The organism is Kitasatospora sp. NPDC048540, from assembly GCF_040651175.1.
Lineage (GTDB): Bacteria > Actinomycetota > Actinomycetes > Streptomycetales > Streptomycetaceae > Kitasatospora.
This window is the reverse complement of record NZ_JBEZIR010000015.1, coordinates 57,028-99,641: the sequence shown is the minus strand read 5'-3', so window position 1 is coordinate 99,641 and position 42,614 is coordinate 57,028. Positions and strand designations below refer to the sequence as shown.

37 protein-coding genes and 2 tRNA genes (1 of these 39 running past the window's edge) are annotated in these 42,614 nt (G+C 73.4%); 11 read left to right on the top strand and 28 right to left on the bottom strand.

Annotated elements, in window-relative coordinates; translation table 11 throughout:
• Positions 1-2,353, top strand: a 2,353-nt coding sequence (locus AB0D08_RS09275; RefSeq protein WP_359887247.1) for a phosphoenolpyruvate carboxylase, incomplete at its 5' end; no start/stop codon positions are given.
• Between the two features lie 96 nt (positions 2,354-2,449).
• Here the strand turns inward: AB0D08_RS09275 and AB0D08_RS09270 are convergent.
• From AB0D08_RS09270 to AB0D08_RS09245, 6 genes are all read right to left on the bottom strand, one after another.
• Entirely contained in the window at positions 2,450-2,707 is a 258-nt protein-coding gene (locus AB0D08_RS09270) for a hypothetical protein (RefSeq protein WP_033822764.1), read from the bottom strand.
• Positions 2,708-2,890: 183 nt separating this feature from the next.
• Complete coding sequence (gene pth, locus AB0D08_RS09265; RefSeq protein WP_033822763.1) at positions 2,891-3,478, bottom strand: aminoacyl-tRNA hydrolase; 588 nt, start codon at positions 3,476-3,478, stop codon at positions 2,891-2,893.
• A gap of 157 nt (positions 3,479-3,635) precedes the next feature.
• Positions 3,636-4,241 carry a 50S ribosomal protein L25/general stress protein Ctc gene (locus AB0D08_RS09260; protein ID WP_033822762.1) on the bottom strand — a complete coding sequence of 202 codons (606 nt, stop codon included), beginning with the start codon at positions 4,239-4,241 and terminating at the stop codon, positions 3,636-3,638.
• A 278-nt stretch (positions 4,242-4,519) separates the two neighbouring features.
• Positions 4,520-5,497, bottom strand: coding sequence for a ribose-phosphate diphosphokinase (locus AB0D08_RS09255; protein ID WP_033822761.1), 978 nt, complete (start codon positions 5,495-5,497; stop codon positions 4,520-4,522).
• 203 nt (positions 5,498-5,700) lie between these two features.
• On the bottom strand, positions 5,701-7,167 hold the full coding sequence (glmU, locus tag AB0D08_RS09250) for a bifunctional UDP-N-acetylglucosamine diphosphorylase/glucosamine-1-phosphate N-acetyltransferase GlmU (RefSeq protein WP_359887242.1): 1,467 nt from the start codon (positions 7,165-7,167) through the stop codon (positions 5,701-5,703).
• A 144-nt stretch (positions 7,168-7,311) separates the two neighbouring features.
• A tRNA-Gln gene (locus AB0D08_RS09245) sits at positions 7,312-7,386 on the bottom strand.
• 166 nt (positions 7,387-7,552) lie between these two features.
• On the opposite strand from AB0D08_RS09245, the gene AB0D08_RS09240 reads away from it, so the two are divergent.
• From AB0D08_RS09240 to AB0D08_RS09230, 3 genes are read left to right on the top strand one after another with little or no spacing between them, the layout of a single operon-like run.
• Positions 7,553-8,515: a fatty acid desaturase gene (locus AB0D08_RS09240; protein WP_359887240.1), complete on the top strand. Its 963-nt coding sequence runs from the start codon at positions 7,553-7,555 to the stop codon at positions 8,513-8,515.
• 26 nt (positions 8,516-8,541) lie between these two features.
• On the top strand, positions 8,542-9,273 hold the full coding sequence (locus AB0D08_RS09235) for a TetR/AcrR family transcriptional regulator (protein ID WP_033822758.1): 732 nt from the start codon (positions 8,542-8,544) through the stop codon (positions 9,271-9,273).
• Between the two features lie 25 nt (positions 9,274-9,298).
• Positions 9,299-10,150 carry a DMT family transporter gene (locus AB0D08_RS09230; protein WP_033822757.1) on the top strand — a complete coding sequence of 284 codons (852 nt, stop codon included), beginning with the start codon at positions 9,299-9,301 and terminating at the stop codon, positions 10,148-10,150.
• Between the two features lie 25 nt (positions 10,151-10,175).
• Here the strand turns inward: AB0D08_RS09230 and AB0D08_RS09225 are convergent, their stop codons facing one another.
• A complete protein-coding gene (locus AB0D08_RS09225; RefSeq protein WP_359887238.1) occupies positions 10,176-10,955 on the bottom strand; it encodes a methyltransferase domain-containing protein in 780 nt (259 codons plus the stop codon).
• 111 nt (positions 10,956-11,066) lie between these two features.
• Here AB0D08_RS09225 and AB0D08_RS09220 point away from each other — a divergent pair, with 111 nt between their 5' ends.
• The gene (locus AB0D08_RS09220; RefSeq protein ID WP_033822755.1) at positions 11,067-11,561 is read left to right on the top strand and encodes a MarR family transcriptional regulator; all 495 of its coding nucleotides are present in this window, start codon (positions 11,067-11,069) and stop codon (positions 11,559-11,561) included.
• A gap of 48 nt (positions 11,562-11,609) precedes the next feature.
• Here AB0D08_RS09220 and AB0D08_RS09215 read toward each other — a convergent pair whose 3' ends face one another.
• From AB0D08_RS09215 to AB0D08_RS09180, 8 genes are all read right to left on the bottom strand, one after another.
• The gene (locus tag AB0D08_RS09215; protein ID WP_233289198.1) at positions 11,610-13,112 is read right to left on the bottom strand and encodes a nucleoside-diphosphate sugar epimerase/dehydratase; all 1,503 of its coding nucleotides are present in this window, start codon (positions 13,110-13,112) and stop codon (positions 11,610-11,612) included.
• A gap of 99 nt (positions 13,113-13,211) precedes the next feature.
• Complete coding sequence (locus AB0D08_RS09210) at positions 13,212-14,174, bottom strand: response regulator transcription factor (RefSeq protein ID WP_359887235.1); 963 nt, start codon at positions 14,172-14,174, stop codon at positions 13,212-13,214.
• Positions 14,175-14,573: 399 nt separating this feature from the next.
• Complete coding sequence (gene galK, locus AB0D08_RS09205) at positions 14,574-15,704, bottom strand: galactokinase (protein WP_359887234.1); 1,131 nt, start codon at positions 15,702-15,704, stop codon at positions 14,574-14,576.
• Positions 15,701-16,660, bottom strand: coding sequence for a UDP-glucose 4-epimerase GalE (galE, locus tag AB0D08_RS09200; RefSeq protein WP_033819916.1), 960 nt, complete (start codon positions 16,658-16,660; stop codon positions 15,701-15,703). The genes galK and galE overlap by 4 nt, the downstream gene beginning before the upstream one ends.
• Positions 16,657-17,772 (bottom strand): galactose-1-phosphate uridylyltransferase, encoded by a 1,116-nt coding sequence (gene galT, locus AB0D08_RS09195; protein WP_033819915.1) that lies wholly within the window; start codon positions 17,770-17,772, stop codon positions 16,657-16,659. The genes galE and galT overlap by 4 nt, the downstream gene beginning before the upstream one ends.
• 169 nt (positions 17,773-17,941) lie before the next feature.
• Positions 17,942-18,649, bottom strand: coding sequence for a LuxR C-terminal-related transcriptional regulator (locus AB0D08_RS09190; RefSeq protein ID WP_033819914.1), 708 nt, complete (start codon positions 18,647-18,649; stop codon positions 17,942-17,944).
• Positions 18,650-18,866: 217 nt separating this feature from the next.
• Positions 18,867-18,939, bottom strand: a tRNA-Thr gene (locus AB0D08_RS09185).
• 86 nt (positions 18,940-19,025) lie between these two features.
• Entirely contained in the window at positions 19,026-20,360 is a 1,335-nt protein-coding gene (locus AB0D08_RS09180; RefSeq protein WP_359887231.1) for an MFS transporter, read from the bottom strand.
• Positions 20,361-20,507: 147 nt separating this feature from the next.
• On the opposite strand from AB0D08_RS09180, the gene AB0D08_RS09175 reads away from it, so the two are divergent.
• Complete coding sequence (locus tag AB0D08_RS09175) at positions 20,508-20,705, top strand: hypothetical protein (protein ID WP_033819913.1); 198 nt, start codon at positions 20,508-20,510, stop codon at positions 20,703-20,705.
• Between the two features lie 51 nt (positions 20,706-20,756).
• On the opposite strand, the gene AB0D08_RS09170 is transcribed toward AB0D08_RS09175, so the two are convergent.
• Complete coding sequence (locus AB0D08_RS09170) at positions 20,757-22,550, bottom strand: ABC-F family ATP-binding cassette domain-containing protein (protein WP_033819912.1); 1,794 nt, start codon at positions 22,548-22,550, stop codon at positions 20,757-20,759.
• Between the two features lie 143 nt (positions 22,551-22,693).
• Between AB0D08_RS09170 and AB0D08_RS09165 the strand changes: the two genes are divergently transcribed.
• Positions 22,694-23,272: a Uma2 family endonuclease gene (locus AB0D08_RS09165; RefSeq protein WP_033819911.1), complete on the top strand. Its 579-nt coding sequence runs from the start codon at positions 22,694-22,696 to the stop codon at positions 23,270-23,272.
• Here AB0D08_RS09165 and AB0D08_RS09160 read toward each other — a convergent pair.
• The 6 genes from AB0D08_RS09160 to rsmI form a co-directional block, all read right to left on the bottom strand.
• The gene (locus tag AB0D08_RS09160) at positions 23,253-24,176 is read right to left on the bottom strand and encodes a 4-(cytidine 5'-diphospho)-2-C-methyl-D-erythritol kinase (RefSeq protein WP_359887227.1); all 924 of its coding nucleotides are present in this window, start codon (positions 24,174-24,176) and stop codon (positions 23,253-23,255) included. The genes AB0D08_RS09165 and AB0D08_RS09160 overlap by 20 nt on opposite strands.
• Positions 24,173-25,054: a 16S rRNA (adenine(1518)-N(6)/adenine(1519)-N(6))-dimethyltransferase RsmA gene (gene rsmA, locus AB0D08_RS09155; RefSeq protein WP_033819909.1), complete on the bottom strand. Its 882-nt coding sequence runs from the start codon at positions 25,052-25,054 to the stop codon at positions 24,173-24,175. The genes AB0D08_RS09160 and rsmA overlap by 4 nt, the downstream gene beginning before the upstream one ends.
• A 122-nt stretch (positions 25,055-25,176) precedes the next feature.
• Entirely contained in the window at positions 25,177-26,055 is an 879-nt protein-coding gene (locus AB0D08_RS09150; protein ID WP_033819908.1) for a TatD family hydrolase, read from the bottom strand.
• Between the two features lies 1 nt (position 26,056).
• Entirely contained in the window at positions 26,057-27,676 is a 1,620-nt protein-coding gene (gene metG / locus AB0D08_RS09145; protein ID WP_359887226.1) for a methionine--tRNA ligase, read from the bottom strand.
• A 79-nt stretch (positions 27,677-27,755) separates the two neighbouring features.
• Entirely contained in the window at positions 27,756-28,193 is a 438-nt protein-coding gene (locus AB0D08_RS09140; protein WP_051812166.1) for a hypothetical protein, read from the bottom strand.
• 269 nt (positions 28,194-28,462) lie between these two features.
• Entirely contained in the window at positions 28,463-29,308 is an 846-nt protein-coding gene (gene rsmI / locus AB0D08_RS09135) for a 16S rRNA (cytidine(1402)-2'-O)-methyltransferase (protein WP_359887224.1), read from the bottom strand.
• Between the two features lie 116 nt (positions 29,309-29,424).
• On the opposite strand from rsmI, the gene AB0D08_RS09130 reads away from it, so the two are divergent.
• Together AB0D08_RS09130 and AB0D08_RS09125 are read left to right on the top strand one after the other, a co-directional pair.
• Positions 29,425-31,227: a phospholipid carrier-dependent glycosyltransferase gene (locus tag AB0D08_RS09130; protein WP_359887222.1), complete on the top strand. Its 1,803-nt coding sequence runs from the start codon at positions 29,425-29,427 to the stop codon at positions 31,225-31,227.
• Between the two features lie 128 nt (positions 31,228-31,355).
• Positions 31,356-33,035 carry a penicillin-binding transpeptidase domain-containing protein gene (locus AB0D08_RS09125; protein ID WP_359887220.1) on the top strand — a complete coding sequence of 560 codons (1,680 nt, stop codon included), beginning with the start codon at positions 31,356-31,358 and terminating at the stop codon, positions 33,033-33,035.
• A 29-nt stretch (positions 33,036-33,064) separates the two neighbouring features.
• Here AB0D08_RS09125 and AB0D08_RS09120 read toward each other — a convergent pair whose 3' ends face one another.
• From AB0D08_RS09120 to AB0D08_RS09100, 5 genes are all read right to left on the bottom strand, one after another.
• Entirely contained in the window at positions 33,065-34,390 is a 1,326-nt protein-coding gene (locus AB0D08_RS09120) for a glycosyltransferase 87 family protein (RefSeq protein WP_051812164.1), read from the bottom strand.
• A 113-nt stretch (positions 34,391-34,503) separates the two neighbouring features.
• Positions 34,504-35,991 carry an amino acid permease gene (locus tag AB0D08_RS09115; protein ID WP_033819905.1) on the bottom strand — a complete coding sequence of 496 codons (1,488 nt, stop codon included), beginning with the start codon at positions 35,989-35,991 and terminating at the stop codon, positions 34,504-34,506.
• A gap of 202 nt (positions 35,992-36,193) precedes the next feature.
• Positions 36,194-37,726, bottom strand: coding sequence for a penicillin-binding transpeptidase domain-containing protein (locus tag AB0D08_RS09110; protein ID WP_359887218.1), 1,533 nt, complete (start codon positions 37,724-37,726; stop codon positions 36,194-36,196).
• Entirely contained in the window at positions 37,726-39,078 is a 1,353-nt protein-coding gene (locus AB0D08_RS09105) for an FtsW/RodA/SpoVE family cell cycle protein (protein WP_359887215.1), read from the bottom strand. Before AB0D08_RS09105 ends, AB0D08_RS09110 begins: the two co-directional genes overlap by 1 nt.
• Before the next feature lie 124 nt (positions 39,079-39,202).
• Positions 39,203-39,703 (bottom strand): DUF1269 domain-containing protein, encoded by a 501-nt coding sequence (locus tag AB0D08_RS09100; protein ID WP_033819903.1) that lies wholly within the window; start codon positions 39,701-39,703, stop codon positions 39,203-39,205.
• Between the two features lie 256 nt (positions 39,704-39,959).
• Here AB0D08_RS09100 and AB0D08_RS09095 point away from each other — a divergent pair, with 256 nt between their 5' ends.
• Together AB0D08_RS09095 and AB0D08_RS09090 are read left to right on the top strand one after the other, a co-directional pair.
• On the top strand, positions 39,960-41,315 hold the full coding sequence (locus AB0D08_RS09095) for a VWA domain-containing protein (protein WP_033819902.1): 1,356 nt from the start codon (positions 39,960-39,962) through the stop codon (positions 41,313-41,315).
• A gap of 2 nt (positions 41,316-41,317) precedes the next feature.
• Positions 41,318-42,247, top strand: coding sequence for a hypothetical protein (locus AB0D08_RS09090; RefSeq protein WP_063794337.1), 930 nt, complete (start codon positions 41,318-41,320; stop codon positions 42,245-42,247).
• A 97-nt stretch (positions 42,248-42,344) separates the two neighbouring features.
• Here the strand turns inward: AB0D08_RS09090 and AB0D08_RS09085 are convergent, their stop codons facing one another.
• Positions 42,345-42,614: the 3' portion of a MarR family transcriptional regulator gene (locus AB0D08_RS09085; protein WP_359887212.1), read on the bottom strand. The gene runs 183 nt beyond the window's last position; 270 of the gene's 453 nt are visible here — the last part of the coding sequence; its start codon lies beyond the right edge, outside the window; it ends in the stop codon at positions 42,345-42,347.

The window sequence follows — 42,614 nt, the reverse complement described above, 5'->3', positions numbered from 1 at the left end:
CCGCAGCGTGCTCAACAAGCTCCGCCGGGTCGGCGAGCTGCTGGAGCGGATCCACCGCGAGCACGTCGCCTCCGGCCTGTCCACCTCCGACCCGGTGCGGCACTCCTCCGCCAAGCGGCAGGCCGACCGCCGGCTCGCCGAGGTGATCGACCTGCTCTGGCAGACCGACGAGCTGCGGATCGCCCGCCCGGAGCCCACCGACGAGGCCCGCAACGCCGTCTACTACCTGGACGAGCTGTACCGCGAGGCCGTCCCCGAGGTGCTGGAGGAGCTGCACGAGGAGCTGGCCCGGGTCGGTCTGACGCTGCCCGAGGGCGTGCGCCCGCTGACCTTCGGCACCTGGATCGGCGGCGACCGGGACGGCAACCCGAACGTCACCCCGGCCGTCACCTGGGACGTGCTCAACCTCCAGCACGAGTACGGCATCAAGGACGCGCTGGCCGCCGTCGACGACCTGCGGGCCGCGCTGTCCACCTCGGTCCGCCTCGCCGGCGCCTCCGCCGAACTGCTGGAGTCGCTGGACGCCGACCTCGCGGTGCTGCCCGAGCTGAGCCCGCGCTACAAGCGGATGAACGCCGAGGAGCCGTACCGGCTGAAGGCCACCTGCGTGCGGCTCAAGCTGGAGAACACCCGCGAGCGCCTCGCCGCCGGCACCCCGCACGTCCCGGGCCGGGACTACGTCGGCACCCGCGAGCTGGTCACCGACCTCAAGCTGATCCAGGACTCGCTGCGCGGCCACCGCGGCCAGCTGATCGCGGACGGCCGGCTCGCCCGGGCGATCCGCACCATCGAGGCGTTCGGCCTCCAGCTGGCCACCATGGACGTGCGCGAGCACGCCGAGGCCCACCACCACGCGCTCGGCCAGCTCTTCGACCGGCTCGGCGAGGAGGCCTGGCGCTACACCGACATGCCGCGCGAGTACCGCCAGCGGCTGCTCTCCAAGGAGCTGCGCTCGCGCCGCCCGCTGGCGCCGACCCCGGCCCCGCTCGACGCGGCGGGCACCAAGACGCTCGGCGTCTTCAACACCATCCGCGAGGGCTTCGACCGCTTCGGCGACGAGATCGTCGAGAGCTACATCATCTCGATGTGCCAGGGCGCCGACGACGTCTTCGCCGCCGCCGTGCTGGCCCGCGAGGCCGGGCTGATCGACCTGCACGCGGGCATCGCCAAGATCGGCATCGTGCCGCTGCTGGAGACCACCGACGAGCTCCAGGAGGCCGACCGGATCCTGGACGAGATGCTCTCCGACCCGTCCTACCGCCTGCTGGTCTCGCTGCGCGGGGACATCCAGGAGGTCATGCTCGGCTACTCGGACTCCTCCAAGTTCGGCGGCATCACCACCTCCCAGTGGGAGATCCACCGGGCCCAGCGCCGGCTGCGCGACGTCGCCCACCGGTACGGCATCCGGCTGCGGCTGTTCCACGGCCGCGGCGGCACCGTCGGCCGCGGCGGCGGCCCCTCGCACGAGGCGATCCTGGCCCAGCCCTGGGGCACCCTGGAGGGCGAGATCAAGGTCACCGAGCAGGGCGAGGTGATCTCCGACAAGTACCTGCTGCCCTCGCTGGCCCGGGAGAACCTGGAACTCACCATCTCGGCCACGCTGGCCGCCTCCGCACTGCACACCGCACCGCGCCAGGCGCCCGAGGAGCTGGCCCGCTGGGACGCCGCGATGGACCAGGTCTCCGAGGCCGCGCACACCGCGTACCGGACCCTGGTCGAGCAGGAGGACCTGCCGAAGTACTTCTTCGCGGCCACCCCGGTCGACCAGCTGGCCTCGCTGCACCTGGGCTCGCGCCCGTCCCGCCGCCCCGACTCGGGCGCCGGCCTGGACGGTCTGCGGGCCATCCCGTGGGTGTTCGGCTGGACCCAGTCCCGGCAGATCGTGCCCGGCTGGTACGGCGTCGGCTCGGGTCTGGCCGCCGCCCGCGCGGCGGGCCTCGGCGACGTGCTGGACGAGATGCACGGCCAGTGGCACTTCTTCCAGAACTTCCTGTCCAACGTCGCCATGACGCTGGCCAAGACCGACCTGCGGATCGCCCGCCACTACGTCGAGCAGCTGGTCCCGGCCGAGCTGCACCACGTCTTCGACCAGATCGTGGCCGAGCACGAGCTGACCCTGCGCGAGGTGCTCCGGCTGACCGGCGAGAGCGAGCTGCTGGAGCACAACCCGGTGCTCAAGCAGACCTTCACCGTCCGGGACGCCTACCTCGACCCGATCTCCTACCTCCAGGTCGCGCTGCTGCGCCGGCAGCGCGAGATGGCCGAGCAGAACCGGGCGGACGACCCGCTGCGGGCCCGCGCCCTGCTGCTGACGGTCAACGGCATCGCGGCCGGCCTGCGCAACACCGGCTGACGCCGGACGGGCGGTGACGCAGGAAGGGACCGGCCCCGCGGGGCCGGTCCCTTCCGCATGCCGGGGCTTCGCGGTGCCGGGGCTTCGCGCGCCCGGTCAGAACGTCGTCGGCCGGCCGGCCCGGCGGCGGCGCAGCCAGGTCGCGGCCCCGCCGGCCGCCACCACCAGACCGCCGCCGACCGCGTACAGGCCGGCGGAGCCGCCGACCGAGCCGGTGGCGGGCGGGATCAGCTGGGCGGCCGCGGGTTCCGGGGCCGTCGAGGGGGCGTCGGTCGACTCGGCCGCGTGTGCGGACTGGCCGGCCAGTCCGCAGGCAGCCAGGCACAGTACCGCCCCGCCGGCAGCGCGCCCCACCCGGACACCCCGTGAGCGAACCACAGCCTTTACCCCCAGAATCGGCCTCTCAACCCCTTCGTACAGAGCTGACCGTATCGAAGGGCCGGGCGCCGCTGACCCGGTTTCAGCTTCCGTCCCCCAAAGCGTTGCACGACCGTTGTGTACCGTGCGTCGCTCGAGGCCAAGGAAACTGACTCGCCATCAGGAGTTGTACGTGCTCTGGGCGCGCTCCAGGCCCTCCGACAGCAGCGCCTCCACCGCGTCGGCCGCCCGGTCCACGAACCAGTCCAGGTCCTTGCGCTCGGTGGCGGAGAAGTCCTTGAGCACGAAGTCCGCGACCTCCATCCGGCCCGGCGGGCGGCCGATGCCGCAGCGCACCCGGTGGTAGTCGGGGCCGAGCGACTTGGTGAGCGACTTCAGCCCGTTGTGCCCGTTGTCGCCGCCGCCGGTCTTCAGCCGCAGGGCCGCGTAGTCCAGGTCCAGCTCGTCGTGGACGGCGACGATGCCGGCGGTGGGCACCTTGTAGAAGTCGCGCAGCGCGGTGGTCGGGCCGCCGGAGAGGTTCATGAAGGTCATCGGCTTGGCCAGGACGACCCGCTTCCCGGCCAGGCGGCCCTCGGCGACCTGGGCCCGGCTCTTGTGGGCCTTGAACCGGGCGCCGATCCGCTCGGCCAGCAGGTCGGCCACCATGAAGCCGATGTTGTGCCGGTTGCGGGCGTAGCCGTCGCCGGGGTTGCCCAGCCCGACCACCAGCCAGGGGCCCGTGTACTCGTCCGCCGCCGTGCTCATGCTGCCGCTCTCCGCTCGCTGTCGATCTGTTCGGCCCCCATTATCCGCGACCGCCGTGCGCCGGGGGCCCTCCCGCCCGGAGGCGGACACGCCGCTGCCCCGGCCGCCCCGCGAGGGGGCGGACCGGGGCAGCGGTCGGGTGCGTTCAGCGCGAGGCTCAGGCCTCGGTGCCGGCCTCGGCAGCCTCGGCCTCGGCGGCCTCGGCGTCGGCGTCGGCCTGCGAGGCCTGGGCGCCGATGACCTGCAGCACGACGGTGTCGGCCTCGACGGCCAGGGTGGCGCCCTTGGGGAGCTCGATGTCACCGGCGGTGATCGAGGCACCGGCCTCCAGGCCCTCGACCGAGACGGTCACGGACTCGGGCAGGTGGGTGGCCTCGGCCTCGATCGGCAGCGCGTTCAGCACGTGCTCGAGCAGGTTGCCGCCGGGGGCCAGCTCGCCCTCGGTCAGGACCGGGATCTCGACGGTGACCTTCTCGCCACGCTTGACCAGCAGCAGGTCGACGTGCTCGATGGTGCGCTTGATGGCCTCACGCTGGACGGCCTTCGGCAGCACGAACTCGTCCTTGCCCTCGATCGGCACGACCAGCAGCGCGTTGGGGGTCTTCAGCGCCATCATCAGGTCGTGGCTCGGCAGGTTCAGGTGGACCGGGGCGTGGCCGTGGCCGTAGACGACACCGGGGACGAAACCGGCACGACGGGCGCGACGGGCGGCACCCTTGCCGAACTCGGTGCGGGTCTCGGCGGCAAGGCGGATCTCGGACACGACTGCACTCCTCGTAAAAGCTGGCGACGGGTGCAGGCGACAACAGAAAACCGCCGGGCCACACCCTCAAGTACGTTCGGGGGGACGCTCGGCGGCGGATGACGGGAGGTCACGACCGGACTGCGGTCGGACCGGCGCGTCGATCACGGATGCGGCACCCGCACGGGCACACGGCATCCCTCGCCGAGCAGTCTCACGAGTCTAACCGCACTGCACGTCAACCATGAAATCGGCCCCCGGCGCGGGCTGCGCCGGGGGCCGGTCGACGGCACCGGAGGTCAGTGCACGCCCTCGAACAGGGAGGTGACCGAGCCGTCCTCGAAGACCTCGCGGATCGCCGCGGCGATCGACGGGGCGATGGAGAGGGTGGTGACCTTGTCCAGCTGGAGCTGGGCCGGGGTCGGCAGGGTGTTGGTGAAGACGAACTCGCTGACCCGCGAGTTCTTCAGGCGGTCCGCGGCCGGGCCGGAGAGCACGCCGTGGGTGGCGGCGACGATCACGTCGGCGGCGCCGTTCTCGAACAGCGCGTCGGCGGCGGCGCAGATGGTGCCGGCGGTGTCGATCATGTCGTCGACCAGGACGCAGACCCGGTCCTTGACGTCACCGACCACCTCGGCGGACAGGATGGTGTTGGCCTGGCTCATGTCGCGGCGCTTGTGGATGATCGCCAGCGGGGCGCCGAGCCGGTCCGACCACTGGTCGGCGACCTTCACCCGGCCGGCGTCCGGCGAGACGATGGTCAGCTTGGAGCGGTCGACCTTCTCGCCGAGGTAGTCGCAGAGCACCGGCAGCGCGAACAGGTGGTCCACCGGGCCGGAGAAGAAGCCCTGGATCTGCGCGGTGTGCAGGTCCACCGCCATGATCCGGTCGGCGCCGGCCTGGGCCAGCAGGTCGGCGATCAGCCGGGCCGAGATGGGCTCGCGGCCGAGGTGCTTCTTGTCCTGCCGGGCGTAGCCGTAGAACGGCAGGATCGCGGTGATGCTCCGGGCGGAGGCCCGCTTCAGAGCATCGATCATGATCAGCTGTTCCATGATCCACTGGTTGATGGGAGCCGTGTGGCTCTGCATCACAAAGCAGTCCGCGCCGCGCGCGGACTCCAGGAAGCGGACGTAGATCTCGCCGTTGGCGAAGTCCAGGGCCTTGGTCGGGACGAGTTCCGTCCCGAGTTCCGCTGCCACCTCCGCCGCCAGCTCAGGGTGGGCACGGCCGGAGAAGAGCTTGAGCTTCTTCTCACCCGACGTCGTGATCCCGCTCACTGCACCGTCTCCTCGCGTTGCTGCCGCACATGGACCCGCCCGGGCGCACCCGGGCAGGACCCGGGCGGGCAGGTGGGCGGGGGATTGGGAGTACGCCGAGGCGCGGACAGAAGCCCAGTGGCGCACGTATGTACTCCAGGTTACGCGCCCCGCCGGAAAGCGTCCGCCCCGGGACCACTCCGCAAGATCGGCACCCGCCCGGCCTAGGCCTGGCCCGCCTCACCCGTCCCGGGCGTCCCGGCGGCCTCGGCGGCCTGGGCGGAGGCCGTCCCGGGGCGCTTGCGGGCCACCCAGCCGGCGATGTTGCGCTGCTGCGCCCGGGCCACGCCGAGGGCGCCGGCCGGGACGTCGTTGGTCACCACGGAGCCGGCCGCGGTGTAAGCACCGTCACCCACCGTCACCGGGGCGATGAACATGTTGTCCGAGCCGGTGCGGCAGTGCGCCCCGATCACCGTGCGGTGCTTGTTCACCCCGTCGTAGTTGACCGTGACGGAGGCCGCGCCGATGTTGCTGCCCTCACCGATGGTGGCGTCGCCGATGTACGACAGGTGCGGCACCTTGGCGCCCTCACCGAGCTCGGAGTTCTTGATCTCGACGTAGGTGCCGGCCTTGGCCTTGCGGGCCAGCCTGCTGCCCGGGCGCAGGTACGCGTACGGGCCGACCGAGGCCAGCTCGCCGATCTCGGCGCCGACGGCCGTGGTGTTGCTCACGTGCGCCCCCGCGCCGACCAGGGTGTCGGTCAGCGTGGTGTTGGGGCCGACCTCGCAGCCCTCGCCGAGGTGGGTGGCGCCGTGCAGCTGGGTGCCGGGCAGCACCACGGCGTCCGGCTCGTAGCCGACCTGGACGTCGAACCAGGTGGAGGCGGGGTCGACCACGGTGACGCCGGCCCGCATCGCCCGCTCCAGCAGCCGGTCGTTCAGCATCCGGCGGGCCTCGGCCAGCTGGACCCGGTCGTTGATGCCGACGATGTCCCGGTAGTCGGCGGCGACCACGGCGCCGACCCGGTGGCCGGCGGTGCGCAGGATCGCCAGGGTGTCGGTGAGGTACTCCTCGCCCTGCACGTTGTCCGTGCCGAGCCGGCCGAGCGCCTCGGCGAGCAGCTTGGCGTCGAAGGCGAAGACGCCGGAGTTGATCTCGGCGATGGCGCGCTGCTCGTCGGTCGCGTCCTTGTGCTCGACGATCGCGGCCACCTGGCCGTCCGCCTCGCGCAGGATCCGGCCGTAGCCGGCGGCGTCCGGCACCACGGCGGTGAGCACGGTGACGCCGTTGCCCTGGGTGGTGTGCGCCTCGGCGAGGGCGGCCAGGGTGGCGCCGGTCAGCAGCGGGGCGTCGCCGGTGGTGACGATCACCGTGCCGTCCAGCTGCACGCCGTCGGCGGCCAGCGCCTCCAGCGCGGTGCGCACCGCGTGGCCGGTGCCGTTCTGCTCGGCCTGGACGGCGGTGCGCACGCCCGGGTACTCGTCCGCGAGGTGCTGCTGGACCAGCTCGCGCATGTGACCGACCACGACCACCAGCTGCCCGGGGGTCAGTTCCTGCGCGGCGCTGACCGCGTGCCCGACCAGGGTCCGGCCGCAGATCGGGTGCAGCACCTTGGGCAGTGCCTTGGACTTCATCCGAGTTCCGCCACCGGCGGCGAGCACGATCACGGCAGCGGTCTGGTTGGCACTCACGCTGGAGGCTCCTCGGTCGGTCACGGTGAGGGAGGGGAGGCAGCCGGACGTGGCCCGCACGGCCTCGTTCGGCAGCTCAGAGGATATCCGGGTGTCGGGGGACACCGGCCCGGGGTCGAAGCACCGCGGGGGAGGGCGAAGGGGCTCCCCGGGCAGGAATCGAACCTGCGAAGACCAGATTCAAAGTCTGGGCGCCCGTGCCAGCAGAGCAACCGGGGATGGCAAGCACACCCTACGGGTTTCACGCCCTCAGCTCCACCACTATGGCGGTTGTCCGCCACCCGTCCGGGGCGGCTGCGACACGTCTTCCCTTCGGCGGCGACAGAACCTACGATGCCGTAAGTTACGGCTACGTAGGTACCGGCTTCGCCCCCCAAGGACCGTCATGACCATTCAGGCCGACGAAGCGCGCCCGCAGGCTGCGGACCCCGCCGTCGTACCGCCGACCGCGACCATGAGCGGGGACCGGCAGGGCCTCGTCGAGCGCGTCACCATAGGGATCTTCATCGCCGTCCCGTTCCTCGCCGTGGTCGCCGCCGTGCCGGTCGCCTGGGGATGGGGGCTGGGCTGGCTGGATCTGACCATCGCCACGGCGATGTACTTCCTCACCTGCCACGGCATCACCATCGGCTACCACCGCTACTTCACCCACGGCTCGTTCAAGGCCAACCGGGCGCTGCGGATCGCCGTCGCCGTCGCGGGCAGCCTGGCCGTCGAGGGCCCGCTGGTGCGCTGGGTGGCGGACCACCGCAAGCACCACCGGTTCAGCGACAAGGAGGGCGACCCGCACTCGCCGTGGCGCTACGGCGAGAGCGTGCCCGCGCTGCTCAAGGGCCTGTGGTGGGCCCACATGGGATGGCTCTTCGACGAGGAGCAGACCCCGCAGCACAAGTACGCCCCCGACCTGGTCAACGACCCGGACATCCGGCGGATCTCGCGGCTGTTCTGGCTCTTCACGCTGGTCTCGATGCTGCTGCCGCCGCTGGTCGGCGGGCTGGCCACGATGAGCTGGCACGGCGCGCTGACCGCGTTCTTCTGGGGCACCCTGGTGCGGATCGCGGTGCTGCACCACGTCACCTGGTCGATCAACTCGATCTGCCACGCGATCGGCGCCCGCCCGTTCAAGTCCCGCGACCGGTCCGGCAACGTCTGGTGGCTGGCCGTGCTCTCCTGCGGCGAGTCCTGGCACAACCTGCACCACGCGGACCCGACCTCGGCCCGGCACGGCGTGCTGCGCGGGCAGATCGACTCCTCGGCCCGGCTGATCCGCTGGTTCGAGAAGGCGGGCTGGGCGAAGGACGTCCGCTGGCCCAGTACGGAGCGGATCGCCGCCCGCCGCACCGCATGAGGCGTGCGCTGAAGCATGATGTAGGGGTGAACGGGAGCAACGGAGACAGCGCGGCCGGCCATCGCACCTCGCGGACGCAGGACGGTGGCCCGGCACCCGCCCGCACCCGCTCCACCGCGCCGGCCCGCGGCGGCAAGAGCCGTGCACGGGTGCGGATGACCGGGAAGCAGCGGCGCGAGCAGCTGCTGGAGATCGGCCGCTCGGTCTTCGCCGAGCGGGGCTACGAGGGCACCTCGGTGGAGGAGATCGCCGAACGGGCCGGGGTGTCCAAGCCGGTGGTGTACGAGCACTTCGGCGGCAAGGAGGGGCTGTACGCGGTCGTGGTCGACCGTGAGATGCAGCTGCTGCTGGACATGGTCACCGGGGCGCTCACCGGCGGGCACTCGCGCGAACTGCTGGAGCAGGCCGCGTTCGCCCTGATGGACTACATCGACACCTCCACCGACGGTTTCAAGATCCTCGTCCGGGACTCCCCGGTGGCCCAGTCCACCGGCAGTTTCGCGTCGCTGATCAGCGACATCGCGGTCCAGGTGGAGGACATCCTGGGGCTGGAGTTCAAGTCCCGGGGCTTCGACCCCCGGCTCGCGCCGATGTACTCGCAGATGCTGGTCGGCATGGTGGCGCTCACCGGCCAGTGGTGGCTGGAGGTGCGCAAGCCGCAGAAGGCGGAGGTCGCCGCCCACCTGGTCAACCTCGCCTGGCACGGCCTGGAGGGCCTGGAGCGGCACCCCAAGCTGGTCGGCGACCGGAAGGGCTGAACGGCCCTGAGGAGATGGTGACCCTTTGCTGGTCTTCCTCCTGGCGATCGGCGCCGCCTGCTGCCTGGGGCTCGGATTCGTGCTCCAGCAGCACGCCGCCCAGCGCGCCCCGCGCGACGACCTGCTGCACTGGCGGCTGCTGCTCGACCTGGTGAAGATGCCGGACTGGCTGCTCGGGATCGCCTTCATGGTCGGCGGGCAGGTGCTCAGCGCCCTGGCGCTGGACCACGGCGAGGTCTCCCTGGTGGAGCCGCTGCTGGCGACCAGCCTGGTCTTCGCGATGCTGCTGGCCCGGGTGCTCACCGGCCAGTCGCTGGGCCGCTCCGGCTGGGGCGGCGTGGCGCTGATCGCCGCCGGGGTGACGACCTTCATCGCCGCGGGCCGCCCGCAGGGCGGTGAGCCGCCCGACAGCCAACTGCGCTACTGGCTGGTCTTCGGGATCGTCACGGGCCTGGCCCTGCTGCTGGTCGGGGTGGCCCGGCGGCTGCCGCTGCTGGAGGAGGCCACCCTGCTGGCACTGGCCGCCGGCCTGCTGTACGGGCTGCAGGACGCCCTCACCCGCTCGATCGCGCAGGACCTGGACACGGCCGGGGTGGGCGGGGTGCTGGTCACCTGGCAGCCGTACACGGTGCTGGCGATCGGGGTGTTCGGGCTGCTGCTGGTGCAGTCGGCCTTCGAGGCGGCGCCGCTGCGGATGTCGCTGCCCGCGCTGACCGCCGCGCAGCCGCTGACCGGGATCGCCTGCGCGGTGGGGTTCCTCGGCGACCAGGTCCGGGTCACCCCGGCGGCGCTGGCCGGGCAGGCGGCGGGTCTGGTGGCGATCGTGGTGGGCGTGGTGCTGCTCGGCCGGCACCCGGCGATGCCGGGCTCCTCCTGAGCGCGCCGCCGCCCGTACGGACGGCTCAGCGGCGCACGCCGACCGCGAAGATCCGGCGGAACGGGAAGACCGTGCCGCCCTCCCCCGCCGGGTAGGCCTCGCGCAGCAGCGCCGCGTACTCGGCCAGGAAGTCCGCCCGCTGCGCGGGGTCGGTGAGCAGGCCGAGGACCGGGCGCAGCGCGGTTCCCTTGGTCCACTCCAGCACCGGGTCCTGGCCCTGGAGCACGGTCAGGTAGGTGGTCTCCCAGACGTCGGCGGTGCAGCCGGCCGCGAGCAGCGCGCGCAGGTACGCGTCGGGCTCGGGGACACCGGCCCGGGTGCGGTCGGCGCCGAGAGCGGAGCGCCAGCGGGGGCTGCGGCGCAGTTCGGCGAGCAGGGTGTGGCTGGGGGCGTCGAAGTTGCCCGGTACCTGGAGGGCGATCACCCCGCCGGGCCGCAGCGCGCCGGCCCAGCGCGGCAGCAGGGCCAGGTGGTCGGGGATCCACTGCAGGGTGGCGTTGCTGGCGATCAGGTCGGGGGCGGCCGGCGAGGGGTCGTAGGCGGCCGCGTCGGCGAGCAGGTAGGCGGCGGTCGGCTCGCCCTCGGCGCGGGCGGCGGCGAGCATCTCGGCGGAGTTGTCGACGCCGGTGAGGTCGGCGTCGGGCCAGCGTTCGCGCAGCACGGCGGTGGAGTTGCCCGGGCCGCAGCCGATGTCCAGCACGGTGGGGGCGGCGGGGAGCACGGGCACCCGGCCGAGCAGCTCGTACAGCGGTCGGGTGCGCTGGTCGGCGTAGCGCAGGTACTGGTCCGGGTCCCAGGTGGTCATGGCGGCCTCGCAAAGTATCTCGACATCAAGATATCTACCCCAGGCTGCCTTTTGTTATCTCTTGATGTCAAGAGACTTCACATCGACACAACCACCGATACACTGATCGTCATGGAGGACGAGGTCGACCGGCTGGTCGCAGCATGGCGCCGAGAGCGCCCCGACCTCGACGTCGAACCGCTCGAGGTGCTCAGCCGTGTCAGCCGGCTCGCCCGCCACCTCGACCGGGCCCGGCGGATCGCGTTCGCCGAGCACGGCCTGGAGCCCTGGGAGTTCGACGTCCTGACGGCGCTGCGCCGGGCCGGCTCCCCGTACCAGCTCTCCCCCGGCCAGCTGCTCACCCAGACCCTGGTCACCTCCGGCACCATGACCAACCGGATCGACCGGCTGACCGGCAAGGGCCTGGTCAAGCGGCTGCCCGACCCGGACGACCGGCGCGGCGTGCTGGTCCGCCTCACCGACGACGGCCGCGACAAGGCCGACCAGGCGCTGGCCGGCCTGCTCGCCCACGAGCGCGAGATCCTCGCCCAGCTCAGCGCCGGGCGGCAGAGCGAGCTCGCCGACCTGCTCCGCCAGCTCACCGCCCCCTTCGACCAGGCCGGCTGAGACCCCCGGCCGGCCGGGAGCCCGCCGGACGCCCGGTCCGGGGCCCGGTCAGAAACCGTCCGGGTACGGCGCGCTCAACGCCGGCACCGGTGCGGCCTCCGGGGTCCGGTAGCCGGGCAGCAGCTCGGCCAGCAGGGCCCGGACCTGGAGGTCGGAGTTGTCGGCCGCCGCCTCGTACAGCCCGGTCAGGCCGCCGGCCAGGTCCTCCGGGACGGCGGAGTGCTCCGCCACCGTCGCGTAGATCCGGCTGTGCACGGTGGGCAGCCGCTCCTCGCGCTCGGAGAACAGCGCCTCGTTCAGCTTCTCCCCCGCCCGCAGACCGGTGTAGCGGATCTCCACCTCCTCCGCCTCCATCTGCACCTGGCGGGCGAAGTTGTGCACCAGGTCGACGATCCGCACCGGCTCGCCCATGTCGAGCACGAAGACCTCGCCGCCCTCGGCCATCCGGCCGGCCTCCAGGACCAGCCCGACCGCCTCCTCGATGGTCATGAAGAAGCGGGTGACGTCCGGGTGGGTGACGGTGACCGGCCCGCCGCTGCGGAACTGCTCGGCCAGCACGGACAGCAGCGACCCCCGCGAGCCGAGCACGTTGCCGAACCGGACGGCGGTGAAGACCCCGGTGCCCAGGTTGCGCGCGTCCCGGGCGTTGGCCTGCACGATCAGCTCGGCCAGCCGCTTGCTGGCACCCAGCACCGAGGTCGGGTCGGCGGCCTTGTCGGTGGAGATCAGCACGAACCGCTCCACCCCGGTGGCCAGCGCCGCCTCGACCAGGTTGTCGGTCCCGAGCACGTTGGACTTGACCGCCTCGGAGGGATGGCGCTCCAGCAGCGGCAGGTGCTTGTGGGCGGCCGCGTGGAACACCACCTCGGGCTTGAGGTCGCGGAAGATCTGCTGGATCCGCCGCCGGTCACGGATGTCCGCGATCACCAGCGACTCGTCGGTCAGCAGCGCCTCGCCCCAGATCTCCAGCTGCAGCCGGTGCAGGTTGGACTCGTCGTGGTCGAGCATGTACAGCGCGGCCGGCCCGAACGCGTTGACCTGCCGGCACAGTTCGCTGCCGATCGAGCCGCCGGCCCCGGTCACCAGGACCCGGCGGCCCTCGATCACCGCCCGGACGTCCGGCGAGACCACGTGCACCTCGGCCCGGCCGATCAGCTTGTTCACGTCCAGGCTGCGCAGGTCGGAGCCGACCACCTCGCGGCGCAGCGCGGCCAGGAACGACGGCAGGTAGCGGACCGCGACCCCGGCCGCCGCGGCGGCGGTGGCGAGCGCACGGACCATCCGGTGCGGCAGGCCCGGGATGGCGAGCACCACCACCTGCGCCCGGTGCTTCACCGCCAGCTCGGTCAGCTCGGCGAGGGTGCCGAGCACCGGCACCCCGTCGATCTCGGTGCCGGCCTTGGCCGGGTCGTCGTCCAGGACGCCGACCGGGGTCAGCCCGAACTCCGGGGTCCGGTCCAGGTCGCGGACCAGCGCGGAGCCGGCCGCACCGGCACCGATCACCAGGGTCCGCAGACCTGTCGAGCTGTCGACTTGCCGAGGAACACGCACGGTGAATGGATCCAGGCGTGCGGCATTGCTGTGCGGCGACATCTGTCCTCCGGTTTCCCTGACCTGACGGAGTCGGTATCTGGGCGTGGCGGGGGCTGGTCAGCCGGCGCCGGGGCCTGTGGTCGAGGCGACGGTGTGAGCGGGTGCGGACGGCAGCGGCGGCTCGGCCGGCGAGATCCCCGCCCGCCGGGCCACCGCGACGGCCGCGAGGGTGGAGTGCACCCCCAACTTGCCGAGCACGTTCTGCATATGGGTACGGACGGTGTGCGGGGAGAGGTACAGCCGCTCGGCGACCGCCTGCCGGCCGAGACCGGCCACCATGCAGCGCAGCACCTCCTCCTCCCGCGGGGTGAGCGCCGCGACCAGCCGCTCGCTCTCCGAGCGGTCGCGCCGGGCCGAGGTCAACTCCCGTACCACGCCGGTGAGCAGCGCGGGCGGCAGGTGCGTCTCGTCCCGCAGGACGCCGCGCACCACGGTCATCAGGGTGCCGAGCGAACTCTCCTTCGCCACCCAGCCGCTGGCGCCCGCGTGCAGCGCGCGGACGGCCCGGTGCGGGTCGTCCGCGGCGGCCAGCACCACGGCGCGCAGCTCCGGGTGGCTGCGGCAGACCCGCGCCACCAGGGAGATCCCGTCGCCGGCGCCCCGGGCCGGGGCGGCCGGGGTCGGCTCGCGGTGGAACTGCGGCACCGGGCGGACCGCGGCCGCCCCGGGACCTCCGGCGGCCTGCGCGGGGCCGCCCGCCGGGTGCGGGCGGGCGGTCGGCAGAAGGCTGGGACGCCGTGGCACCGGCACCGTGTAGGCGGGCCGGCGGAGCTCGGACGGCCCGTCCTCGGACGGGTTCTGACGCTGGGCAGGGGTGTGCGGGACGGGACCGAGATCGGCGTCGATCAGCACCACGTCGTACGCGCGGTGCTCGGTGACGGCTCGTTCGAGTGCCCGCTCGGCCGCCGCGGCGGTGCCGGCCGCGCCGACGTCCACGTCCGGCTCGCCCGCGAGCGCCGCGGCCAGCGCCTCGGCGAAGATCCGGTGGCTGTCCACCACCAGGACGCGAATACGCCCCATCGTCCTTCCCCCCTGCTCCGGCTCCGGCCCCCACCGGTACCGGGACTCAGCGTACGGGGGACGGGGACGGGCGGGTGGGGGTTTGGTGAAGTTTCGCCGTGCTCTGGGGATTTGGTCCGCGCAAGTGGCGGACGGGACTCCGCACCCGGGGCGGGTCGGGACAGGCCCGGCCGGGGCCGTTCGGACGCGAGCGGCGCGCCGCCGGATGACGGGGCGTTCGCCACCTCCCCGGCCACGCGATGCGGGAACGGTGTCCCTCGGATCCCTCCCGCACCCGGGCCGGGCCGGGAGGGTCGGGAAGGTCGGGAGGGTCGCGGTGCCGGGGAGCCGGGGTGAAGGCGTGCCGGGAGGCCGAAGCCCCCCGGGCGCTCCCGGGCGCTCCCGGGCCTGCCGGTGGGCTCAGGACAGGCGGCGGGCGCCGGCCGAGGGGACCGCCGGGAAGACCCGCGGCGTGGTGTGACCGGCCTCGGCGAAGGCGTCCAGCACGGCCGCGGCGACCTGCTCCAGCCGGGCCGCGGCGACCAGCGCCAGCACCGAGCCGCCGAAGCCGCCACCGGTCATCCGGGCGCCGAGCGCGCCCGCGGCGACGGCGGTGGCCACCGCCAGGTCGGTCTCGGGGCAGGAGACCCGGTAGTCGTCGCGCAGCGAGGCGTGCCCGGCGGTCAGGACCGGGCCGAGGCCGGCCAGGTCGCCCGCGTCCAGCAGGGCGACGGCCTGCTCGACCCGGGCGTTCTCGGTCACCACGTGCCTCACCAGCGGCCGCAGTTCGGCCGGCAGCTGGACCAGCGCGCCGTCCAGCGCGGCCGGCGGCAGGTCGCGCAGCGCGGGCAGGTCCAGCAGCGCGGCGGCCCGCTCGCAGCCGGCCCGCAGTCCGGCGTACGCGCCGTCGCCCAGGTCGTGCTTGACCCGGGTGTCGACCACCAGCAGCCGCAGCCCCGCCCCGGCCAGGTCGAGCGGCACCTGGCGCTGCGCGAGGTCCCGGGTGTCCAGGAACAGCGCGCCGCCCTCCGCGCAGCACATGGACGCCATCTGGTCCATCACCCCGCAGGGCACCCCGACGAAGTCGTTCTCCGCCCGCTGGGCGGTCAGCGCCAGCTCCGCCGGGGTCAGCCCGAGTCCGTACAGCTCGTTGCAGGCCGCGGCGAGCACGCACTCCAGCGCGGCCGAGGAGGACAGTCCGGCCCCGGTGGGGACGTCACTGTCGATGTGCACGTCCAGTCCGCCGACCGGGTGCCCGGCCTCCCGCAGCGCCCACACCACGCCCGCCGGGTAGCGGGCCCAGCCGGTGACGGCGGCCGGGTCCAGCTCGGCCGCCTTCAGCTCGGTGACCAGGCCGTCGCCCTGGGCGCTGTACAGCCGCAGCAGGCCGTCGTCGCGGCGCCGGACCGCGGCCACCGCGGAGTGCGGCAGGGCGACCGGCAGCACGAACCCGTCGTTGTAGTCGGTGTGCTCGCCGATCAGGTTGACCCGGCCCGGCGCCGCCCAGACCCCTTCCGGGGCGGCGCCGAAGACGGACTGGAAGTCGGTCATGCGCGGTTCTCCAGGGTGAAGTTCCAGGCGTCGCGGACGATGTCGTCCAGCTCCGGGCGGCGGGGGGTCCAGCCGAGCGCCTGGTGGGCGCGGGCGGCGGAGGCGACCAGCACGGCCGGGTCGCCGGGGCGGCGGCCGGCGACCTGGACCGGGATGTCCCGGCCGGTGACGCGCTTCACCGACTCGATCACCTCGCGGACCGAGAAGCCCGCGCCGTTGCCGAGGTTGCAGATCAGGTGCTCGCCGGCCTTGGCGGCGTCCAGCGCGAGCAGGTGCGCGTCGGCCAGGTCGGCGACGTGGATGTAGTCGCGGATGCAGGTGCCGTCGGGGGTCGGGTAGTCCTCGCCGTAGACCGCGATGTGCGGGCGCTGCCCGAGCGCGGCCTGGAAGACCAGCGGGATCAGGTGCGACTCCGGCTCGTGCCGCTCGCCGTACGCCCCGTACGCCCCGGCCACGTTGAAGTAGCGCAGCGACACGGCGGCCAGGCCGTGGGCGGCGCACTCGCTGGTGATCAGGTGGTCGACGGCCAGCTTGGTGGCGCCGTACGTGTTGGTCGGCGCGGTGCGGGCGGTCTCGGCGATCGGCACCGACTCCGGCTCGCCGTAGACGGCCGCGGTCGAGGAGAACACCAGCTTGCGCACGCCGGCCTTGCGCATCGCGGCCACCAGCTCCAGCGAGCCGGCCACGTTGTTGCGCCAGTACTTCTCCGGGTCCGCGACGGACTCGCCGACCTGCGAGGAGGCGGCGAAGTGCAGGACCGCGTCGAAGCTGTGGTCGAGCACGTCCGCCGCGTCCTGGATCCGGCCGCGGACGAACTCGGCGCCCTGCGGCACCCCGTCGAGGAAGCCGGTGGAGAGGTCGTCGAGCACCGTCACCTGGTGTCCGGCCTCCAGCAGGTGCGCGGCCACGACCCCGCCCACGTAACCGGCTCCACCCGTGACCAGGTACTTACTCATGATGCGACCTCCCGCAGGCGCTGCGCCGCCGCCTCGGGCGACACATCGTTGACGAACGCGTCCATGCCGGACTCGACGCCGGCGAGGAACTTGAGCTTGCCCACCGTACGCCGGATCGTGAACAGCTCCAGGTGCAGCGCGAGCTCCTCACCACGGAGTCCGGGCGCCTGGTGCCACGCCGCGATGTACGGCGTCGGTGCAGCGCGCCCATTCTCCCCTGCCGCCCGGGCGGGTTCGGTGAACAGCCGGTCGAACCTGCGCAGCAGTTCCAGGTACACGCCGGGGAACTCGGCCCGTTCGGCCTCGTCCAGCGCGGTCAGGTCGGGCACCCGGCGGTTCGGGTACAGGTGCACCTCGTACGGCCAGCGGGCGGCGAACGGGACGAACGCCGTCCAGTGCCGGCCTGCCAGGACCACCCGGACGGGGTCGGCGCGTTCGGCCGCGAGCAGGTCCTCGAAGAGGTTGCCGCCGGTGGCGGCGCGGTGCCGGGCGGCGGCGGCGATCATGCGCTCGGTCCGGGGGGTGGTGAACGGGAAGCCGTAGATCTGGCCGTGCGGGTGAGCCAGGGTCACCCCGATCTCGGCGCCGCGGTTCTCGAAGCAGTAGACCTGCCGGATGCCGGGGGTGCGGGACAGTTCGGCGGTCCGGTCGGTCCACACGTCCAGCACCAGGCGTGCCTTGGCGGGCGACAGGTCGGCGAACGAGGCGTCGTGGTCGGCGGTGAAGCAGACCACCTCGCAGCGGCCCTCGCCGGGGCCGCCGGCGAACAGCGGCCCGGCGCGCTCGGGCACGTGGGCCGCGCTGTCCGCGGCCAGTGCGGGGAAGCGGTTCTCGAAGACCACCACGTCGTAGTCGGAGCCGGGGATCTCACCGGGGCGGCCCGGCCGGGACGGGCACAGCGGGCACCGGTCGGCGGGCGGGTGGTAGGTGCGGGCCTGCCGGTGGGCGGCGACGGTGACCCAGTCGCCGGTGGCCGGGTCGCGCCGGATCTCGGACAGGCTGGCCGGGGCCTCGAGCGGACGCTGGTCCACGGCGCCGCGCAGGGCGTCCGGATCCTCGTCGTAGTAGATGAGTTCGCGGCCGTCCGCGAGTTTGGTCGTGGTCTTCTTCACGGCCTCCGCCTTCCAGGAAAGCTAGCCCGAACATTTTCAAACACAAACACTCACCAGTCAACAGTTTGTCTCATGGCGAGGCATGCCGGGCGAGACATGCCGAAGGGCGGGGGCGAGCCGGACCACCACGGCCGTCGCCACCGCCCTCACACGGTTCCCCCCGGTGCGGCTACCCGCCGCGCAGGCGCTCCAGCAGCCCCGACCGGGCCGCGACCGCGGCCGCCTCCAGCCGGGTCCGCGCACCCAGCTTCATCAGCACCCGCTGGACATGGGTGCGCGCCGTACTGGAGGCGATCCCCATCCCGGCCGCGATGGCGGCGGTGTCCTGCCCCTCCGCGATCCGCGCCAGCACCTGGGTCTCCCGCCGGGTCAGCTGGCGCAGCAGCCGCAGCGCCTCGTCGTCCGGCTCCGCGGCCGGCCACAGCAGCTGCTCGAACGCGCTCCGCAGCACCTCGACGGCGACCGCCGCCTCACCGGCCCGCACCCGGGCGATGGCCCGCTCCACGACCTCGATCCGCTCGTCCCCGCGGACGTAGCCGGCCGCACCGGCCGCGAACGCGGCCGCCACCCGCGCCGGTTCACCGACCGGGCCGAGCACCACCACGCAGATCTCCGGGCGCTCCCGCCGCAGCCGCCGCAGCGGCTCGAAGGCGTCCCGCCGCGGCCCGGGCACCGCGGCCCCGCCCGCCGGGCCCGCCGCGCTCCCCGCGGTCAGCCCCAGCAGGCACACCTCGGGGCGGCACCCGGCAACCAGCTCACCGACCGAGGACGCCGGGGCGCCGACCGCCAGCACCCGGTGGCCGCGCTGGTGCAGCGCCGTCGCCAACGCCTCGGCGAGCAGCCGGTGATCGTCCGCCACCACGAGCCGAACGCCCATGGGCGCCCTCCCAGTCCCCGTCCACCGGCGCGCGACCGGCCCACGTCTCCCGCACCCGTACCGCGGACCGCAGAGCAGGCCACCGTTGACGCACCATCACAGCGCATCCGGCGCCCGCACCGCTAGGCCGCGTCAGCGTCACGTACCGCGGGACCACCCGAACCGGGGAACGCCGAAGGCCCCCGCCTTGCGGCGAGGGCCTTCGTACTCCTTGCGGAGCCCCCATGCGGAATCGAACCGCAGACCTTCTCCTTACCATGGAGACGCTCTACCGACTGAGCTATAGGGGCCGGTGCAACGAGGAAGACATTACAGGGTCCGCGGCCCAAACGTGAAATCGGTTCCGCACCCGCCGCCCGCCGCCCGGCCGGCCCGCTCAGCCCCGCGCCGGCGGTGCCGCCACCGGGCTCCCGAGCAGCCGGTGCCCCCGGGTCTCCGGCAGTGCGAGCAGGCACAGCAGCGACACCGCACCGAGCCCGGCGAGGTACCGGCCGACCGGCTCCGCGCTGCCGTACACCGCGGTCAGCCTGGTCGCCACCAGCGGCGCCGTGGCGCCGCCGAGCACCCCGCCCAGGTTGTACGTCAGCCCGGCGCCGGTGTACCTGATCCGGGTCGGGAACAGCTCGGGCAGGTACGCCGCGAGCGGGCCCAGCAGTGCGCCGAGCACCGCCATCGACCCGACCAGCGCCAGCGTCACCGGCCCCGTCCGGCCGGTCTCCAGCAGCGGGAACAGCGCCGGCGACCAGAGCGAGCCGAGCACCGTCGCCACCACGAGCAGCCGCCGCCGGCCGTACCGGTCCCCGGCGCACGCCGTCCACCAGGCCGTGGCGGCCATCACCACCGCGCCCGCCATCAGCAGTGCCAGCACCAGGGTCCGGGCCAGCCCCAAGGCGCCGGTGGCGTACGCCAGCGCGTAGGTGGTGGTGAGGTAGAAGAGCCCGTAGCCGAGCATGATCGCCCCCGCCCCGAGCAGCACCACCCGGCCGTGCCCCCGCACCACCTCGGCCACCGGCACCCGCGAACGGCCGTGCTGCGCACGGAAGACCGGCGTCTCGCCGATCCGCAGCCGGACGAACAGCCCGACCAGCACCAGCAGCACCGAGGCCAGGAACGGCAGCCGCCAGCCCCACGCCAGGAACGCCGGCTCGGGCAGCCACCAGGCGAGCAGCAGGAACGCCCCGGTGGCCAGGAAGAAGCCGATGCACGGCCCGAGTTGCAGGAAGCCGCCGTACCGTCCCCGGCGGCCGGCCGGCGCGTACTCGGCCAGCAGCAGCGCCGCACCGCCCCACTCACCGCCCAGCCCGACGCCCTGGCACAGCCGCAGCACGGTGAGCAGCACCGGCGCCCAGATGCCCCAACTCCGGTACCCGGGCAGCAGACCGACCGCCGCCGTCGACAGGCCCATCAGCAGCAGCGAGGCCACCAGCGTGGCCTTGCGGCCCGCGCGGTCCCCGAAGTGGCCGAACAGCACCGCGCCGAGCGGGCGGGCCAGGAACGCGGCCGCGTACACCGAGAAGGCGGCCAGCAGCGCCCCGGTCGGCCCGAGTCCGGGGAAGAACACCCGGCCGAAGACCAGCGCGGCGGCGCTGCCGTAGATGAAGAAGTCGTAGAACTCGATCGCGGTGCCCGTCAGCGCGGCCGCGGCCACCCGGCGCAGCCCGCCGGACCCGGCCGCCGGGGCGGGCTCGGGCGCGGTGTCGATGGTCGTCATGACACCCACCCTGCTCGGCCGCTGACCTGCGCGGACAGCGGCCACCGGGGTGATTCGGGAGCGTACCTCCCGCCGCCCGCCGGGGGTGGTGCGCACCGCCCCGGACGGCGGTATGGTGTGCGCTCCCGGAGCAGAAGGGGAGCGGACATGGGCGAGCTGTTCGACGACAACGGCGTGGTCCACCGCCTGATCGCGGTCACCGGCCTCGGGGTGAGCCTGCTGCTGCTCGACCTCGGCCTGGCGCAGTACCGTCAGGGCGGCTCGATGGCCTGGGCGGTGATAGCCGGCGTCCTGGTCCTGGCCACCGGCTACGAGACGGTCCGCCGCTTCCGCCGCGACCGCTGACCACGGCCGGGGCTCTGCCGGCCGGCCGGGACCGGGACGCCGGACGGGGCGTCAGACCTCCTCGGCCAGCTCCAGCCAGGCGAGTTCCAGCTCCTCCTTCTCCTCCTTGACCTTGCGCAGCTGGGCGTCCAGCTCCGCGACCTTGGAGAAGTCGGCGGCGTGCTCGGCGAGCTGGGAGTGCAGCTTGGACTCCTGCTGGTCCAGCTTGGCGATCTGCCGCTCCAGCTTCTGCATCTCCTTCTTCTGCGCCCGGGTGTCACCGGCGGGCTTCGCCGCGGCGGCCGGGGCGAGCGCGGGCGCCGCCTGCTCGGCCATCCGGGCCCGCCGCTCCAGGTACTCGTCGACGCCGTTCGGCAGCATCCGCAGCTTCTTGTCGCCGAGCAGCGCGTGCACGGTGTCGGTGGTGCGCTCGATGAAGAACCGGTCGTGGCTGATCACCACCATCGAACCGGGCCAGCCGTCGAGCAGGTCCTCCAGCTGGTTGAGGGTCTCGATGTCGAGGTCGTTGGTGGGCTCGTCGAGGAACAGCACGTTCGGCTCGTCCATCAGCAGCCGCAGCAGCTGGAGGCGGCGGCGCTCACCGCCGGACAGGTCGCCGACCGGCGTCCACTGCTTGTCCTTGCCGAAGCCGAACTGCTCGCACAGCTGACCGGCACTCATCTCCCGGCCCTTGCCCAGGTCCACCCGGCCGCGGACCTGCTCGACGGCCTGCAGCACCCGGGTCGCCGGGTCCAGTTCGGCGATCTCCTGCGAGAGGTACGCCAGCCGGACGGTCTTGCCGACCTTGATCACACCGGACGCGGGCTGCACGTCGCCGTCGGTGGCGTACGCCGCCTGCATGGCCCGCAGCAGCGAGGTCTTGCCGGCGCCGTTGACGCCGAGCAGGCCGATCCGGTCACCGGGGCCGAGGTTGAAGGTGAGGTTCTCCAGCAGCAGCTTCGGGCCCGCCTTGACGGTGACGTCCTCCAGCTCGAAGACGGTGCGGCCCAGGCGCGCGTTGGCGAACTTCATCAGCTCGCTCTTGTCGCGCGGCTCCGGGACGTCCGCGATCAGCGCGTTGGCGGCCTCGATCCGGTACCGCGGCTTGGAGGTACGGGCGGGGGCACCGCGGCGCAGCCAGGCCAGCTCCTTGCGGGCCAGGTTCTGCCGCTTCTGCTCCTCGGTGGCCTCGATCCGGGAGCGCTCGGCCCGGGCGAAGACGTAGTCGGAGTAGCCGCCCTCGTACTCGTGCACCTCGCCGCGCTGGACGTCCCACATCCGGGTGCAGACCTGGTCCAGGAACCACCGGTCGTGGGTCACGCAGACCAGCGCGGAGCGGCGGAGCTGCAGGTGCCGGGCGAGCCAGGCGATGCCCTCGACGTCGAGGTGGTTGGTGGGCTCGTCCAGCACCACCAGGTCGTGCTCGCCGAGCAGCAGCTTGGCCAGCGCGATCCGGCGGCGCTCGCCACCGGACAGCGGGGCGATCACGGTGTCCAGGCCGAGCTCGAAGCCGGGCAGGTCCAGGCCGCCGAACAGCCCCTGGACGATGTCGCGGATCCGGGCGTCACCGAGCCACTCGTGGTCGGCCCGGCCGGCGATCACCTCCTGCCGGATGGTGGCCTTCGGGTCCAGCGAGTCGTGCTGGGTGAGCACCGCCATCTGCAGCCCGCCGGAGTGCGTGATCCGCCCGCCGTCCGGCTCCTCCAGCTTGGCCAGCATCCGGATCAGCGTGGTCTTCCCGTCGCCGTTGCGCCCGACGACACCGATCCGGTCGCCCTCGCTGACGCCCAGGCTGACCCCGTCCAGCAGGGCGCGGGTGCCGTAGACCTTGGTGACGGACTCGATGGTGGCGAGGTTGACGGCCACTGCTGCTGCGCTCCTGGGATCGACTGCACGCGGGGAGTGCCCCGACCTCCCCAGCCTAGTGGGCGCCCAACCTGGCCCGGGTCGGTGCACCGGCGCGGTACCGTGCGAATGTCACACGGCGAACCCGACGGCGGAGGTGTGCGGTGACCGCGATCGAGGACCGGCCCCAGATGCTGTCCGAGGAGTTCGAACGGATCGCTCTGGCGGCCGAGCGTGAGGGCATCCGGATGGAGTTCATCCACGGGCGGATCGGAGTCAAGGCGGTGCCCGACGGCGACCACGACGAGATCATCCGCTGGGTGATGGAGCAGTGCATGCAGCAGCGCCCGGACCTGTGGCTGTACCCGGAGCGCGGCTTGCGGGTGGAGACCTACCGCAAGGGCCACGCCAAGCCGGACGGCACGCTCGCTCCGAAGGGCAGCTTCGCCGGCCAGGGTGAGTGGGCCTCCGCCGAGCGGGCCCTGATGGTGGTCGAGGTGACCTCGTACGACACCGACACCGACCGCCGCGACCGGGACCAGAAGCCCCGTGCCTACGCGGAGACCGGCATCCCGGTCTACCTGCTGGTGGACCGGGACAGCTGCGAGGTCCTGGTGTTCAGCGAGCCCGAGGACGGCACGTACGTCAGCCTGGTGCGCCGCCCGTTCGGCAAGGCCGTCGCACTGCCGGACCCGGTCGGGATCGCGCTGGACACCGAGCCGTTCAAGGCCTGGGTGCGCTGACCTCGGCTCCCGGGACCGGGCCGTACGTCGCGTGGGCGGCGCGGCAGGTGCCGGAGGCCAGCAGGGCCCGGGCGACCGACTCGGCCGCCTCCGCGTCCTTGGCCAGGAAGGCGCAGGTCGGGCCGGAGCCGGAGACCAGGGCGGCCAGCGCGCCGGCCTCGGTGCCGGCCCGCAGGGTGTCGGCGAGCGAGGGGCGCAGCGAGAGCGCGGCGGCCTGGAGGTCGTTGGCCAGCGCCTCGGCGAGCGCCACCGGGTCGCCGTCGGCGAGGGCCGCGAGCAGGGCCGGGTCGGCGTCCGGGGTGGGCACCTCGGCCTCGGTGGAGCCGGTGCCGGCCTCGTCCCGCAGGCGGTCGCACTCCCGGAAGACGGCCGGCGTGGACAGGCCGCCGTCGGCGACCGCGAACACCCAGTGGAAGGTGCCGCTGGCCGGCAGCCGCTCCAGCAGCTCGCCCCGGCCGCGCCCCAGCGCGACCCCGCCGACCAGCGCGAACGGCACGTCGGAGCCCAGCTCGGCGGCCAGCTCCAGCAGGGTCTCCAGCGGGGTGTCCAGCCCCCACAGCGCGTCGCAGGCGACCAGCGCGGCCGCTCCGTCCGCGCTGCCGCCAGCCATCCCGCCGGCCACCGGGATGGCCTTGTCGATGTGCAGCCGCACGTGCGGCTCGATGCCGTGGCGGGCGGCCAGCAGCCGGGCGGCGCGGGCGGCCAGGTTGGTGTCGTCGAGCGGCACCTGCGCGGCGTCGGGCCCGGAGCAGGTGAGCGTGACGCCCTCACCGGGGGCGGCGGTGACCTCATCGCCGAGGGCGACCGCGAAGAAGACGTTGGCCAGGTCGTGGAAGCCGTCGGCGCGCAGGCCGCCGACGCCCAGCTGGACGTTGACCTTGGCGGGGACCTTGACCGTGATCACTGTGCGTCCGCCTTCGGCTTGTGCTCGGCGATGGCGGCGAACTGCTCGACCGTCAGCATCTCGCCGCGCAGCTTGTGGTCGATCCCGGCCCCGGCGAGCGCCTGCTCGGCCGCGGCCGGGGAGCCGGCCCAGCCGGCCAGCGCGGCGCGCAGCGTCTTGCGGCGCTGGGCGAAGGCGGCGTCGACCACCGCGAAGACCTCCTGGCGGGAGGCGGTGGTGGCGGGCGGCTCGCGGCGCACCAGCGAGACCAGGCCGGAGTCGACGTTGGGCGCGGGCCAGAAGACGTTGCGGCCGATCGCGCCGGCCCGCTTCACCTCCGCGTACCAGTTGGCCTTGACCGAGGGCACCCCGTAGACCTTGTTGCCGGGCTTGGCGGCGAGCCGGTCGGCGACCTCGCTCTGCACCATCACCAGGGTGCGCTCGATGCTGGGGAAGGTGGCCAGCATGTGCAGCAGCACCGGGACTGCGACGTTGTACGGGAGGTTGGCGACCAGCGCGGTGGGCGCCGGGCCGGGCAGTTCGGTGACCTCCATGGCGTCGCTGAGGACCAGGTCGAAGTCCTTGGCGCGGGCCGGCATCCGGGCCTCGATGGTGGTCGGCAGGTGCTGGGCCAGCAGCGGGTCGATCTCCACCGCCGTGACGTGCGCCGCGACCTCCAGCAGCGCGAGGGTGAGCGAGCCGAGCCCGGGCCCGACCTCCACCACCGCGTCCTCGGCGGTGACCCCGCCGGCCCGCACGATGCGCCGGACGGTGTTGCCGTCGATGACGAAGTTCTGCCCGCGCTGCTTGGTCGGCTTCACGCCCAGCGTGGCGGCCAGCTCCCGGATGTCGGAGGCGCCCAGGAGGTGGCTGTCAGGGGTGGGGTCGGTGGTGCTCACCCGCCAAGGATACGGGCGGGGCGGGTGCTCACAGTTCGACGACCTGCTTCAGACCGATCTCGACCGGGTACGGCACGTCGTACGTCCGGCCCCTGGACGGCGGACGCATCCAGTCGGTCGGCTCAGTAGGCGAAGGCGCGGGCCGTGTTGGCCGCGATCATGGTGGCGAGCTCGTCCTCGTGCAGCGACAGCGTGTCGGCCATCGAGCGCAAGGTGACCGGGATCAGGTACGGCGCGTTGGGGCGGCCCCGGTAGGGATGCGGGGTCAGGTACGGGGCGTCGGTCTCCACCAGGATCCGGTCGAGCGGGGTGGCGGCGAGGGCGTCCCGCAGTTCCTGGTTGGCCTTGAAGGTGACCGGGCCGGCGAAGGAGAGGTACCAGCCGTGTTCGGCGCAGACCTTGGCCATCGCGGCGTCGCCGGAGTAGCAGTGGAAGACGGTGCGCTCGGGCGCGCCCTCGGCCAGCAGCAGGTCGATGACGTCCTCGTGGGCGTCGCGGTCGTGGATCACCAGGGCCTTGCCGTGCCGCTTGGCGATCTCGATGTGCCGGCGGAAGGACTCCTTCTGGATGTCCACCCCCTCCGGCCCGGTGCGGAAGTAGTCGAGGCCGGTCTCGCCGACCGCCTTGACCTGCGGCAGGGCCGCCAGCCGGTCGATCTCGGCGAGCGCCTCCTGGAGCGCCGCGTCGCCGCCCGCGCCGCGGTGCTGCCGGGACCAGCCGTCGCCGTCGCCGAGGACCAGCCGGGGAGCCTCGTTGGGGTGCAGCGCCACGGCGGCGTGCACCTGCTCGAACTCCCCGGCCAGGTCCGCGGCCCAGCGCGAACCGGCCACGTCGCAGCCGACCTGGACGACCGCGGTCACCCCGACCGAGGCGGCCTTGGCCAGCCCCTCGGCCGGGGTGCCGGACTGCATGTCCAGGTGGGTGTGCGAGTCGGCCACCGCCACCGCCAGCGGGGCGGGCAGTGGCGGCGGGGTGGTGCGGTCCGCGTCCTTCTTCGCCATGTCAGGCAGCAGGCTTCTCTTCGAGGCGGGGGAAGAGGATGTCACCCTTGGTGACCTGCGACCCGGCGGGCAGCCGGCCCCAGTCGGCGACGGTGCCGATGGTCTGCCCGGCCAGCGAGCCGAGCGAGGCCTCGGCGCCCAGCGACTCCCAGAGCTTCTCGGAGCTCTCCGGCATCAGCGGGTTGAGCAGCACGGCGGTGGCCCGCAGCGCCTCGGCCGCCGTGTAGAGGATGGTGGCCAGCCGCGCCTGCCCCTCCTCGGAGGTGTCCTTGGCGACCTTCCAGGGCTCCTGCTCGGTCAGGTAGCCGTTGACCAGCTTCACGAACTCGAAGACCGCCGCGATGCCGCCGGCGAAGTCCAGCTCCTCGCCGATCTTCTGGTCGGCGGTCTTCGCCGCGGCGGCGAGGCCCTCGGCGACGGCCTGCTCCGCGGCGCCCGCGGCGGTCGCGGCCGGCAGCACCCCGTCGAAGTACTTGCCGACCATGGCCGCCACCCGGGAGGCCAGGTTGCCGTAGTCGTTGGCCAGTTCGGAGGTGTACCGGGCGGTGAAGTCCTCCCAGGAGAACGAGCCGTCGGTGCCGAACGGGATGGCCCGCAGGAAGTAGTACCGGTAGGCGTCCACACCGAAGTGCGAGGTGAGGTCCTGCGGCGCGATGCCGGTCAGGTTGGACTTGCTCATCTTCTCGCCGCCGACCATCAGCCAGCCGTTGGCCACCACCCGCTTGGGCAGCGGCAGGCCGGCCGCCATCAGCATGGCGGGCCAGATCACCGCATGGAAGCGCAGGATGTCCTTGCCGACCAGGTGCACCGAGGCCGGCCACAGCTCGGCGAAGCGCTCGGGGTCGGAGCCGTATCCGGCGGCGGTGATGTAGTTCTGCAGCGCGTCCACCCACACGTAGAGCACGTGCTTCTCGTCCCAGGGCAGCGGGACGCCCCAGTTGAAGGTGGAGCGGGAGATCGAGAGGTCCTTGAGGTCCTGCTCGACGAAGCGCAGCACCTCGTTGCGGGCCGAGGCCGGCTGGATGAAGTCCGGGTTGGCGGCGTAGAACTCCAGCAGCTTCGGCCCGTAGGCGGAGAGCCGGAAGAAGTAGTTCTCCTCCTCCAGCCACTCGACCGGCTTCTTGTGGATCGGGCAGAGCTTCTCGTCCTCGGTCGCACCGGGCAGCAGCTCGCCGGGGAGCTTGTACTCCTCGCAGCCGACGCAGTACGGGCCGGAGTAGCCGCCCTTGTAGATCTCGCCCTTGTCGTGCAGGTCCTGGACGAACTCCTGCACCCGGGCGGTGTGCCGCTCCTGGGTGGTCCGGATGAAGTCGTCGTTGGCGATGTTGAGGTGCCGCCAGAGCGGCTTCCAGGCCTCTTCCACCAGCTTGTCGCACCACTCCTGCGGGGAGACGCCGTTGGCCTCCGCGGTGCGCAGGATCTTCTGGCCGTGCTCGTCGGTGCCGGTCAGGTACCAGGTCCGCTCGCCGCGCTGGCGGTGCCAGCGGGTCAGCACGTCGCCCGCCACCGTGGTGTACGCATGGCCCAGGTGCGGGCGGTCGTTCACGTAGTAGATCGGGGTCGTGACGTAGTACGCCGAGCGCGGGGCGTCGGTGGTGGTGTCGTCTGCAGTGGCCGCCATGGTCAGAAATCTTAGCCGCGCGAAGGAACCACCCTCGACCGGTTAACGGGCGGGCGGCTCCCGCGCGCGGCCGTCGTCGTCAGGACCCCTGGTCGGTGTGCCGGGCCGCACGCCGGAACCAGCGCCGCCGGGCCTCCGTGTGCGGCAGCAGGGCGGGCGGCGGGGTGGCCGGACCGGCGTGCGAGGGGTAGCCCGGCGCGGTGTGCTCCTGGTGCTCGGCGCTGGCCACCCGGCCCTCGCGCATGATCCGCACGGTGTGTCCGCCGCACCCCGGGCAGCTCGGCTGGCGCAGCGGGGACGGCACCCGCACGCCGTTGGCGTGGTACTCGAAGACGATGTGGCCGTCCTGGGCCACGTGGTGCTCGATGTCGTAGGCCTGCTCCCAGCCGTAGCCGCAGCTCAGGCACGCGAAGGAGTAGGCCTCCCGGACGGTCTCGACCGGGGTGCGGGTCCGGGTGGTCAGTCCGGGGCCGCTCGGTGCGTTCCCACTCAGAGGGCTACCGATCGTGTCGCTCATAGCCGTCTCCCAGTGCCCGCCGGGCGAGGCGCCCGGCTCGGGTCTTTCCATCCCAGGAAATGCCCGGACGGCCCCGCCCGCTACCCGGCTTGTCAACTCTTGGGCCCGAATTGGCGAGCGTTGTACCAACTCGCGGTCAAAGCTTCGCGAGCCGGACGTTTGCGGGGTGCTTCCCTCCAAGGTACGCGCCGCCGTGGCTGCGGGCACCCGCGCCGAGCTGCGGTTTTCCGCCCGGCGCAGCGCGGGCGCAGCGCCGGTGCAGCGCGCGCTCAGCCGCTGTTCTTGGCGGCGACCACGGCGTCGAAGACCTCGCGCTTGGGCAGGCCGAGCTCGACGGCGACGGCCGCGATGGCCTCCTTGCGGCGTTCCCCGGCCTCTTCCCGGACGGCCACCCGGCGGGCCAGCTCTTCGGGCCCGAACTGCTCCGGGGCGGCCGGCGGGGCGCCCGCCACCACGACGGTGATCTCGCCGCGGACACCGTCGGCGGCCCAGGCGGCCAGCTCGGCCAGTGGCCCGCGCTTGACCTCCTCGTAGGTCTTGGTGAGTTCGCGGCAGACGGCGGCCGGGCGTTCGGCGCCGAAGGCCTCGGCCATCGCGGCGAGGGTCTCGGCGATCCGGTGCGGGGCCTCGAAGAACACCATGGTGCGCGGCTCGGCGGCGACCTCGGCCAGCTGCCGGGAGCGGTCGCCCGCCTTGCGCGGCAGGAAGCCCTCGAAGGTGAAGCGGTCGACCGGCAGGCCGGACAGCGCCAGCGCGGTGAGCACCGCGGACGGGCCGGGCACGGCGGTGACCTTGATGTCCGCGGTGACCGCCGCGTCCACCAGCCGGTAGCCGGGGTCGGAGACCGAGGGCATGCCCGCGTCCGTGACCAGCAGCACCCGGGCGCCGCCGAGCAGCGCCTCGACCAGTTCGGGGGTGCGGGCCACCTCGTTGCCCTCGAAGTAGGAGACCACCCGCCCGGCCGGGGTCACCCCGAGCGCCTGGGTGAGGCGGCGCAGCCGCCGGGTGTCCTCGGCCGCGATCACGTCCGCCGAGGCGAGCTCGGTGAGCAGCCGGGGCGGCGCGTCCGCGACGTCGCCGATGGGGGTGCCCGCAAGTACCAGTACTCCTGTCACCCGGCCATCCTCGCAGGCGCGGGGGCCGGTACGGACCTGTGGCCGATTCGGGGAGCAATCGGGCAGCTGCGGAGGTAGGGGTACCGCTCTCACCCCGCGCCCCTACGATGTGGCGCGTGAGCGGCGACATCGCACCCCCGACGCCCGTGGGCGTGGACCACCCCGAGCAGGCCGGCGTGGCCGTGCTCGACGCGGCCGGGGTCCCGGCCGCGCGCACGGCCCCCTCGGGCTGGGCCGGGCGGCTGGCCGGCCTCGGCTACCCGGCGCCCCGGCGCCCGGATCCGGCGGAGTTCCTGGTGCCGCCGATGCCGGACGGCCCGGGGGTGACCCCGCGGCGGGTGCCGCCCTCGCCCCTGCTGCTGCGGCTCGGTCTGCAGTTGCCGGGTCCGCTGTGGTCCTGGCTGTGCCGCTGGTCGGGCTGGCTGGGCCCGCTGCTGGTGGCGGTGTTCGGCGGGGTGCTGCGGTTCGCCGGCCTCGGCGGCCCGCACGCGCTGATCTTCGACGAGACGTACTACGCCAAGGACGCCTACTCGCTCTGGCGCGGCGGCTACGAGACCAGCTGGGCGGACGACGCCAACTCCCAGATCATGGCGCCGCACCAGACCATCCCGTACCGGGCGGACCCGGCGTACATCGTCCACCCGCCGGTCGGTAAGTGGATCATCGGGATCGGCGAGCAGCTGTTCGGCATGCATCCGTTCGGGTGGCGGTTCATGACCGCGGTGCTCGGGACGCTGTCGATCCTGATGCTGGCCCGGATCGGCCGCCGGCTGTTCCGCTCGACCCTGCTGGGCTGCGTGGCCGGGCTGCTGCTGTCGGTGGACGGGCTGCACTTCGTGCTGAGCCGCTCGGCGCTGCTGGACCTGGTGGTGATGTTCTGGGGTCTGGCCGCGTTCGGCTTCCTGCTGCTGGACCGGGACCGGACCCGGGGGCTGGTGGCCCGCCGGCTGGCCGAGCGGCCGGGCGGTGACTGGCTGTTCACCGGCTGGCGCCCGTACCGGCTGGCCGCGGCGGTCAGCCTCGGCCTGATGACCGCCACCAAGTGGAGCGGCCTGTACGTGCTGGTCGCGTTCTGCCTGCTGAGCGTCGCCTGGGACATGGGCACCCGGAAGGTGGCCGGCAGCCGCCACTGGGCCGTCTGGGGGCTGTGGGACGCACTGGTGGCCGGCCCGCTGATGCTGGTGATCACCGTCGGGGTCTACCTGGCGTCGTGGACCGGCTGGTTCCTGAGCAGCACCGAGCCCGGCAAGGGCGGCTACGGCCGGGACTGGGCGGCCACCCAGCCGCACGTCCTGCCGGACCACCTGCTCGGTCTGCCGATGCCGCAGTTCGAGGCGCTGCGCAGCCTGTGGCACTACCACCAGACCATGTACGACTTCCACGTCGGCCTGGTCAGCCCGCACACCTACCAGTCGAACCCGTGGAGCTGGCTGGTGGTCGGCCGGCCGGTGTCCTTCTTCTACGAGTCGCCGAAGTTCGGCGAGTCCGGCTGTACCGCCAACGAGTGCGCCCGCGAGGTGCTGGGCATCGGCACGCCGATCCTGTGGTGGGCGGGTGTGGTGGCGCTGGCGTACTGCCTGTACCGGTGGCTGCTGCGGCGGGACTGGCGGGCCGGGGCGGTGCTGTGCGGGCTGGCCGCGAGCTACCTGCCGTGGATGTTCTTCCAGCAGCGGACGATCTTCCTGTTCTACGCGGTCGCCTTCGTGCCGTTCGTGGTGCTCGCGGTGACCATGATGATCGGCGCGATGCTCGGCCCGGCCGGTGCCTCGCCGGACCGGCGGCTGGTCGGCGGCGCGGCGGCGGGCCTGCTGGTGCTCGCGGTGATGTGGAACTTCCTGTACTTCTACCCGCTGTACACCGGGCAGACGATCCCGATGGACGACTGGCGCGGCCGGATGTGGTTCACCAGCTGGATCTGACCCGGTCCGGGCCCGGTCGTCTGTACCAGCTGTGTCACAGGTGACGTGTGGTGCCGGGGTGGACGCGAGGTGTGTGCGTAGGGTGTCAGGGCCGTCCATCGGCCTGATCACACGGGGGAACACACACCATGAACAAGGGCGCCAAGATCGGCATCAGTGCGGTCGCCACAGCCATGCTGGCGGTGGCCGGCTACGGGGCGTACAACATCGCCACGGCGGTCGGCGGCGGCGCCAAGGCGGGCCCCCGCACGGTGGTCGCCGAGGCGCCCGGTGCGGACGCGGCGGCGGCCGGGGCCAAGGCCTTCCTGGAGGCGTGGGCCAAGGGCGACCTGGAGGCGGCGGCGGCGCTGACCGACGCCCCGGGGGACGCGGTCACCACCTTGGGGGCCTTCCAGCAGAAGGTGGCGCCGACCGCGATCACGCTCACCCCCGGTGGCCCGGCCACCGCCGCCCCGGCCGCCTCCTCGGCGCCGTCCGCCCCGGCGGGTACGGCGTCGGCCGCCCCGGTGCCGGACCACCAGGTGCCGCTCTCGTTCAAGGCCAAGGTCGAGTTCGCCCAGACCGGCACCGCCTGGAGCTACGACGGTGTGCTCGGCATGGTGAAGATGAGCGACGGCAAGGCGGCCGTGCACTGGATCCCGGGCGTGGTCCACCCGAAGCTGGGCCCGGGCGAGTCGATCGCGGTCAAGCCGGTCACCGCGCAGGCCACCACGGTGGTCGACCGCCACAACAAGGCACTGAACTTCCCCTCGATCACGGCGCAGCTGGGCCAGATCAAGGCGCCGGCGCCGGACGGCTCGGCCACCGCCGGCAGTGCCGTGGTGATCAGCGACGACACCGGCAAGGCGAAGCCGGAGACGGTGTTCACCATCGTCGAGCCCAAGCCCGCGCCGCCGTTGAAGCTCACCATCGACGCCGACCTGCAGAAGGCCGCCGAGGCGGCCGTCCAGGAGGCTTCCAAGGGCGGCACGCTGAAGTCCTCGATCGTGGCGGTCGAGCCCAGCACCGGGAACATCCTGGCCTTCGCCAACGCCCCGACCAACGGCCAGAACCGTGCCTTCGGCGCCTCCATCGCCCCTGGCTCCACCATGAAGGTCATCACCTCGGCGGCCCTGATGGAGGCCGGGGTCACCCCGGACACCCCGGTGGCCTGCCCGGACGGCACCAACGTCGGCGGCCAGGACTTCAAGAACGACTTCCCCGACGCGCACCTGGACTACAAGTTCCGCCAGGACTTCGCCCAGTCCTGCAACACCGCCTTCATCAACGAGGGCAAGGCGCGGCTGAAGAACGACACGCTGCCCGCGATGGCCAAGGACGTGTTCGGGCTCGGCCTGGTCTGGCAGACCGGCCTGTCCAACTTCGACACCGCCGTCCCCGCCCCCAAGGGCGCCAACGAGATGGTGGCCGAGTTCATCGGTCAGGGCCGGATCCAGACCAACTCGCTGGCCATGGCCTCGGTCTCGGCCACCGTGCAGAGCGGAACGTTCCGCCAGCCGATCCTGATCGCGGGCCTGCCGCAGACCCCGGCCAAGCGTCAGCTGTCCGCCGACGTGCTGACCGGCCTGCGGACGGTGATGAACGAGACCGTGCGCACCGGCACCGCGGCCAAGCTGATGTCCGGCATGGCGTCCGGCGCCGGCGCCAAGACCGGCACGGCGGAGGTCGGCAACCAGGCGGCCGCCAACAGCTGGTTCACCGCCTTCCGGGGCAACCTGGCGGTCGCCGCCGAGGTCGAGGCCGGCGGGCACGGCGCCGACGCCGCCGGTCCGGCCGCCGTGAAGCTGCTGCAGATCGGCAACGGCTGAGCCCGGTGGCCGGGCCGTCCGCCCGGTCGTCACACCCCGGCCAGCACCGCCGGGGTGTGGCGGCTCCCCCGTCCGCCGCGCCAGCCCCAGCTGTGGGTGGCCAGCCGCGGCCAGATCACCAGGACGGTCGGCAGGGCGAGATAGCCGAAGCGGCCCGCCGGGGCGAGCATGAAGGCCACCGCCAGCCCGGCGGCCAGCAGGTCGCAGGCGGCGACCGCGGAGGTCGGCGGGTAGGCCAGCAGCCACAGCGCGACGGCCAGGCCCGCCAGGCACAGCAGGGTGAGCGAGATGGTGTGCCCGGTCGGGCCGAGCCCGGCCAGCACCTTGCCGGGCAGCGGGCTGCCGGCCGGGGTGTGCACGGCGGTCAGCCCGAGCGGGAAGCGGACCACCTGCTCGCGCAGCTCGCGGCCGGCGCTCAGCGCGGTCGGCAGGATCACCGCGACGGTGACCGAGAGCGCCACCACGGCGGCGCGGGCGGCGGGCCGGCGGCCGTACAGCCGCCACAGCAGCAGCACCGCGACCGGCAGCGCGGGCCAGGCCGTCCACTTGAGGGTGCAGGCCAGCGCCAGGACCAGCCCGGCGGAGACCGGACGGCCACGGGCGGCGAGCGCCATCGCCAGGCAGCAGACGCCGATCAGCGGCAGGTCGACCCCGCCGACGGCGAGGGCCAGCGCGATCAGCGGGGAGGCGGTCAGCGCGGCGAGCGGGAGCAGCGGCGCCCGGTCGGGGGTGGCCGGGCGCAGCAGCCGCCAGCAGGCCAGCAGGCAGACCAGCAGGGTGGCGGCGAACCAGATCCGGGCGTCGCCGAGCACCAGGGTGACCGGGTTGCCGGAGCCGAGGGCCGCCCGGGGCATCCCGAACAGGGCCATCGCCGGCAGGTACGGGTTGTAGTCGGTGACCTGGACCGGGTCGGCCAGGTACGGGCTGCCGGTGTGCAGCAGCAGGTGGGCGGAGCGTTCGACCACCATCACCTCGGACTGGTGGCGGCCCTGGACCGCGAGCAGGATCAGCGGCGCCAGCACCGCGCCGGCCAGCGCCACCAGGGCGGCGGCCCGCGGGCCCAGGCGTGGCGGCAGGGTGAGGCACAGGAGGGCGGCCAGCGCGTAGGTCGGGGCGGCGACGGTGCCCCAGAAGACCTGGTTGGAGAGGTCGGAGACGAGCGGGAACGCCTCGGCCCAGCCGGCCGCGACCAGGCAGCCGAGGGCCTGGACGCCCCGGTGTCCGGCCCACCGGCCGGGGTCGCGGCCGCGTGGGGCGCGCTGTCGGGGGACCTTCCCGTCGCCGCCTGAGCCGTGGCTCCCGCGCACGGCGCAGTCGGCCTGCCCGGCGGGGGACTGCGGACGTGTGCTCACCATGGCAGGAAGATTAGGCGGTTGCGTGTGCGCTGTCCCCGCACTCGGCGCGCTTGTTCTGTGGAGCTTCGGCCCGGGTGGGGGCCGCCGGCCTTCGCCGGCGGCCCCGGACCGGCTCAGCGGTCCGCTGCCGGGTCCGTTGCGGAACGGGTTAGGGCGAGCTTCGAGTGCTTGACGCTGTACCCGAAGTACACGACGGCGGCGACCGCCAGCGCCACGCCGAAGGCGGCGAAGGTGGTGCCGTGCAGCCCCTTGATCAGGTAGATGCAGAAGCCCAGGCTGGCCAGCGGCACGACCGGGAAGAGCGGCACCTTGAAGCCGCGCGGCAGGTCCGGCTGGGTACGGCGGAGCACCATGACGCCGACGGACACCACCGAGAAGGCGACCAGGGTGCCCAGGCTGGTGAGGTCGGTCAGCACGTCCAGCGGGACGAAGGCGGCCAGCAGGGCCACCGCGACGCCGACCACCAGGGTGTTCCACACCGGGGTGCCGGTCCGCGGGGAGACCTGGGCGAAGCGCGGGGGCAGCATGCCGTCGCGGCCCATCGAGTACAGGATCCGGGTCTGGCCGTAGATCACCACCAGGGTGATGCTGAAGATCGACACGATCGCGCCGAGCGCGAACAGGGTGGCCGGCCAGCTCTGCCCGGTGACGTCCTGGAGGATCTGCGCGAGCCCGGCCTGCTGGCCCTCGAAGTCCTGCCAGGGCTGCGCGCCGACCGCGGTGACCGCGACCGCGACGTACAGCAGGGTGACCACCACCAGGGCGATGATGATCGCCAGCGGGAGGGTGCGGCGCGGGTTCCTGACCTCCTCGCCGGCGGTGGAGACGGCGTCCAGGCCGATGAACGAGAAGAAGATGCTGGAGGCGGCCGCGCTGATGCCGCTCCACCCGTGCGGGGCGAAGTTGCTGAGGTTGTCGGCCTGGAAGCCGGTCAGGCCGATCGCCACGAAGAGCACCAGGATCGCGATCTTGATCCCCACCATGACGGTGTTGACCTTGACCGACTCGCTCACCCCGCGGATCAGCAGCGTGACCACCATCGCGACCAGGATCACCGCGGGCAGGTTGAAGTACCCGCCGCCGCCCGGCGGGTCGGCCAGCGCGGCCGGGATCCGGAAGCCGAACACCAGGTCGAAGAACTTGTTCAGGTACTCGCCCCAGCTGACCGCGATGGCCGACGCCGACACGCCGTACTCGAGCAGCAGGCAGACCCCGACGCCGAAGGCGACCAGCTCGCCCATGGTGGCGTAGGCGTAGGAGTACGAGGAGCCGGAGACCGGGATCGCGGACGCCATCTCGGCGTAGCACAGGGCGGTCAGCCCGGCCGTGACCGCGGCCAGCAGGAAGGACACCACGACGGCCGGTCCGGCCTGCGGCACCGCGTCGCTGAGCACGAAGAAGATGCCGGTGCCGACGGTCGCGCCGATGCCGATCGCGGACAGCTGCCAGAGCCCGATCGAGCGCCGCAGGTGGATGCCGGAGCGGTCGCCGCCCTCGGGGGCGCCGGCGGCCGGAGCCTCGCGCCCCTCGCTCTCGGCGATCAGGGTGGCGACGGGCTTGCGTCTGAGGACTTGCCGGCTGAGGGCGGTCTTGCTGGCCAAAGCACGGATCTTTCCGGTCGGGGGGAGAGTGGATCGCGCGGCCGGTCACCCGGCGGCCTGGGGGTGCCACAGACGGGACCAACCGAACAAAGATGGGACAGTACCCCGCGAAAGCACCAGTGGTGCAATCGGCACCCGGCAGGGTCCGGCTTGTACGGATCGTCGCGTGTCGATGGACATTTACGGACATATCTCCGCGAAGTCAGCCCTCGTCCAGGACCGCCTGCATGACGGACCGGGCGATCGGCGCGGCCAGCCTGCCGCCCGTCACATCGGTGGCGTCGCTGTCGGCGACCACCACCGCCACCGCGACCGGAGGCGGGCCCGCCGACCCCGCCGGGCGGGCCCAGGAGATGAACCAGGCGTACGGCACCCCGGAGTTGCCGACCCCGTGCTGGGCTGTGCCGGTCTTGCCGCCGACGGTGGCGCCGGGGATCCGGGCGGCCCGCCCGGTGCCCTGCTCGACCACGTCCGTCATCAGCCCCTGCACCTGCCCGGCCACCGCCGCGCCCATCGCCTCCTTGTAGAGCTCGGGCCGCATGACCTGGACGGCGGTCCCGTCGGACTTCGTCAGTCTGTCCACAAGCTGTGGATACATCACCCGGCCGCCGTTGGCGACGCCCGCCGCGACCATCGCCATCACCAGCGGGGTGGCCGCGGTGTCGAACTGGCCGATCGAGGAGAGTGCCAGCTGCGAGGGCTCCATCTCGGTGTCGAAGTTGCTGCGCGCGGCCCGGACCGGGACGTCCAGCGACGCGTCGTTGAAGCCGAAGTTCTCGGCCATCGACACCATCCCCTCCTGCCCCACCTGCACCCCGAGGTAGCCCAGCACGCTGTTGCAGGACAGCACCATCGCGGTGTCCAGCGGCAGGTCCGGCCGGTCGCACGCCGCGGTGTCGTTGACCAGGGTGGTGGTGGTCCCGGGCAGCACGTACGGCGAGGGCGCCCCGGTGGGCGCGGCCGGGTCGCTCACCACGCCGTCCTGGAGCGCGGCGGCGGCGGTGACCACCTTGAAGGTCGAGCCGGGCGGGTAGATCTGACGCAGCGCCCGGTTGAGCATCGGCTGGTCCGGGTCGGCCTGCAGCCGGTCCCAGGCCCGCCGGTCGGCTGCGCCGGAGCCCGCGAAGCTGCCCGGGTCGTACGAGGGGGTGCTGGCCAGCGCGAGGATCCGGCCGGTGGCCGGCTCGATCGCGACGACCGCGCCCTGCTGGCGGCCGAGGCCCTTGACCGCGGCATCCTGGGCCGCCCGGTCGAGGGTGGTGACCACGTCCCCGCCGGGGTTCTGCCGGCGGCTGACCGCGTCCCACAGCGCCCACCCGGCGAGCCGGCTGTCGGTGCCGGAGAGCAGGTCGTCGTAGACGCCCTCGAGCTGGGTGTTGCCGTACGTCTGGGAGGAGAAGCCGGTGACCGCGGCGTAGCGCGGGCCGTCGGTGTAGGTGCGCTCGTAGTCGAACCGCCCGCCGGTCGGGGTGGAGCCGGTCACCGGCTGCCCGTCCACCAGGATGTTGCCGCGCGGCTGGTCGTAGCGCTGCACGGTGAGCCGCTGGTTGGCCGGGTTGTGGTCCAGCTCGTCCTTGCGGAACACCTGGACCCGGGTGGCCTGCGCGATCAGCGCGACGATCAGCAGCACGCAGAAGGTCCCGGCCCGCCGGCCGGTGGTGGAGATGCCCGGCAGGCCCTGCGGGCCGCCGCCCGGGGAGCCGGGTCCGCCCCGGGACCGGCCGCGGCGGCGCATCAGGCCGCCTCGGCGGGCGGCGGCCGGCGGGCCAGGTCGCTCATCCGCACCAGCAGCGCCACGATGATCCAGTTGGTGACCACCGATGAGCCGCCCTGGGCGATGAACGGCAGCGTCATCCCGGTCAGCGGGATCAGCGCCAGCACCCCGCCGGCCACCACGAACACCTGCAGCCCGACGATGGCGGCCAGGCCGATCGCCAGCAGCCGGCCGAACGGGTCGCGCAGCGCGATGCCGGTGCTGAAGCCCCGGGAGATCAGCAGCGCGTACAGCAGGAAGACCGCCGTCAGGCCGGCCAGGCCGAGCTCCTCGCCGATGGTGGCGAGGATGAAGTCCGACTTGGCCGCGAAGCCGATCAGGATCGACCGGCCGACGCCGAGACCGGTGCCCAGCAGCCCGCCCCAGGCGAAGGCGAACAGCGACTGGGCGATCTGGTTGGGCCCCTGGCCGGCGGCGATCGAGCCGAGCGGGTCCAGCCAGTCGGTGACCCGGCCGTGCACGTGCGGCGAGAGCCAGCCGACCCCCGCCGCCCCGACCGCGGCCAGGAACAGGCCGATCGCGATCCAGCCGCTGCGGGCGGTGGCCACGTACAGCATCACCACGAACAGGCCGAAGAAGAGCAGCGAGGTGCCCAGGTCCGTCTCCAGCACCAGGACGGCCACGAAGGCCGCCCAGATCAGCAGCACCGGCCCGATCACCCGCCCGCGCGGCAGCTGGAACCACAGCACCCTTCGGCCGGTCAGGGCGAGCGCGTCCCGGTGCACGGCCAGGTAGGCGGCGAAGAACACCGCCAGCAGGATCTTGGCGAACTCGCCGGGCTGGAAGGAGAGCGGACCGATGGTGATCCAGATCCGCGAGCCGTACACCGGCGGGAAGAAGATCGGCAGGACCAGCAGCACCAGGGCCGCCAGCGCGCCCACGTAGGCGTAGCGCTGCAGGATCCGGTGGTCGCGCAGCAGCAGGACGACCGCGATGAACAGCGCCACCCCGAGGGCCGACCACAGCAGCTGGGTCGGTGCGGCCGCGCTGCCCGGGGTGGCCCGGTCCAGCCGGTAGATGACGACCAGTCCGATCCCGTTCAGCAGGATCCCGATCGGCAGCAGCAGCGGGTCCGCGTACCGGGCCTTCCAGCGCACCACCGCGTGGGCGAGCAGCGCAAGGACGCCGAGCGCGGTGCCGTACCCGGCGGCGTCGGAGGGCACCCGGCCGTCCAGGTTGGCGCCGACCTCGGCGTAGCCGAAGACCGGGATCAGCACGGCTGCGACGAGCAGGGCGAGTTCGGTGTTGCGCCGGGTGCGGACCGGCCGTCCGGCGGGGGCGCCGGCCCGGGCGGTCGCCGAGGGTGTGGCCACGGGCCGTCCTGTCCTGCTTCAGGTCCTGCTTGCGGTCCTGCTCGTGTGCTGTCCCGGGATGCGGACAGGGGCGGACCGGGTCGCCGCCCGGTCCGCCCCTGTCCGGCCGCTGCGGCCGGCCGGCTCAGACCGCGGCGCCCTGCGCGGCCTTGACGGCCTCGCGCAGGTGCTCCTCCTCCTCGGTGGTCAGCGAGGTCTGGATGATCTCGCCGCCGAACGGCGCCAGCGCCGGGACCACCTTGTCCGCGGTCGCCTTGCGGACCAGCAGGAAGACGGCGGCGCTGCCCGGCTGGAGGTGCTGGCCGACCTGGCGCATGAAGGTGTCGTCCACCCCGACGTCGGCGGACGCGCCGACCGCGGCGCCGGTGGCCCCGCCGAGCGCCGCGCCCAGGAACGGCATGAAGAACAGCAGCCCGATCACCCCGCCCCACAGCGCGCCGGTGGCGGCGCCCGCGCCGGTGGTGGAGACCATCTGGTGCAGCTTGATCTTCCCGTCCTCGCGGCGCTCCACGACCACGATGTCCTCCAGCTCGATCAGCTTCTGCTTCTGCAGGCCGACCGTCTCGTCCCGGACCTTCTGGGCGGTGGCGAGGTCCGGGTAGGCGATGGCGAAGAGGTTGCTCACGGGCGGGGTCCTTCCGGCGGGTGCGGGGGCCGGGCCCTTCGGTCGGGCTCCGGTCCGGCTCTTCGAGCACCCTAACGAGAATTAGCCATATTTATAGGGCTTCCTGTCGGCGTGTCCGATATTGCCGGACCGCCGCACCCGCCCGCCGCGCCGCCCGACCTCCCCTCGGCGGTGTCCGATCCCTTCCCGGGCAAGGGAAGTTCGCGGATCCGGTGCACATTGGGTGTTCCCAGTTGATGATCCATAGGATCGGGCCGTGACGACCACCAGTTCCCGACGGCCGGCCCGGCCGGCAGGCCTGCTGGCCGCACTGGCGATAACCGCCGGTGCGGTGCTCAGCGGCCTCCCGGCCCACGCCGACGAACCCAGCGGCGGCGCACCCGCCGCCACCCGCGAGGCCCCCAAGGTCGACCTCGTCCTCGACGTCAGCGGCTCCATGCGGGCCGAGGACATCCAGGGCAAGAGCCGGATCTCGGTCGCCCAGAAGTCGCTGAGCGACGTCATCGACGCGCTCCCGCCGGAGGCCGACTTCGGCATCCGCACCCTGGGCGCCACCTACCCCGGCAACGACAAGACCGAGGGCTGCAAGGACACCAAGCAGCTCTTCCCGGTCGGCAAGACCGACAAGGTCGAGGCCAAGACCGCGGTGGCCACCCTGCGGCCCACCGGCTGGACCCCGATCGGCCTGGCCCTGCGCGGCGCGGCCCAGGACCTCGGCGACGGCCCGACCACCCGCCGGGTGGTGCTGATCACCGACGGCGAGGACTCCTGCGCCCCGCCGGACCCGTGCGACGTGGCCCGTGAGCTCGCCGCCCGGGGCATCCCGCTGGTCGTCGACACCCTCGGCCTCGCGCACGACGACAAGACCCGCCAGCAGCTGCTCTGCATCGCCAACGCGACCGGCGGCACCTACACCGACGTGCGCACCCAGGAGCAGCTGACCCAGAAGGTCAAGCAGCTGGTCGGCCGCGCCGCCGACACCCACAACGTGACGCCCGCCAAGGCTTCCGGCACCGACAAGTGCGAGACCGCGCCGGTGCTCACCCCCGGCGTCTACACCGACCGTGAGAAGTTCTCCGAGCACCGGGTCTACCGGGTGCCGGTCAAGGCCGGCCAGGAGCTGCGCGCCTCGGTCAGCGTCACCCCGGACCGGGCGGTTGCCCGGGACTACGGGGTGCTGCTGCAGGCCACCGACACCGCGGGCCAGGAACTGGTCCGCGGCAGCGACGCGGGCAGCGGCCGGACCGACGTCGCCTCGACCGGCGTGCGCTGGTCGGCCCCCGACGCGCCGGACGCCTCCGACAGCCCCTCCGCCCCCTCCGGCAAGTCCTCGGCGGCGGCCTCCGCGGCCGGCCGGCCCTCGGCCGACGGTACGGTCTGCCTGATCGTCAGCAACTCCTTCGCCGCACAGCCCGGCGTGCAGGCCGACCCCGGCCTGCCACTGGAGCTCACGGTGGACGTGGCGGCCGCCTCGCCCGCCCCCGACGGTCCGGCCATGGGCCTGGGCCGCGGCTGGATCCTGCTGCTCACCCTGACCCTGGCCGGCCTGCTCACCGGACTGGTCTTCGGCTGGGTGGCACGCTGGCGAATCGCCGTCTGGCGGGAGAACTGACGATGCGTACCACGATGCGTACCCCGCTCAAGGCCCTGCGGGCCGGGCTGCTCGCGCTCGGTCTGACCGCGCTCGCGGCCCCGGCGGCCTCGGCCGCCTCGCCCTCCGCCTCACCGTCCCCGTCCGCGTCGGCCTCGGCCGGCCCGGTCACCACCGCGGGCACCACCTTCCTGACCGCCGCCACCCTGGCGCCCGGCCAGGACGCCACCGTGGCGGCCTCCACCGGTGACTACCTGTACTGGGCGTTCGCCGCTTCCGAGGGCCAGACCGACACCGTGCAGGTCAACGTCACGCTGCCGCCCTCGGCGGACCGGACCGGCCCGCAGACCTGGTCGGTGGAGCTGTTCGACGGTCTGCGCCGCCGGCAGTCCTGCACGGCCGGCCCGCAGAACGCCACCGCCCAGCAGAGCGCCGCCTCGGTGGGCCTGAGCTGCACGCTCCGGCAGATCCGGTCCTGGGCCGAGCCGTGGTCGGGCGACCCGCTGCCGGGGACGTACTACGTCCGGCTGTCGGTCGGCGACGTGCCGCAGCCCGACCTGGGCCTGGCCGCCCAGGTGCAGGTGCACATCACCGCCAAGGGCGGGGCGGACGACGCCCAGCCGGAGGGCGGTTCGCTGAAGGCGCCGCTGGTGCCGCCGGTCAACGCCGGTTCCACCGCCGCCCCCGGCGCCGCGGCGACCGGCAGTGCCGCGCCGAACGCGGCGGCCTCCCGGGCGGCGGCCCCGGCGGAGCCCGAGTCGCACTGGTACTCGGACGTCTTCTCCGGCTGGAACACCCGCTGGTTCTGGACCATCGCCGGCGGGGCGCTCGCCGCGCTGGCCGGTGTCGCGGGCTACACGCTGACCCGCCACCCGCGCGGGCGCCGCCCGGCCGGGCCGGTCCCGGCCCAGCGCCAGCCGCACGCCCCGCAGCCGGACCCGTACCGCAGCTGACGGGAACCGCCCGTACGACACCGAAGGCCCGGCCGGAGTCCGCTCCGGCCGGGCCTTCGGCGTTGCCGCCTCCGGTCCGCAGCCGGGGGCCGGCCGCTCAGTCGCCGGCGGGGACGGTGGCCCGGACGGCGGCCACCAGCGGGGCGAACTCGGGCCGCTGCCCGGCGGTGTCCAGCGCCTCGCGCAGCGCGGTGTCGTTGACCGGGCGGGCCAGCTCCAGCAGGGCGAGGCCCGCCGGGGTGAGGTCGGTGTAGATGCCCCGGCGGTCGGTGGCGCAGAGGTAGCGGGTGAGCAGGCCGCGCTCCTCCAGCCGGCTCACCAGCCGGGTGGTCGCGCTCTGGCTGAGCACCACGGCCTCCGAGAGCTC

Excerpts from the sequence above, each read along its gene's own strand:
- AB0D08_RS09110 (WP_359887218.1), bottom strand. The coding sequence starts at position 37,726 with ATGCGCCGCCGCGGCCGGTCCCGGGGCGGACCCGGCTCCCCGGGCGGC.
- AB0D08_RS09175 (WP_033819913.1), top strand. The coding sequence starts at position 20,508 with ATGGGCGAGCTGTTCGACGACAACGGCGTGGTCCACCGCCTGATCGCG.
- AB0D08_RS09125 (WP_359887220.1), top strand. The coding sequence starts at position 31,356 with ATGAACAAGGGCGCCAAGATCGGCATCAGTGCGGTCGCCACAGCCATG.
- AB0D08_RS09240 (WP_359887240.1), top strand. The coding sequence starts at position 7,553 with ATGACCATTCAGGCCGACGAAGCGCGCCCGCAGGCTGCGGACCCCGCC.
- AB0D08_RS09150 (WP_033819908.1), bottom strand. The coding sequence starts at position 26,055 with ATGGCGAAGAAGGACGCGGACCGCACCACCCCGCCGCCACTGCCCGCC.
- AB0D08_RS09090 (WP_063794337.1), top strand. The coding sequence starts at position 41,318 with ATGCGTACCACGATGCGTACCCCGCTCAAGGCCCTGCGGGCCGGGCTG.
- galK (WP_359887234.1), bottom strand. The coding sequence starts at position 15,704 with ATGACCGACTTCCAGTCCGTCTTCGGCGCCGCCCCGGAAGGGGTCTGG.
- AB0D08_RS09210 (WP_359887235.1), bottom strand. The coding sequence starts at position 14,174 with ATGGGGCGTATTCGCGTCCTGGTGGTGGACAGCCACCGGATCTTCGCC.
- AB0D08_RS09225 (WP_359887238.1), bottom strand. The coding sequence starts at position 10,955 with ATGACCACCTGGGACCCGGACCAGTACCTGCGCTACGCCGACCAGCGC.
- AB0D08_RS09120 (WP_051812164.1), bottom strand. The coding sequence starts at position 34,390 with ATGGTGAGCACACGTCCGCAGTCCCCCGCCGGGCAGGCCGACTGCGCC.
- AB0D08_RS09180 (WP_359887231.1), bottom strand. The coding sequence starts at position 20,360 with ATGACGACCATCGACACCGCGCCCGAGCCCGCCCCGGCGGCCGGGTCC.
- AB0D08_RS09190 (WP_033819914.1), bottom strand. The coding sequence starts at position 18,649 with ATGGGCGTTCGGCTCGTGGTGGCGGACGATCACCGGCTGCTCGCCGAG.
- galE (WP_033819916.1), bottom strand. The coding sequence starts at position 16,660 with ATGAGTAAGTACCTGGTCACGGGTGGAGCCGGTTACGTGGGCGGGGTC.
- metG (WP_359887226.1), bottom strand. The coding sequence starts at position 27,676 with ATGGCGGCCACTGCAGACGACACCACCACCGACGCCCCGCGCTCGGCG.
- AB0D08_RS09220 (WP_033822755.1), top strand. The coding sequence starts at position 11,067 with ATGGAGGACGAGGTCGACCGGCTGGTCGCAGCATGGCGCCGAGAGCGC.
- pth (WP_033822763.1), bottom strand. The coding sequence starts at position 3,478 with ATGAGCACGGCGGCGGACGAGTACACGGGCCCCTGGCTGGTGGTCGGG.
- AB0D08_RS09140 (WP_051812166.1), bottom strand. The coding sequence starts at position 28,193 with ATGAGCGACACGATCGGTAGCCCTCTGAGTGGGAACGCACCGAGCGGC.